The sequence below is a fragment of the Lentilactobacillus sp. SPB1-3 genome, from assembly GCF_026913205.2.
Classification (GTDB): Bacteria; Bacillota; Bacilli; order Lactobacillales; family Lactobacillaceae; genus Lentilactobacillus; species Lentilactobacillus terminaliae.
Window position 1 is genome coordinate 1,610,886 of the sequence record NZ_CP168151.1, and the last position, 57,402, is coordinate 1,668,287.

64 protein-coding genes and 5 pseudogenes (2 of these 69 running past the window's edge) are annotated in these 57,402 nt (G+C 36.3%); 33 read left to right on the forward strand and 36 right to left on the reverse strand.

What is annotated here, in order from left to right; genetic code table 11:
* Positions 1-644 carry the 3' portion of an FAD-dependent oxidoreductase gene (locus O0236_RS08600; protein ID WP_268913616.1) on the forward strand. Its footprint begins 64 nt before the window's first position, so only the last 644 of its 708 coding nucleotides appear in the window; its start codon lies beyond the left edge, outside the window; its stop codon occupies positions 642-644.
* 97 nt (positions 645-741) lie between these two features.
* Here O0236_RS08600 and O0236_RS08605 read toward each other — a convergent pair whose 3' ends face one another.
* On the reverse strand, positions 742-3,201 hold the full coding sequence (locus O0236_RS08605; RefSeq protein ID WP_268913615.1) for a phosphoketolase: 2,460 nt from the start codon (positions 3,199-3,201) through the stop codon (positions 742-744).
* Positions 3,202-3,620: 419 nt separating this feature from the next.
* Here O0236_RS08605 and O0236_RS08610 point away from each other — a divergent pair, with 419 nt between their 5' ends.
* The 8 genes and pseudogenes from O0236_RS08610 (at position 3,621) to O0236_RS08645 (ending at position 8,693) form a co-directional block, all read left to right on the forward strand.
* Positions 3,621-4,349: a GntR family transcriptional regulator gene (locus O0236_RS08610; RefSeq protein WP_268913614.1), complete on the forward strand. Its 729-nt coding sequence runs from the start codon at positions 3,621-3,623 to the stop codon at positions 4,347-4,349.
* 202 nt (positions 4,350-4,551) lie between these two features.
* Positions 4,552-5,133, forward strand: coding sequence for a TetR/AcrR family transcriptional regulator (locus O0236_RS08615; RefSeq protein WP_268913613.1), 582 nt, complete (start codon positions 4,552-4,554; stop codon positions 5,131-5,133).
* 40 nt (positions 5,134-5,173) lie between these two features.
* Positions 5,174-5,769 (forward strand): annotated as a pseudogene (locus O0236_RS08620) (NAD(P)H-binding protein).
* A 13-nt stretch (positions 5,770-5,782) separates the two neighbouring features.
* Positions 5,783-6,478, forward strand: coding sequence for an SIR2 family NAD-dependent protein deacylase (locus O0236_RS08625; protein WP_268913610.1), 696 nt, complete (start codon positions 5,783-5,785; stop codon positions 6,476-6,478).
* Between the two features lie 65 nt (positions 6,479-6,543).
* Entirely contained in the window at positions 6,544-7,185 is a 642-nt protein-coding gene (locus O0236_RS08630; protein ID WP_268913609.1) for an NAD(P)H-binding protein, read from the forward strand.
* A gap of 190 nt (positions 7,186-7,375) precedes the next feature.
* Positions 7,376-7,873 (forward strand): DUF3278 domain-containing protein, encoded by a 498-nt coding sequence (locus O0236_RS08635; RefSeq protein ID WP_268913608.1) that lies wholly within the window; start codon positions 7,376-7,378, stop codon positions 7,871-7,873.
* A 10-nt stretch (positions 7,874-7,883) separates the two neighbouring features.
* The gene (locus O0236_RS08640; protein WP_268913607.1) at positions 7,884-8,084 is read left to right on the forward strand and encodes a helix-turn-helix transcriptional regulator; all 201 of its coding nucleotides are present in this window, start codon (positions 7,884-7,886) and stop codon (positions 8,082-8,084) included.
* A 36-nt stretch (positions 8,085-8,120) separates the two neighbouring features.
* Entirely contained in the window at positions 8,121-8,693 is a 573-nt protein-coding gene (locus O0236_RS08645; protein ID WP_268913606.1) for a TMEM175 family protein, read from the forward strand.
* A gap of 47 nt (positions 8,694-8,740) precedes the next feature.
* Here the strand turns inward: O0236_RS08645 and O0236_RS08650 are convergent, their stop codons facing one another.
* Both O0236_RS08650 and O0236_RS08655 read right to left on the reverse strand, forming a co-directional pair.
* A complete protein-coding gene (locus O0236_RS08650) occupies positions 8,741-9,145 on the reverse strand; it encodes a cupin domain-containing protein (RefSeq protein WP_268913604.1) in 405 nt (134 codons plus the stop codon).
* 2 nt (positions 9,146-9,147) lie between these two features.
* A complete protein-coding gene (locus O0236_RS08655; protein WP_268913602.1) occupies positions 9,148-9,471 on the reverse strand; it encodes a carboxymuconolactone decarboxylase family protein in 324 nt (107 codons plus the stop codon).
* Positions 9,472-9,580: 109 nt separating this feature from the next.
* Here O0236_RS08655 and O0236_RS08660 point away from each other — a divergent pair, with 109 nt between their 5' ends.
* Positions 9,581-10,015, forward strand: coding sequence for a MerR family transcriptional regulator (locus O0236_RS08660; RefSeq protein WP_268913601.1), 435 nt, complete (start codon positions 9,581-9,583; stop codon positions 10,013-10,015).
* 131 nt (positions 10,016-10,146) lie between these two features.
* Here the strand turns inward: O0236_RS08660 and O0236_RS08665 are convergent, their stop codons facing one another.
* Entirely contained in the window at positions 10,147-10,452 is a 306-nt protein-coding gene (locus tag O0236_RS08665) for a hypothetical protein (protein ID WP_372791282.1), read from the reverse strand.
* Between the two features lie 63 nt (positions 10,453-10,515).
* On the opposite strand from O0236_RS08665, the pseudogene O0236_RS08670 reads away from it, so the two are divergent.
* Positions 10,516-10,917, forward strand: a pseudogene (locus O0236_RS08670) (NAD(P)H-dependent oxidoreductase); the annotation flags it as partial.
* A 67-nt stretch (positions 10,918-10,984) separates the two neighbouring features.
* Here the strand turns inward: O0236_RS08670 and O0236_RS08675 are convergent.
* Positions 10,985-11,515: a TetR/AcrR family transcriptional regulator gene (locus O0236_RS08675; RefSeq protein WP_268913600.1), complete on the reverse strand. Its 531-nt coding sequence runs from the start codon at positions 11,513-11,515 to the stop codon at positions 10,985-10,987.
* Between the two features lie 323 nt (positions 11,516-11,838).
* On the opposite strand from O0236_RS08675, the gene O0236_RS08680 reads away from it, so the two are divergent.
* The 4 genes from O0236_RS08680 (at position 11,839) to O0236_RS08695 (ending at position 15,113) form a co-directional block, all read left to right on the forward strand.
* Positions 11,839-12,261, forward strand: coding sequence for a hypothetical protein (locus tag O0236_RS08680; RefSeq protein ID WP_268913599.1), 423 nt, complete (start codon positions 11,839-11,841; stop codon positions 12,259-12,261).
* Position 12,262: 1 nt separating this feature from the next.
* A complete protein-coding gene (locus O0236_RS08685; protein ID WP_268913598.1) occupies positions 12,263-12,622 on the forward strand; it encodes an NAD(P)H-dependent oxidoreductase in 360 nt (119 codons plus the stop codon).
* A 384-nt stretch (positions 12,623-13,006) separates the two neighbouring features.
* Complete coding sequence (locus O0236_RS08690; RefSeq protein ID WP_268913597.1) at positions 13,007-13,561, forward strand: PadR family transcriptional regulator; 555 nt, start codon at positions 13,007-13,009, stop codon at positions 13,559-13,561.
* Complete coding sequence (locus tag O0236_RS08695) at positions 13,548-15,113, forward strand: MFS transporter (RefSeq protein WP_268913596.1); 1,566 nt, start codon at positions 13,548-13,550, stop codon at positions 15,111-15,113. The genes O0236_RS08690 and O0236_RS08695 overlap by 14 nt, the downstream gene beginning before the upstream one ends.
* A gap of 50 nt (positions 15,114-15,163) precedes the next feature.
* Here O0236_RS08695 and O0236_RS08700 read toward each other — a convergent pair whose 3' ends face one another.
* Complete coding sequence (locus O0236_RS08700) at positions 15,164-16,039, reverse strand: LysR family transcriptional regulator (RefSeq protein WP_268913595.1); 876 nt, start codon at positions 16,037-16,039, stop codon at positions 15,164-15,166.
* 116 nt (positions 16,040-16,155) lie between these two features.
* Between O0236_RS08700 and O0236_RS08705 the strand changes: the two genes are divergently transcribed.
* On the forward strand, positions 16,156-16,641 hold the full coding sequence (locus O0236_RS08705; RefSeq protein ID WP_329608925.1) for a GNAT family N-acetyltransferase: 486 nt from the start codon (positions 16,156-16,158) through the stop codon (positions 16,639-16,641).
* 37 nt (positions 16,642-16,678) lie between these two features.
* Here O0236_RS08705 and O0236_RS08710 read toward each other — a convergent pair whose 3' ends face one another.
* The 5 genes from O0236_RS08710 to O0236_RS08730 form a co-directional block, all read right to left on the reverse strand.
* Complete coding sequence (locus O0236_RS08710; RefSeq protein ID WP_268913593.1) at positions 16,679-17,332, reverse strand: TetR/AcrR family transcriptional regulator; 654 nt, start codon at positions 17,330-17,332, stop codon at positions 16,679-16,681.
* A 16-nt stretch (positions 17,333-17,348) separates the two neighbouring features.
* Positions 17,349-18,524 carry an ABC transporter permease gene (locus O0236_RS08715; protein ID WP_268913592.1) on the reverse strand — a complete coding sequence of 392 codons (1,176 nt, stop codon included), beginning with the start codon at positions 18,522-18,524 and terminating at the stop codon, positions 17,349-17,351.
* Entirely contained in the window at positions 18,524-19,246 is a 723-nt protein-coding gene (locus tag O0236_RS08720) for an ABC transporter ATP-binding protein (protein ID WP_268913591.1), read from the reverse strand. The genes O0236_RS08715 and O0236_RS08720 overlap by 1 nt, the downstream gene beginning before the upstream one ends.
* A 172-nt stretch (positions 19,247-19,418) precedes the next feature.
* Positions 19,419-19,736, reverse strand: a complete 318-nt coding sequence (locus tag O0236_RS08725) for an ArsR/SmtB family transcription factor (RefSeq protein ID WP_268913590.1) — start codon at positions 19,734-19,736, stop codon at positions 19,419-19,421.
* A 34-nt stretch (positions 19,737-19,770) separates the two neighbouring features.
* A complete protein-coding gene (locus tag O0236_RS08730; protein WP_268913589.1) occupies positions 19,771-20,334 on the reverse strand; it encodes a cadmium resistance transporter in 564 nt (187 codons plus the stop codon).
* A 220-nt stretch (positions 20,335-20,554) separates the two neighbouring features.
* Between O0236_RS08730 and O0236_RS08735 the strand changes: the two genes are divergently transcribed.
* Entirely contained in the window at positions 20,555-22,102 is a 1,548-nt protein-coding gene (locus tag O0236_RS08735; RefSeq protein ID WP_372791810.1) for a ClC family H(+)/Cl(-) exchange transporter, read from the forward strand.
* 65 nt (positions 22,103-22,167) lie between these two features.
* Here the strand turns inward: O0236_RS08735 and O0236_RS08740 are convergent, their stop codons facing one another.
* A complete protein-coding gene (locus tag O0236_RS08740) occupies positions 22,168-22,533 on the reverse strand; it encodes an NAD(P)-binding oxidoreductase (RefSeq protein ID WP_268913587.1) in 366 nt (121 codons plus the stop codon).
* A 98-nt stretch (positions 22,534-22,631) separates the two neighbouring features.
* Here O0236_RS08740 and O0236_RS08745 point away from each other — a divergent pair, with 98 nt between their 5' ends.
* Both O0236_RS08745 and O0236_RS08750 read left to right on the forward strand, forming a co-directional pair.
* Positions 22,632-23,093, forward strand: a complete 462-nt coding sequence (locus O0236_RS08745; RefSeq protein ID WP_268913586.1) for a MarR family winged helix-turn-helix transcriptional regulator — start codon at positions 22,632-22,634, stop codon at positions 23,091-23,093.
* Entirely contained in the window at positions 23,071-24,468 is a 1,398-nt protein-coding gene (locus O0236_RS08750; RefSeq protein WP_268913585.1) for a DHA2 family efflux MFS transporter permease subunit, read from the forward strand. Before O0236_RS08745 ends, O0236_RS08750 begins: the two co-directional genes overlap by 23 nt.
* Positions 24,469-24,540: 72 nt before the next feature.
* Here the strand turns inward: O0236_RS08750 and O0236_RS08755 are convergent, their stop codons facing one another.
* Positions 24,541-25,374: a chitosanase gene (locus tag O0236_RS08755; RefSeq protein WP_268913584.1), complete on the reverse strand. Its 834-nt coding sequence runs from the start codon at positions 25,372-25,374 to the stop codon at positions 24,541-24,543.
* 276 nt (positions 25,375-25,650) lie between these two features.
* Between O0236_RS08755 and O0236_RS08760 the strand changes: the two genes are divergently transcribed.
* On the forward strand, positions 25,651-26,190 hold the full coding sequence (locus O0236_RS08760) for a hypothetical protein (protein ID WP_268913583.1): 540 nt from the start codon (positions 25,651-25,653) through the stop codon (positions 26,188-26,190).
* 129 nt (positions 26,191-26,319) lie between these two features.
* Here the strand turns inward: O0236_RS08760 and O0236_RS08765 are convergent, their stop codons facing one another.
* Both O0236_RS08765 and O0236_RS08770 read right to left on the reverse strand, forming a co-directional pair.
* A complete protein-coding gene (locus O0236_RS08765; RefSeq protein WP_268913582.1) occupies positions 26,320-26,886 on the reverse strand; it encodes a TMEM175 family protein in 567 nt (188 codons plus the stop codon).
* 94 nt (positions 26,887-26,980) lie between these two features.
* On the reverse strand, positions 26,981-27,661 hold the full coding sequence (locus O0236_RS08770; RefSeq protein ID WP_268913581.1) for a metal-dependent hydrolase: 681 nt from the start codon (positions 27,659-27,661) through the stop codon (positions 26,981-26,983).
* A gap of 282 nt (positions 27,662-27,943) precedes the next feature.
* Between O0236_RS08770 and O0236_RS08775 the strand changes: the two genes are divergently transcribed.
* On the forward strand, positions 27,944-28,114 hold the full coding sequence (locus O0236_RS08775; RefSeq protein ID WP_268913580.1) for a hypothetical protein: 171 nt from the start codon (positions 27,944-27,946) through the stop codon (positions 28,112-28,114).
* Positions 28,115-28,423: 309 nt separating this feature from the next.
* Here the strand turns inward: O0236_RS08775 and O0236_RS08780 are convergent, their stop codons facing one another.
* From O0236_RS08780 to O0236_RS08795, 4 genes are all read right to left on the reverse strand, one after another.
* The gene (locus O0236_RS08780) at positions 28,424-28,747 is read right to left on the reverse strand and encodes a helix-turn-helix transcriptional regulator (protein ID WP_268913579.1); all 324 of its coding nucleotides are present in this window, start codon (positions 28,745-28,747) and stop codon (positions 28,424-28,426) included.
* A gap of 217 nt (positions 28,748-28,964) precedes the next feature.
* Positions 28,965-29,315, reverse strand: coding sequence for a hypothetical protein (locus O0236_RS08785; RefSeq protein ID WP_268913578.1), 351 nt, complete (start codon positions 29,313-29,315; stop codon positions 28,965-28,967).
* Between the two features lie 476 nt (positions 29,316-29,791).
* Positions 29,792-30,166, reverse strand: coding sequence for a nuclear transport factor 2 family protein (locus O0236_RS08790; protein ID WP_268913576.1), 375 nt, complete (start codon positions 30,164-30,166; stop codon positions 29,792-29,794).
* Positions 30,167-30,373: 207 nt separating this feature from the next.
* Positions 30,374-30,934: a TetR/AcrR family transcriptional regulator gene (locus tag O0236_RS08795; protein ID WP_268913575.1), complete on the reverse strand. Its 561-nt coding sequence runs from the start codon at positions 30,932-30,934 to the stop codon at positions 30,374-30,376.
* 114 nt (positions 30,935-31,048) lie between these two features.
* On the opposite strand from O0236_RS08795, the gene O0236_RS08800 reads away from it, so the two are divergent.
* Entirely contained in the window at positions 31,049-32,080 is a 1,032-nt protein-coding gene (locus O0236_RS08800; protein WP_268913574.1) for an SDR family oxidoreductase, read from the forward strand.
* A 312-nt stretch (positions 32,081-32,392) separates the two neighbouring features.
* Here the strand turns inward: O0236_RS08800 and O0236_RS08805 are convergent, their stop codons facing one another.
* Positions 32,393-33,346 carry an aldo/keto reductase gene (locus tag O0236_RS08805; RefSeq protein WP_268913573.1) on the reverse strand — a complete coding sequence of 318 codons (954 nt, stop codon included), beginning with the start codon at positions 33,344-33,346 and terminating at the stop codon, positions 32,393-32,395.
* A gap of 131 nt (positions 33,347-33,477) precedes the next feature.
* On the opposite strand from O0236_RS08805, the gene O0236_RS08810 reads away from it, so the two are divergent.
* Positions 33,478-33,849: a MerR family transcriptional regulator gene (locus O0236_RS08810; protein ID WP_268913572.1), complete on the forward strand. Its 372-nt coding sequence runs from the start codon at positions 33,478-33,480 to the stop codon at positions 33,847-33,849.
* 100 nt (positions 33,850-33,949) lie between these two features.
* On the opposite strand, the gene O0236_RS08815 is transcribed toward O0236_RS08810, so the two are convergent.
* Entirely contained in the window at positions 33,950-34,816 is an 867-nt protein-coding gene (locus O0236_RS08815; protein ID WP_268913571.1) for an SDR family NAD(P)-dependent oxidoreductase, read from the reverse strand.
* Positions 34,817-35,058: 242 nt separating this feature from the next.
* On the opposite strand from O0236_RS08815, the gene O0236_RS08820 reads away from it, so the two are divergent.
* Positions 35,059-35,640, forward strand: coding sequence for a TetR/AcrR family transcriptional regulator (locus tag O0236_RS08820; protein WP_268913570.1), 582 nt, complete (start codon positions 35,059-35,061; stop codon positions 35,638-35,640).
* Between the two features lie 129 nt (positions 35,641-35,769).
* Here O0236_RS08820 and O0236_RS08825 read toward each other — a convergent pair whose 3' ends face one another.
* Both O0236_RS08825 and O0236_RS08830 read right to left on the reverse strand, forming a co-directional pair.
* Positions 35,770-36,135: an MmcQ/YjbR family DNA-binding protein gene (locus O0236_RS08825; RefSeq protein WP_268913569.1), complete on the reverse strand. Its 366-nt coding sequence runs from the start codon at positions 36,133-36,135 to the stop codon at positions 35,770-35,772.
* A 335-nt stretch (positions 36,136-36,470) separates the two neighbouring features.
* The gene (locus tag O0236_RS08830; RefSeq protein ID WP_268913568.1) at positions 36,471-36,977 is read right to left on the reverse strand and encodes a MarR family winged helix-turn-helix transcriptional regulator; all 507 of its coding nucleotides are present in this window, start codon (positions 36,975-36,977) and stop codon (positions 36,471-36,473) included.
* A gap of 138 nt (positions 36,978-37,115) precedes the next feature.
* On the opposite strand from O0236_RS08830, the gene O0236_RS08835 reads away from it, so the two are divergent.
* Together O0236_RS08835 and O0236_RS08840 are read left to right on the forward strand one after the other, a co-directional pair.
* Positions 37,116-38,057: an ATP-binding cassette domain-containing protein gene (locus tag O0236_RS08835; protein ID WP_268913567.1), complete on the forward strand. Its 942-nt coding sequence runs from the start codon at positions 37,116-37,118 to the stop codon at positions 38,055-38,057.
* A 13-nt stretch (positions 38,058-38,070) separates the two neighbouring features.
* Entirely contained in the window at positions 38,071-38,847 is a 777-nt protein-coding gene (locus tag O0236_RS08840) for an ABC transporter permease (protein WP_268913566.1), read from the forward strand.
* A 191-nt stretch (positions 38,848-39,038) separates the two neighbouring features.
* On the opposite strand, the pseudogene gpmA (O0236_RS08845) reads toward O0236_RS08840, so the two are convergent.
* Positions 39,039-39,234 (reverse strand): annotated as a pseudogene (gpmA, locus tag O0236_RS08845) (2,3-diphosphoglycerate-dependent phosphoglycerate mutase); the annotation flags it as partial.
* A 176-nt stretch (positions 39,235-39,410) separates the two neighbouring features.
* On the opposite strand from gpmA (O0236_RS08845), the gene O0236_RS08850 reads away from it, so the two are divergent.
* Entirely contained in the window at positions 39,411-40,961 is a 1,551-nt protein-coding gene (locus tag O0236_RS08850) for an LPXTG cell wall anchor domain-containing protein (RefSeq protein ID WP_268913565.1), read from the forward strand.
* Positions 40,962-41,073: 112 nt separating this feature from the next.
* Here O0236_RS08850 and O0236_RS08855 read toward each other — a convergent pair whose 3' ends face one another.
* On the reverse strand, positions 41,074-41,649 hold the full coding sequence (locus O0236_RS08855) for a class I SAM-dependent methyltransferase (RefSeq protein WP_268913564.1): 576 nt from the start codon (positions 41,647-41,649) through the stop codon (positions 41,074-41,076).
* Between the two features lie 344 nt (positions 41,650-41,993).
* Between O0236_RS08855 and O0236_RS08860 the strand changes: the two genes are divergently transcribed.
* Positions 41,994-42,698, forward strand: coding sequence for a class A sortase (locus O0236_RS08860; RefSeq protein ID WP_268913563.1), 705 nt, complete (start codon positions 41,994-41,996; stop codon positions 42,696-42,698).
* 104 nt (positions 42,699-42,802) lie between these two features.
* Here O0236_RS08860 and gpmA (O0236_RS08865) read toward each other — a convergent pair.
* Positions 42,803-43,003 (reverse strand): annotated as a pseudogene (gpmA, locus tag O0236_RS08865) (2,3-diphosphoglycerate-dependent phosphoglycerate mutase); the annotation flags it as partial.
* Positions 43,004-43,077: 74 nt separating this feature from the next.
* Here gpmA (O0236_RS08865) and O0236_RS08870 point away from each other — a divergent pair.
* Positions 43,078-43,608: a TetR/AcrR family transcriptional regulator C-terminal domain-containing protein gene (locus tag O0236_RS08870; protein ID WP_268913562.1), complete on the forward strand. Its 531-nt coding sequence runs from the start codon at positions 43,078-43,080 to the stop codon at positions 43,606-43,608.
* A gap of 79 nt (positions 43,609-43,687) precedes the next feature.
* Complete coding sequence (locus O0236_RS08875; RefSeq protein WP_268913561.1) at positions 43,688-44,524, forward strand: alpha/beta hydrolase; 837 nt, start codon at positions 43,688-43,690, stop codon at positions 44,522-44,524.
* A gap of 353 nt (positions 44,525-44,877) precedes the next feature.
* On the opposite strand, the gene O0236_RS08880 is transcribed toward O0236_RS08875, so the two are convergent.
* The 5 genes from O0236_RS08880 to O0236_RS08900 all read right to left on the reverse strand — a co-directional run bounded on the left by O0236_RS08880 (position 44,878) and on the right by O0236_RS08900 (position 48,091).
* Positions 44,878-45,303, reverse strand: coding sequence for an N-acetyltransferase (locus O0236_RS08880; protein WP_268913560.1), 426 nt, complete (start codon positions 45,301-45,303; stop codon positions 44,878-44,880).
* A 241-nt stretch (positions 45,304-45,544) separates the two neighbouring features.
* Entirely contained in the window at positions 45,545-46,501 is a 957-nt protein-coding gene (locus O0236_RS08885) for an NADP-dependent oxidoreductase (protein ID WP_329608922.1), read from the reverse strand.
* A complete protein-coding gene (locus O0236_RS08890) occupies positions 46,498-47,082 on the reverse strand; it encodes a TetR/AcrR family transcriptional regulator (protein ID WP_268913558.1) in 585 nt (194 codons plus the stop codon). Before O0236_RS08890 ends, O0236_RS08885 begins: the two co-directional genes overlap by 4 nt.
* Positions 47,083-47,293: 211 nt before the next feature.
* Positions 47,294-47,464: a hypothetical protein gene (locus O0236_RS08895; RefSeq protein ID WP_268913557.1), complete on the reverse strand. Its 171-nt coding sequence runs from the start codon at positions 47,462-47,464 to the stop codon at positions 47,294-47,296.
* 255 nt (positions 47,465-47,719) lie between these two features.
* The gene (locus O0236_RS08900) at positions 47,720-48,091 is read right to left on the reverse strand and encodes a MerR family transcriptional regulator (protein WP_268913556.1); all 372 of its coding nucleotides are present in this window, start codon (positions 48,089-48,091) and stop codon (positions 47,720-47,722) included.
* 98 nt (positions 48,092-48,189) lie between these two features.
* Between O0236_RS08900 and O0236_RS08905 the strand changes: the two genes are divergently transcribed.
* Positions 48,190-48,945, forward strand: a complete 756-nt coding sequence (locus tag O0236_RS08905; RefSeq protein WP_268913555.1) for an SDR family oxidoreductase — start codon at positions 48,190-48,192, stop codon at positions 48,943-48,945.
* Positions 48,946-49,208: 263 nt separating this feature from the next.
* Here the strand turns inward: O0236_RS08905 and O0236_RS08910 are convergent, their stop codons facing one another.
* Entirely contained in the window at positions 49,209-49,775 is a 567-nt protein-coding gene (locus tag O0236_RS08910) for a TMEM175 family protein (RefSeq protein ID WP_268913554.1), read from the reverse strand.
* A 591-nt stretch (positions 49,776-50,366) separates the two neighbouring features.
* On the opposite strand from O0236_RS08910, the gene O0236_RS08915 reads away from it, so the two are divergent.
* Positions 50,367-51,587 carry an MFS transporter gene (locus O0236_RS08915; RefSeq protein ID WP_268913553.1) on the forward strand — a complete coding sequence of 407 codons (1,221 nt, stop codon included), beginning with the start codon at positions 50,367-50,369 and terminating at the stop codon, positions 51,585-51,587.
* A 173-nt stretch (positions 51,588-51,760) separates the two neighbouring features.
* Here O0236_RS08915 and O0236_RS08920 read toward each other — a convergent pair whose 3' ends face one another.
* The 3 genes from O0236_RS08920 to O0236_RS08930 form a co-directional block, all read right to left on the reverse strand.
* The gene (locus O0236_RS08920) at positions 51,761-52,669 is read right to left on the reverse strand and encodes a quinone oxidoreductase family protein (RefSeq protein WP_268913551.1); all 909 of its coding nucleotides are present in this window, start codon (positions 52,667-52,669) and stop codon (positions 51,761-51,763) included.
* A 371-nt stretch (positions 52,670-53,040) separates the two neighbouring features.
* The gene (locus tag O0236_RS08925; RefSeq protein WP_268913550.1) at positions 53,041-53,913 is read right to left on the reverse strand and encodes a helix-turn-helix transcriptional regulator; all 873 of its coding nucleotides are present in this window, start codon (positions 53,911-53,913) and stop codon (positions 53,041-53,043) included.
* 536 nt (positions 53,914-54,449) lie between these two features.
* On the reverse strand, positions 54,450-54,809 hold the full coding sequence (locus O0236_RS08930; protein WP_268913549.1) for a MerR family transcriptional regulator: 360 nt from the start codon (positions 54,807-54,809) through the stop codon (positions 54,450-54,452).
* A gap of 166 nt (positions 54,810-54,975) precedes the next feature.
* Here O0236_RS08930 and O0236_RS08935 point away from each other — a divergent pair.
* Positions 54,976-55,359: pseudogene (locus O0236_RS08935) on the forward strand (carboxymuconolactone decarboxylase family protein).
* Positions 55,360-55,594: 235 nt separating this feature from the next.
* On the opposite strand, the gene O0236_RS08940 reads toward O0236_RS08935, so the two are convergent.
* A protein-coding gene (locus O0236_RS08940) for a BspA family leucine-rich repeat surface protein (protein ID WP_268913548.1) crosses the window boundary here: on the reverse strand, positions 55,595-57,402 show its 3' portion. 31 nt of this gene lie beyond the right edge of the window; only the last 1,808 of its 1,839 coding nucleotides appear in the window; its start codon lies off the right edge, out of view; the stop codon is at positions 55,595-55,597.

A 57,402-nucleotide genomic window follows, 5' to 3' on the forward strand; every position in this document is an offset into this window, starting at 1 on the left:
ATCCCGCAGCCGATTATTTCACTATTAAATTAACGTTCGCCTCAGACAAGCCTTTTGATTGGCATCCAGGAACAGCCGGAATGTTTACCTTGCCTCACCAGAAGCATAGCGGCAGTGGCTTTCGTTTCTTTTCTATAGCAGCTGCGCCAAGCGAACATTCAATTATCATTGGCACTAGGACTGGTAAAGAACCTAGTGCATACAAATCAGTTTTGATTAATCTCAAACCTGGTGATCAAGTTAATCTCCGTGGACCAATCGGATCATTTGGCATCAAAGATCCACATTCTCCCGCTGTGATGATTGCCAGCGGAGTTGGAATAACTCCGTTCAGATCAATGGCCCTGTCATTGCTGGATAAGCCAACCCAAACGAGCAAACTAATTCACTCATCCCATGGCTTTCACTTGTTTGCAGATGACTTTACGAACGTCGCCACACAGAATCATAATTTTGATTATTTACCCGTAGAATCTCGTAAAGAAGCTCAAGAAAAGATCTTAAGCAGCATTCATGAATTCGGTAATGAAGCTTATTATTATCTTTCAGGATCATCTAAAATCGTTAAGGCTAACCAGCAGTTTCTCAAACAAAATGGCATTTCTGTTAATAGAATTATCACGGATATTCAAATTGGTTACTAAAATGTTTTAGAACCACAAAAAAAGAGATGAAGATTATAAAATCTTCATCTCTTTTAAATTCATTAGTCCGATTTGAAAACAATCAAATCATCATAAATTATTTTTTAAGTGCAGTCCATTTCCAATCAGTGAACTCTTCGATATCATGACCTTCGTCACGAGTGATCTTAAAGTGCTTAGCTAAGATGTCATCCATCTTCTTTTCAAAGTCATTGCCGGCAGCATTGTCAACAACACCCTTGTCCATAAGAACTTGAACAGCGTCTTTAGCTTGGTTGAAACGGTCTAACTTAGAATATACACGCATGTCGTATGCAGTGGTGATATCACCATCTTCACGGTAACCATGAACATGTAGGCCTAAGTGTTGACGTTCGTAGAACATTGATTCGATCAAGTCTTCGTAACCATGGAAACCAAATACAACTGGTGTACCTGATTGGCCAAAGAACTTGATGAATTCGTCGTCAGTCAATGCACGTTCTGAGTTAAGAGGTCCATTCTTCTTTTGAAGACGGCCTAATTCAACAACGTTCACATAACGCATTTTAACTTCTGGGAAGGCAGCGTTGATCAAGTCAACAGCAGCCAAAGTTTCGATAGTTGGTTCTACACCAGCTGATGCAAAGACGATATCAGCATCTTCACCTTCAGCAACAGTAGAAGCCCAATCGATTGTCTTCAAACCAGTAGTTGCTAATTCTTCAGCTTCATCAACTGAGAACCATTGTTGACGTGGTTGTTTAGAAGCAACAATATGGTTAACCTTTTGACGGTCGTTGAAGGCACGGTTAAATACGGCTAACAATGAGTTACCATCAGCAGGTAGGTATTGGCGAATGAAGTCAGACTTCTTTTCAGCCAAGTGAGTAAGCATACCTGGATCTTGGTGAGTGTAACCATTGTGGTCTTGTTGGAATACAGTTGAAGTTGAGATCAAGTTCAATGATGGGTAATCATTACGCCATGGTTGATCTGCAGCTTGACGGATCCACTTGAAGTGTTGAGTAGTCATTGAGTCAACTACACGTAAGAATGATTCGTATGATGCGAATACACCAGTACGACCAGTCAATGTGTAACCTTCTAACCAACCTTCAGCTTGGTGTTCTGATAATTGAGCATCCAAGATACGGCCTTCTGGAGCTTCGTATTGGTCGTATGGTTCGTTAACTTTACTCATCCATTGACGGTTAGTAATGTTAAACATGTCCCATAGACGGTTTGACATAGTTTCGTCAGGTCCGAAGATACGGAATGAGTTAGGGTTCTTCTTAGCAACGCCAGCAAAGAAAGTAGAAAGAACGTTCATATCCATGTTACGGTTACCTTCAGGTAATTCAGTACCACGGTTACTATCGTTGATGTCGTTAGCTAATGATTTCCAGTCTGGTAGGTCAAGCATTTCTGCCTTAGCGCCTTTAGCACGACCACCATTAGCAACTGGGTTAGCTGCCATACGTTTGTCACCCTTAGGTGCAAAGTCAGCAACTTCGTCCTTCAATGATCCATCAGCATTGAATAATTCGGTTGGCTTGTATGAGTTCATCCAATCTTCGAATTCTTGCAATTGGCTTAAGTCGCCTTGCTTCAAGTCAAGAGGAACTTGGTGAGCACGGAATGAGCCTTCGATTGGTTCACCCTTTTGGTTATGGCTTGGACCACCCCAACCCTTAGGTAAACGAGCGATGATTACTGGCCATGCAGCAATTTCGCCATCTTCGTACTTGCCGTTTTCACGAGCATCTTTTTGAATTTGTTTGATATCTGCAATAGCTTGGTCAAAGACTTTAGCAGCCTTTTCGTGGTAAGCCATGTAGTCATGAATGTCATCGTTTTCGATGAAACGTGGTGACCAGCCAAGTCCTTCAAAGAACTTAGTCAATTGTTCGTCACTCATTCGTGAAGTAATAGTAGGGTTAGAAATCTTGAATCCGTTAACGTCAAGAATTGGCAATACAGCACCATCATTCTTAGGGTTCAAGAACTTGATTGAGTTCCATGCAGTCATTGCAGGACCAGTTTCGTTTTCACCATCACCAACAACAGTGAATGCAATTTCATCTGGGTTGTCTAATACAGCACCAGTAGCATGTGATAGTGAGTATCCAAGTTCTCCACCTTCGTGAAGTGAACCTGGAGTTTGAGCGGTCATATGTGATCCAATTCCACCAGGGAATGAGAAACGCTTGTAAAGACGTGACATACCTTCGATATCTTGAGTAATTTCAGGATAATCTTCAGTATAAGTACCGTCCAAGTATGAGTTAGTAACCATAACTTGGCCACCATGACCAGGACCACCAATGTAGAACATGTTTAAGTTGTACTTGTTGATCAAACGGTTAGCGTGGGCATACAAGAATGTTTGTCCTGAAATTGTACCCCAGTGACCAATTGGCTTAACTTTAACATCGTCAGCTTTAATTGGTGTATTTGTAACAGAGAATAGTGGGTTGCTCTTTAAAAAGATCATACCACCTGAAAGGTAAGTGGTTGCGCGCCACCATGCGTCTACTTTTTCCAAATATGCTTTGGAATCGTAATCTACTGTCATGTATTTAACACTCCTTCAATGAATTGATAACAAATTAATTATCTCGACTGCATTCGTAAATTAGATTTGATGGTAATGGTTATATCTATTTACAAACCATATCATACCTTATTTTTTAAAAAAGTCAACATCTTTGAAATTGATACGTCCCAATTTTTTAAATGAAATAATGAAACTATTTCAAGTGGCCGACAATTCAATAAAACTAGGTAAATAAGGCCCGTTTAAAATCAAATCTACATGCACTGCACATCATATATTATTTACCAAAATAACGCATGCAATAACATTTTAAATGTGGATTCTTTTCTCGAAATTTTGGAACGTTCTAATTATAAATTGTATACGTACCAAAAAAACTGTTATAATTTACAAAAATGATTCCAGACATTGGTTAATTCACAGGAGACAGCAATAACATGGCAGATTTAATATATCGCAAAATAATTAACGATATTAAAAACCGAATATTTGATAACGAATTTCAAAATAATAAATTACCGGACGAGCGTAGTCTTAGCGAATCGTACCAAGTAAGTCGTAGTACGATCAAGCGGGCGCTAAACATTCTGGCTCAACAAGGAGTCGTGTTTAAAAAACGTGGATCCGGAACATTCGTTAATCCCCTCTATCTGAAGAACCAATCTCTATTTCAATATGAAGGAAATAATCTTGGCGTGACTGACAATATCAGTACAGCCGGACAAGAATCTACTATTAAATTACTGGATTATCAGGTAACCCCTGCCAGTGCTGAAATCCAACAAAATTTATTCTTGAATGAAAATGAGTTTGTTTATCAAATCAAACGTCTCCGATTAATCGATGGTAAACCAATCATCATTGAGACTGGTTATATCCCAATCAAATTGGCACCAGAGCTATCTCCTGATACTGTTAGAGAATCAATCTTTAATTATATTGATGATAAAGAACACAAACGAGTTAGTAAGTCTTTTATGTCTATAATGACTGAACCTTCTACTAAAGAAGATCAAGAATTACTTAACCTAAGTACTAATGAACCCGTGGGCATCATGTCAGGAACTTTCTTCTTGGATGATGGTACCCCATTTGAATTCTCGACTATGCGCGTGCACTATCAATATTTAAATTACAATACCTTTATTAACTTAAATGCAGATTAAATTAAAAATATTTTCCCTGTTAAAGTCAGCCGTCACGCGACTTTAGCAGGGATTTTTTATTTTAATAATCAAAACTAGTTGCATTAAATTTTACAGGGTATATACTATTCATCATTCTTGATTGATTGTTCAATTAAGAATGAAAATCATATCATGCAAACAGAAGAAAATATCAATTACCACGATTTGTTGAGGAATTTATATGCGATCACAAGATGATGAAAAACGAAAAAGAATTTTAGATAGTACTAGCAACATAATAATGACCCAAGGAATCGCCGCTGTGTCTTTAAGCAAGATTGCAAAGGATGCAGGAGTTGCTTCCGGAACACTTTACACTTATTTCGAAGATAAGAATGACATGCTTCGTTCATTGTATTTAAATCGCAAGCAGCGAATTGCTGAAGCAGTTACTAAATTCGATATCCACGGCGACCCTCGGCAAGAATTCAATCACTTCATGGACCTAATCTATGAATATGGGCAAGAACATTTAGATGAATTCATTCTGATTCGGGAATTTGGCCAAAGCCCTATTCTCAAAAGTTTGAATATTCCCCAGGAACAAGCTTTTGCTGGTTTCGAAGGATTAGAAGAATTTGTTCAAATAGGTATCAAAAAACAGGCCTTTTTCGACATTGATTATCAGATTATTCTCGATTACGCCTACACACCAGTGGTTGAATATTTGATTGCCCTTAACAACGGCACGTTGGACCAAAACGAAGTCTCATTCGATCAGATTAAATTGTTATCAACTAGAGCTATCTTAATGGAGAAATAAAATGAAAAAAGTAATCTTAATCGGTGCTAATGGCGCCACAATGAAAGTTCTTGAAGATCAATTAAAGGATAATTCTGATGTGCATTTAACACTATTTTTAAGAAATGCTAGTCGGATAAATACTGACAACTTTACCGTTCCTGTTTCAGTTTTCGAAGGCGATGCTACCAATCAAAATGATTTAAACAAAGCCATTGCTGGCCAAGACATAGTGGCCGTTGGACTAAGTGGTGTCTTATCCCCATTCGTTGAACCAATTAAACAAGCAATGAACATGAATAACGTTCACAGATTAATTTTCATCTTAGGATTAGAATTTACGACGAAGTTCCTGGAAAATTTGGTGAATGGAATGCAGCTATGGATGGCATGCCCGACTTCAAACATGCAGCCCAACTAATTGAAAATTCTGGTTTGAATTACACTATTTTAAGAGCGTCATGGATGTCTGATCGTCCCGATATCAATTACGAAACAACTGTCAAAGGTGAACCATTCCGTGGCACAGTAATCACTCGTGCCAGTATTGCAGATTACATTATTAAATTAATCAATGATCCTAACTTAGCAAATCAGGGATCGATTGGTTTATCGGAACCTGGAACAGACGGAGACTCACCTTTCCCATTCATTTAAGAAGGCATTTACAATGAAAAACATCAACCCACAAATTGAACAACTTAACCAACTGATTGATTCACATCACCATATTGTTGCACTGACAGGTGCCGGTATTTCAACATCTGCTGGCATCAACGATTTAATGCACATGCCAATGGGTTCAGGATCATTACTATCCTCGGAAAGTAGCCTTGAAGCAGACCCAGTTAGTTTTTATAAAGAGCTTCACAAAACATTTTTGGATCAGATTTTCCAAAATGGTCCCACGATAGCCCATAAAGCATTAGCCAATCTTGAAAAGTCCGGTCATCTAGACGCAGTGGTGACTACAAATGTTGATTACTTACACGAAATTGCCGGTAACACTAAGGTCGCAGACATTTGGTACAGTTTTAACCACAACTACTGCCTCAAATGTGGTCACGAATTTTCAATCGATATTCTCAACCAATCTGGGGTTCCTTACTGCCCTATCTGTGGTGGATTAATCTCACCAGGACCCACTCATCATCACATCGGTACTTCTAGAACTGATATTGAGAATGCCGTTACCTGGATGAATGAAGCCGATATGGTCATCGTTATCGGTTCAAACGGCTACTATGATCGAGTAAAAGAAAATGTGCCGCTAGTCCAAATTAATCCCCTAAAAACAGAGTTTGATCAAGAAGCAACACTCAACATTCGAGAAAATGCAGATGACGTGTTGAGTGGATTCGTTTAGCAAAATGAACTACATTTAGTTAGATCTATCAATATAGAAATGAATATGCAAAAGGAAATTATATTATGACAACAGTTTTAGTTCTCGGCGCCACTTCACCTACTGCACAAGCTTTTGTTAGATTAATGCAAACAGATTACCCCGACGTAAACCTCAAACTATTCGTGAGAAATCCAAATCGTTTACCTCAGGATTTAAGGGAAAACTACACCGTAATAGTCGGCGACGGTGACAACTATGATGCCTACGTAACTGCTCTTGACAGTGTAGATTATATCTATAATTCAATTGGTGGATTGGGAACCGGTGCCTACACCAAAATACTGATCAAAGCTATTCGTGACACCAACACCCCAATTAAAAAAGTCGTGGATATTTCAGCCGGTGGTATTTATGGTGAATATATGTCAGGTACCGCACCTTACTTGTCAGCGGTTCGAGTAATTCATCCTAAATACACCAAAGATCAATTGAGTAAATTAGACTGGTACAATGAATCTGGATTGAATTTCACTATCTTTAGACCCGGTTTAATTCAGAATGGTCCTGAAACCCAAATTATTACCCATACGCCAGATTATCGAAAAATTGACAAAAACGAATTCGATATTAATCGAACAACATTTGCAAGAGCGGCTGCTAATGCAATGTTTAACGGTGATTACAATAATCAAAGTGTTTCGGTTTCAAATGGAGCTCCACTATAAGAATTTTTGATGATATAGATATCTTTTTTGAAAAACTAACTAGTATTAAAAAGGTAATTCATGATAATAAATATCATGGATTACCTTTTTGAGTTAACCTCTATTTAAATTTTCCTCTTGATTTATTACCTGATATAATGCAACATATATATTGCAATGACATATATATGTTGCGAAAGGGAGATTTGAAATGAACGCTATAAATAAATGGTTCTGGGGATTGGAAGCAAATTTGGATGAAGTACAAAAGCAAGAACTTGCCGCAATGAATAATAAATTGTTTGCATTAGCCATAACTCTGAATATCCTAATTATGACTATTTCATTAATTTGGGACATTTATCAAAGACAATTGAGTATGCATACTATATTAATAGCTATTATGCTGCTTATTATCTCTGGATATGCAATGTTTTTAAGTCGCACCACAATCGGTCGATATGTTATAACCAAGGAAATTACTTCTGAGAAAAAATATCGCTCGATAATAAAACATCTTCGAATACGAACTATTTTACAAACAATCTATTATTTTGTTGTTTATACCTTACTATCCGTCTTTGGTAGTTCCTACATTTTGAATGAAAAACCAACTACTTGGGATTTTGGTATTGCACTAATCACTTCCATTTTTGTGGGACTTTTTATGTACATCTGGAATAAATCAAAAATTAAGCGAAATTTTTAGGATAAACATAATGGATAACAGAATTCGTGAATATCGTAAGCAACTAGGAATGTCACAAAACGAGCTTGCCGACAAGGTTGGACTTGCCAGACAAACAATTGGCTTACTTGAAAATAAAAGTTATAACCCATCACTAAAAGTATGCCTACGTCTTGCAAACGCATTAGACACTACGCTAGATAGTCTATTTAATCCGGAATTTTTCTCATAATTTTTAGTTACAACAAATTTAATCAGGAGTAATAACATGCGAAAAGAACGATTTGAAGCGTTTACCGATGCAGTATTAGCAATTATTTTAACTATCTTAGTTCTGGATATTAAACTTCCAAGCAATTCAGCCTCATTAAGCTCTTTAACGGAAGTGGCTCCAAAGTTTATTGCTTACGTAGTCACCTTTATTTTCATCGCTACCATTTGGGTTAATCATCATTTCTTATTTTCTCAAGTTTCTACAATCAACAACAAAATCTTGTGGGTCAATATTTTGGCTCTTTTCTGGACGTCACTACTACCTGCTACTACCGCCTGGCTCGGTGATCACATAATGTCATCCACGCCAGCTGTGTTATATAGTCTGAACGTCCTTTTATTCAACATCACAATGCTGATTTTACGAAGTCTGGTAGTAAACGAGAATCAAATAACAAATCACATTGGCTTAAACGTTAATGAATTAATTTCATTAGGCATTAACACCATGACTCTAATTGTGGCATTTTGGTATCCACCGTTTTCATTTATTGGTCTGTCTATTGATCTCATCATTTGGATTAGCCTGCAATTTATTCACGATACTTCACGCAAAAATAATCGTTAAAAAAAGACGCCCTAACCTCATCAACTGAGATTAAGACGTCTTTTTATCTATAAACTATCGTAATAATCATCTTCTACTGGTTCCAACCACTCTGGCGTTCCCGCTGTAATCGCGATGTGCTCGAACCATGAATCCTTTTTCGCTCCATGCCAATGTTTGATACCATCTTTGGTAACAATAGTGTCACCCTTCTTTAGGGACTGGGCTGGTTTACCTTCCTCTTGATACCATCCTTCGCCACCGGTAACCAACAACATTTGGTAACCATCATGATGAATGTGCCAATTGTTTCTTGCTCCTGGTTCAAATGTCACCACACCAACGCCAAACTGACCATCAGGTGAATCAGGCAATGCTGATAAATAAGTTTGACCAACAAAATACTGACTGTATGGATTAGGAATTCCTGCTTTAAAAATACTGCCATCTTTTAGTTCACTGTACTTAGCCATGATTAATCCTCCTTATAAACATCCTGAGCAACTGAAAATGCTGACCATGCTTTTGGCCAACCAACATAAAATGCCAGTTGAGTGATTGCCTCAACAACTTCATTTTTACTTAAACCATTTTCTTTGGCCTTATTCATGTGATACTTTAATTGTTCAAAAGCTCCTGTTGAAATCAAAGCTGTGATGGTGACCAGACTCCGATCTCTAGCTGAAAATTCTTTTTCTCGTGACCAAACTTGGCCAAATAAAACATCATCATTTAATTTGGCGAATTGTGATGCAAAATCACCTAAAGCATCTCGACCGGCGGTTTGTTTTTCTGTCATATCTACTCCTCCTAAAACCCACTTCTTGTTTACGTCCCAAATAATACATGTTAAAGTCGACTTTAAGTCAAGTTGAAACCATAAAGTGATAAAAAGGAAGTCTCAATCAATGACTCATAAGGAACAAAATACACTAACCATAAAAGAATTTTCCAACATATTTAATTTGAATGAATCAACAATTAGATATTACGAGAGTCAGTCACTATTGATATCTAAGCGCGATAAAAATAATCGTCGATACTTTGATGAAACTGATGTTTCTTGGTTGAAATTCTTGTTGCATCTAAAAGGCACAGGCATGTCGCTAAATGATATGAAAAAATACGTGATTTGGCGTGCTCAAGGTGATGATACGATGGCAGAGCGCGTTGAATTACTAGAAAAGACCAGAGATGAATTCTTAAAAGATTTTGCTCAAGTTCAGCACCACTTACAAGTTTTAAACGACAAAATCGATTGGTATAACGATAAGCTGAACGGTGAGATTAATGATGAAGAGCAGTTCATCGAATATCTGTCGAAGATTGGCCATGAAGATTAAATTTTATGATGAATGAAGAAAGACCCTTAACTGTTAGACAAATGCCTAATAACTATGGGTCTCTTTTAATCCAAAATCTTTAATATTGCTTGTTGAAAACTGTCTTCCGCTGGTAACTGAGGGTTATCAAATCAACCGGTACCCTCACTCATAATTTCGCCGATAATTTGTGCTCGAATGGTTTGACTCACCACAATCAATTGATCCGAATCATCGATGAACGTCCTTAGTAGGCTGAACCAAATTTGATTCAGCCCATCGATTTCGGCTCTGATTTCCTCACTTTTACGCTCACTTGTTGGTATTGAAATCACAAAATAAAACAGCAAAAAATTATTTAATGCTAACTGTCGCGAAGTTCGTGATAAGTATAAAACAGCCTCTTTACATGTCTTCCCCACTAGCAATGGTGTCAAAGTCGCTCGCATTTTTCTCAAACAATCCAAAAAAATTGCGCTGGCTAATTCGGTCGTGGTGAATCTGTTGATCCACTAGTAAAAAAGTATCAAACTATGATCAAGAATAGCAATGAACTGATCTTTATTTTTCCGATTTGGTGGTACAACGTCCCAGCCATCGTCAAAGGGTTCCTGGACAAGGTAATGCTCAAAGGATTTGCCTACGATGAGGATGAACAAGCTAACACATTTGGCAAATTAAGTTATATTAAAAGAGCGACTGTAATCACTACCTCAACCGTGACTAAAGACTATTTGATCAATGAATCTGGTGACCCAATTCAAGGCATGCTGATTCATCGAGTATTTGATGACCTTAATTTTGACGCTAATACTAAATGGATCCATTTCGGCCAAGTCAACACGACAACCGATGAAAACCGTGAGCTATTCTTGAAGCAATTACCTGATATTTATAATGGCAATGATTCTAAAGAATCATAGACTAAATCAAGCATAGACTAAACAAAAAGATTTCTATCCCACTAATACCGGGTAGAAATCTTTTTTATTATGAACGATAAATTTGATCTTGATTAAGCATGTCCAGAATCTCTTTAATTACCTGATCAGATGACGGTTTTAAACCATGGCTCAACCAATCGATTATCACTTGTACTATCCCACCAATAATAAAATACTGCTGAACATGCGTGAACTGATTAAATTCTGGGAAACTGGCTACCAAAGCCGCTAGGTATTGGCGAAATGATTGTTCAAGCATTGGTAACAAATCGTTTTTTATCATGACCTGTAATGTTTCTTCTCCATCTTGCCAATAAGCAAAGCTAGTTTTTAGAATTGCTTCTAACGTCATCGCACTCTGCGATTGCTGCAGCTCGTTTAGATATTGCTTAAATAACTGATTTGATTGGTATTGAATCACATCTTCCTTACTATCAAAATTTCGATAGAAAGTTAACCGCGCCACGCCCGCCTTTTTGGTAATCTCAGTGACAGTGATTTTGTCTAATGGCTTGTCTCTTAGCAAGATCAATAATGCTTGGGCGATCCATTCCTTGCTTGAACTTTCAGTATCCATTTTCCCACTTCCCCTCATGTAACACTTTTGGTTGGTTTGTATCTACTCCTACTCAATTATCCATGTGATAATCAACATAGAATTTAAAAACTAATGGAGCAATCATTCTATGACTTTATTATTAACTTTAATTAGTGGTATCGCCTGGACCGTTGTCTATATTGGTTTAATTTACAACGGTTTTAAATATAAAACTTACGGTATTCCACTATTCGCCCTTGCCTTAAACATCGCTTGGGGAAGGAATTTATACCGCCAATGATATTTTCGTTCATCCCGCCCTAAACAGTGTTCAAACTTACGTCAACCTAATCTGGTTTGCCTTGGACATAGTTATTGTAATTACCTACTTTGAATATGGTCGCCAATTTTTCCCAGAAAAAGCTAAACGATACTTCATTTCATTTAGTATTTTGACATTCTTGAGTTGTCTAGCAATCCAATTGGCGTTCTACTTCTCATTTGCCCCAATCGCAGCTGCCAAATATAGTGCGTACTTACAAAATGCCGCCATGTCAATTCTCTTTGTTAACATGTTATTCATGCGTCCCAACACTCGTGGTCAATCAATCACTGTGGCTGTCGCCAAATGGTTGGGCACATTACCGCCAACATTATTGATGGGAGTTGTTCAATCAACAAATTATTACATCATCATTTGTGATGTTATCTGTTCCATCTTTGATTTAATCTACATTTACTTTATCGCACAATTCAAACGTGAATCGAATAGGACTGGTACCTAATATGAAAAATATCTGTATTATTTTTGATCATCCATACACCGCTACTGCGTATGACAACGAACCACACCATCGAAGTTTCTCAGCAGCCTTGTTACAAAAAATCAAAGACGGTGTTGCCGACAACGACAATGTCAGTCTAGATGTTATTGACCTACACGCTGACAACTTTGATCCCGTTATGCATGAGGCAGATTTGAGTACTTGGCGCAGACGACAGCCAATCAATGAACAAGTCGCTAATTATCAAGAACGTCTACTAGCCGCCGATGAAATCTTCTTTGTTTTTCCAATCTGGTGGGAATCAATGCCAGCAATGACCAAAGGATTCATCGACAAGGTTATTGCCCCGGGAATGATCTAACAACAATCCAAAGGCAAGAAAAGATTCATCAATCAATTCACTAATCTAAAAAAGGTTTCCTTAGTGACTACCATGTCCACACCCAATATGATTTACCGTTGGTTGTTTGGCAACCCCGTTACAAAAATTTTATTCCGCGGAACTTTTCTCAAAATGGGTTTCAGTAAATTCAAATGGTACAATTTCAGTTCTGTTGATAAAAAATCATTAACTAAGCGCCAAGAAATCCTCAATGAATTTGAAAATAAAATGCGTAATCTTTAATCAACTTCCGCCTGACAATTTGGTCAGGCCTTTTTTATGCTGTTTTTTTTGTTGACGTGTATATCAGTCTGATATAATATGTATCAGGTTGATATATAGAAAAGGTGGTATCAAAAATGCATGTATGAATTATTTATTCTAAGTGAACTAATCGAAAAACCACTGAATGGTTATAATCTCAAGAGAATTCTTCAAAACATCTTGGGTGATGAGCGCAATGTTAGTTTTGGAATGATATATCCGCAGTTAGACCGGCTTGAAAAGAATGGCTATATCACGACTAGCTTGGATCAAACAGATTCGAAGAAAACTAGCAAAATTAATAAGATCACTGCTGCTGGAAAGCAACATTTTCAAGAATTGATGGTCACACCTGTCACTCCCAATCAAAACGCTCAATTAACTTACGAGATCAAAATTGGTAGTTTTCATATGGTATCAATTCAGACGCAAATAACCATCATGCAAAGTTATATTGAATATTTATCTCAGAAGATTGCCACAAATCATGCTAGCAAGAAAGTCATCAAAGATGATAAACCTGGGATGTCTCATCTGGATAAAGAGGATACGCTTGAAACCCTTGAGCTTCGATTAACTCAAAATCAAGCTGCCCTCAACTGGGCCAAAAATAAATTAAATAAAATCGAGGAATCTTATAATGGAACAATCTGAAAAAACATCTGCCAAAAGTTGGTGGGTCCTAGTCGCCGTTTGTTTAGGCGTCTTCATGTCATTACTTGATGTCACTGTAGTTAACGTGGCATTACCATCAATTCAAAAGAATTTTAATACTAGTTTTTCAAACTTACAGTGGATCATCAATGCTTACACATTGGTTTACGCAGTTATGCTATTATTGGTCTCAAAGTTAGGCGATTTGTTCGGCCGTAAGTTAATGTTTAACATCACGCTAACCATTTTCACCTTAGGGTCATTAGCATGTAGTATGGCCACCAGCAATCTGATGTTAGTAATCTTCCGTGGTGTTCAAGCCCTTGGTGGTGCAGGTTTAATGAGCCTATCCATGAGTATTGTTGCCGCAACCTTTTCTGGTAAAGCTCGTGGCTTAGCATTGGGTGTTTGGGGAAGTGTCGCTGATTTATCTACTGCCCTTGGACCACTGGTTGGTGGTATCTTAGTGCAAGCATTCAACTGGCGAGCTATCTTCTTAGTTAACGTGCCAGTCGGTGTCCTTGCTCTCATCATGTCAATTGCCTTCATTCGTGAAAGCGAAAAAATTCATAATGAATCAATCGATTTCTTAGGAATGTTAATTTCAACTGTCATGGTCTTCTTATTGATCTTAGGTTTGATCCAAAAGGAAAACCATTATGATTATTCTTGGACTAACTGGCATGTATCTTCACTGATTATTGGAGGAATCGTTCTCATAATTGTCTTCATCGTGCTAGAAAGTAAACTTAAAAACCCAATGATTGATTTGAGTATCTTTAAGAACCGTGGTTTTGTAGGTTCTTGTATTGCAGCCTTTGCCTTAGGTGGCGGACTCTACGCTTTCTTCACTTATCTAACTATTCTTTTACAAAATTACATGGGTTACTCAGCTTTGCAAACTGGAATTAGACAATTGCTGATCAGTGGCTTCTCACTTGTTTTAGTACCAGTTGCAGGAATGTTAAGTGACCGCATCAAACCGAAATACATGATCAGTGGTAGTTTAATTGTTGCTGGTTGCGGAATGTTAATTGCTCACACAACTTTAGGCTTTAGTGCCACTTGGACCGTCCTTATCCCTGCATTTATTTTATTCGGTATTTCTAACGCGTTAGTCAACCCTTCTATTTCTAACGCCGCCGTTAGCTCGGTGCTACCTCAACAAATAGGTATGTCATCCGGCGTTGTGAATGTCTTCCGTCAGTTCGGAACAAGTTTTGGTGTTGTAATCTTAGGTCTGACATTAACTGATGCTTATCACAGCCATATCACCAGTGGTTTAAATAAAATCACGCAATTACCCGCTCATGCAAAGGATGGCTTAACTAAAGGATTATTTGCTGCTGGTCCTTTCTCAGGCAAGGCAGTTCTTAACAGCCCTCGTGCTCAAGAGTTACACCAATTACCATTCTTCGATAAAATCTCAGATGTTGTCACTCACGCTTACTATTATGGAATGCACAACGTCTTACTAACTTGCGCCACGTTATTCATCGCGGCTGGAGTTATTTGTTTCTTCTTGTTTGAATCAAAGAAACGTGTTGATTAATTTAAAGTAAAAAAGACCATAATCCCAAATAATTGAGGTTATGGTCTTTTTTAATCTTTTTTATTTAATACGTTATCCGTCGCATCTACAAATTGTTTAATTATTGGCGAATTATTCGAATCAGACCGTGTTAATAAATGCATATGGATATGATTGGTAACATCGTTCTCAATAGTCTTAACAGTACCCTTTTTAATTGCATCTTTGGCAACAAACTCTGGAACATAACTGAATCCAACACCACACGAAACCATTTTAACTATCGTATCCAAACTGGCCAATTCCTGTGTTGTAAACTTATGTTGGTGTTGCAGCCACGTCGCAGTTTCAAATTGGTTACGATAACTACATTGAGCTTCATTGGTTAAGAATACCACATCTGGATCAGACAGTATTTCTTCTTGCGATTTATATTTACCATCAGTGATTAAAGACATTGCCTGTTTACCAATGTCATGATCCACCAAAACATTATTCACTTTCATGGGCCAAAGCATAAATGCTACATCGACTTCTCCCCTTAATAGACGTTCTTCATTATAAAGGCAGGTCGCATTGACAACCTCAACTCTGACATTTGGAACAACTTCACGAAATTGTCGAATGATATCTGGTAAATAGACACAACTAATTGATTCTGGAGCAGCAATTTTTATTACACTCGGAATGGCACTCTTATCATTTAATTCATTAATTTGAGAATAATTATCTAACAGTCTTTCCGCTATTGGGACCAACCGCTTGCCCATGTCAGTTAATTTAAACTGATGCCGGGTGTAAGTATATAATTTACCACCCAATTCAGTTTCCAAAGACTTCATCTGCATTGATACAGTTGATTGAGTGTATCCCAGTATTGAAGCGGACTGAGAAAAATTACCCGTGTTAACTAAACTAATAAAAGTCATTAATTGCCGAATTTCCATTTTAGGCTCCTTTTAGGTATCAAAAAAATTGATAGTTATCATGATATCTATCAATTTTACTTTCACTCAATTGCTTTGTAAAGTTAACCTATAACCATCAAGGAGGAACCAACATGATAAAAATTAAGCCATACACGTATAGTCCATCGCATTTAGCAGAAATTATTGATTTAATCAACTATTGCCAAAATATTGAAGCCCATCTCAATATCAAAATGAGTGAGCAACCAGATTTATTTGAGATTGAAAACTACTACCAACACAATCATGGTAATTTTTGGACTGCCTTAGATGGCGATCAAGTAATAGGAACAATTGCATTATTACCCATATCTTCAGCCACCGCTGTTTTAAAAAAATTCTTTACATACCCTAAATATCGTGGTCAACCACATCATCTAGGTCAGCAATTATTCAATCAATTAGAGCAGCATGCTATTGAAAATAAATTTAAAGAAATCATTTTAGACACTCCAGAAAACGAACACCGTTCACACACTTTTTATGAACATCATGGTTTTATCCAAATTAAACCAGAGCAAATGACTGTGTCCTATCCATTTCCCGATCGCAATTCCCGCATTTATCTGAAACAATTATAATCAATTTTTTTCTGATGAACTTTTATCTCACAAATGATCAATCGTGATTCCGCAATCCATTCATCAAAAACTTGGTCGCTTCCAAACTCTTTTGCTCAACATCAAAAGGTATATCAACATTGCTAATGATTCTCGGGATCATATAACTAAGCACAATACTAGCCGTATACTGCATGACTTGATCGATAGAAATGTCGCCAATTTGACCTTTTTCTTTAAATCGATTAATCACTTGGCCAATTCTTCCAGCAATTAATTCATCCCACTTAACGGCGATCAATTTAAAAATTTCTGGATTGCGAATAATCTCTTGAATGAAAACTTTTAGTTGTTTATTACTATCCAGGGCGAACTGCATTCGGTCTTTAACAATATAGTGTAAAAAAGATTCGAAGTCAGAATACTCATTAGTCGCAACTTCAGATTCAAATTCATTCATCGCTCTGGGAATCACATTCTCAATGAATGGTCGCAATAACGCCTCTAATATCCCCTGCTTAGTTTTAAACTTCTTAAATACCGTTCCTTCAGATACTCCGGCCAATTCAGCAATCTGGCTACTAGTAGTACTTTCAAATCCCTGCTGGGCAAATAAAGTTAAACTCGCTTTTAAAACTTCCTGTTGCTTAACCGATAATTCTGATTCGGAGATCGATGAATCAAACAGGGTTTCAACGTTATTAATTTTCATTTGTTCACTTCCTAGACTAAACTTTACGATATCTCTTCAAGCCAACGATATTTAGAACTGTTAATACAATCAAAAACAAGAACAATATGCCTAAATCAACTCCTAAACTAGTAAGTGGAACGCCACGCATAATCACTGCCGTGGTTGCGTCTCCTGAGTACTTCAAAGGAATAATATATGAGACTGCTTTAATCCATGAAGCCATTGAATCCAATGGAATCAAACCTGAGAAGAAGATTTGTGGTACCACGACGAGTGGAATGAACTGCATCATTTGGAATTCTGAATTGGCAAACGTTGATAACAAGATACCAAACGATAGTGCTACTAGTGCTAATAGCAAATTGATCAGCACTACCGAAATCACACTACCAACCACTTCAATTCCCAGCAACCAAATGGTGATGACCACGATCACAATCGTTTGTAAAACAGCTAGAATTCCGTAACTCAACATGTAACCAAAGACGATTGATGAACGTTTAACGGGTGTGGCCAATAATCGATCCAAAGTTCCAGTAGTTCTCTCTTTTAATAACGCCATTCCTGAAATCAAGAAGACAAAGAAGAAAACAAAAAATCCCATCAAAATTGGTAACATCTTAGCAAAGTAACCAGTGTTTTTATCACCATATACGTAGGTATTGGTGATTTTTGGCTGTGCAGCCATCTTTTTGTTTGGCATAGCAGTTTGATTAGGCATTGTTTTCCCAGTAGGCCGGCCTTGTTGCTGACTTTGAATGATCTTTAATTGGGTCGCTAATTTAACAGTTTCTTTAGTACTTAATTTCAGAGCACCCTTAAGCTGATTAATACTAGTTTTGGTCAGTGCGTTGCTAAAGGCCATCTTAACCGCTGTCGTTTTTGATGCATCTGTATTGGCGTAAGTTAAATGATAATTATTGCCATTTCTTTTAACAACAGCGTCTATTTTAGCATCTTTGAGAGCTTTATTCGCATCAGTTTTAGTTGCGTATTCCTTTACAGAAACATGTTTGATTTGATCAATTTCTTTATTCACTGTTTTTGTAACACCAACGGTACCAATATTGACGTTGGTAGTTGAATTAGTATTAAAAATCACGCTCATTAACAACATCACTAGAATTGGCGCCAGAAACATCAACGCCAGGGTTCTTTTATCACGGAAAAGTTCTTTTAAAACCCGGTTCATAATCGAAATTGTTCGCATTATTCTGCCCCCTCAGCCTTTAAAAAGACATCTTCAATCGTACCAACATGGTACTGTTCTTTCAGAACACTAGGCTTATCAAATGCCATTACTTTACCATCCAATAGTAGTGCCACACGGTCAACCAATTCTGCTTCATCCATCACATGAGTAGTAATTAAAATACTTCGGCCAGCATCACGAACTCTGGCTAGTTCCGCCCAGATTTGTCGTCTTAAGGCAGGATCAATTCCCACAGTTGGTTCATCTAAAATCAATAGATCAGGTTCGCCCAATAAGGCGATTGCCAATGACAATCTGCGCATCATCCCACCAGAATATCCGGCAACTCTTCTGTCTAAAGCATCAGTTAAATCGACCACTTTAGACGCATGAAGGATTTCATCTTGCAACTTTTGCTTATCGATACCCTTCATCTGACCATAGAATTTCAAGTTTTCTCTCCCAGATAAACTGGTATACAGAGCATCGGTTTGGGCCATATAACCTATCTTGCTTAACAGCTGACGATCAGGCAATTGAGTATTAAATACTTTAGCAGAACCGCCATTGGCAACTTCCATGCCCAAAGTAACTTTAATTACAGTTGATTTACCGGCACCCGAAGGGCCAATAAGTCCAACGATTTCACCAGCATTAACTGTTAAATTGACATCTTTTAAAACTGTTTGTGAGCCGAACTGTTTGGCAATATGCTGTAAGTCAATAATTGCTGTGTTCATTGTCATCTCTCCTTGGATTCATCTTTATCACTAAGTGAGTGACCGCTCACTTATTAAATTCAGTATATCTAATTAATTTTAATTGTCAATCAATAACAAAAAAGCCGTAAGATCAGCACGCTGATTTTACGACTTTGGTTATCTAAGTATTATTATTTCGAATTTGTTTGGGTTACTTATCGTACATCTTGGTTGGATGTGGTTCACCCTTAATTTCATGCTTCACGTGGTTTAACATATCGTCAACCATTTCAATAATATGAGGATCATCCAGTCGGTACAAAATTCGGGTACCTACTCTTTTTTTAGTAACTAATTGATACCGATACAGAACTCCCAGATGTTTGGAAACCACTGATTGGGCTAATTGTGTCGCAGAAATAATCGATGTGACATCAACATAATCATTTTGTTCCCGCAAAAAATAAAGAATCGAAATGCGAATACCATTCCCCAATACTTTATAGATTTTAGCAGCCTCTGTTATCAAATCCTCTTTACTGGTTGCGATAATTATCCCACCTTTAAAGCCAGGCCATAATATGACTAATTAAACCACTATCCCAAAAGACATACAGTCCGACACCAATATACACGATTTTTGTTAAAATCTCACCGTACTTTTCCATCGTGTTATACACGACTTTAATGTTACCGATAAGGTTGATCAACACTACTACTATACCAGATAAGACCACTAAGAACAGTAGAACAAGTGCAAAATCTTCAAAACTCAAACCAGTCAATATTGGTAAGAAAATTGATAAGTTACAACCCGAACAAACAGCTAAGTATGTAATGAAGGTTGCCAATACTGGTGAACGACCCTTGTCATCTGCCAAATCATCGTCGTCATCTTTAAATGCCATATAAATCGGTAGGATTCCCAAGACACCTAATAACCATTCCGGTAAGAATAAGGCTAATAATTTGCCCGCAAAGAAACTAAGCGACACTAAAACAATAATTCCTAAAACGTAGCCAAGCACAACTTTCTTAACATCATACTTCTTCAATAGAATTAACAAAATGAAGAAGAAATCCAGATTGACTCCTAAAAACGTAATTAAAATTAACCACCAGTTCATTCAATCATCCTCTCTATATATTCCATCTATGGAATATATAGAGCATAGTCCTTTAACATCAAATATGCAAACATTGCTTATATAATATAAGCTTCACTGTTAAATAATCATATGCTGTTCGATATCAATGCCCACAATTCCAAGTCTTTCTGCCACCCCACTGAATTTCTGCTAAGATAGAGTTTGTGTGAATTCTGAATAATTAAAATAATGTGGAGGGATACAATTGAAGCAACCACGTTTACGCTTCGCTATCAAGGGCCTGCTTGTCGGATTAACGGTTGGGATTGTCGTCAGCAGTTTCCGCTGGTTGATCGAACATGGCCTCGCAATCTTTACTACAATCTATCAACATTTCAGTTGGCCCATCGCAATTGGAGTTTTGTTAATAAATTTAGTCATTGGCGTCATCATATCCCAATTGCTCAAGCAAGAACCTAATATCTCTGGATCAGGAATCCCCCAGGTTGAAGGACAACTGCAAGGAGAATTCGAGTTGACTTGGTGGTCGATTCTTTGGCGCAAATTTGTCGGTGGAGTTCTGGCACTATCACCTGGTCTTTTTCTAGGTCGGGAAGGCCCTTCTATTCAACTTGGTGCCGCAGTTGGTCAGGGAATCTCTGAGTGGCAACATGATGACCGCAGTGAACGCCGCATAATGATTGCCGCTGGTGCCGCTGCTGGATTATCAGCCGCGTTCAATGCACCAATTGCCGGTAGTTTGTTTGTCGTAGAAGAAATTTACCATAACTTTTCGCCATTGGTTTGGTTGTCATGTCTATCAAGTGCAATTGGTGCTAACTTCATATCACTTTATGTCTTTGGTGAATTACCGGTTTTGCACCTCATTTATCCTAAGCCACTGCCCATCAATCTGTACTGGCATTTATTGATACTCGGAATTATTTTAGGACTACTAGGTAAGTTTTATCAGTGGATTCTTTTACAGCTACCAGAATGGTATGCTCATACAAAAATCCCTCGCAACTACCAAGGATTGATTCCTTTAGTCCTCGTAATTCCCGTCGGTTTTTGGGTGCCCCAACTAATCGGTGGTGGTAACCAACTAATTATTAACTTTGGTCACCAGGTACCATCGTTTACCATATTATTAGGAATTTTTGCCATTCGGTTTATTTTTTCAATGGTCTCTTACGGTTCCGGATTACCCGGCGGTATTTTCCTGCCGATTCTATCATTAGGTGCCATCATTGGCGCAGCTTATGCGCAATTAATGGTTGGCATGCATGTTTTACCCACATCCTACATAATCAACTTCATAATTTTCGCGATGGCTGGTTACTTCTCTGCTATTGGTAAAGCACCCTTTACCGCTATTTTATTGGTCACGGAAATGGTCGGTAACTTAAAACTGTTGATGCCACTAGCAGTGGTGTCCTTAATTGCTTACCTAGTGTTAGACAGCCTAAATGGTGCCCCCATCTATGAAGCTTTACTTGCTAAGTTAGTGAAACATCCTTCTCCCGCACCATCCCAACAGATGGAACGTATCGAAGTACCCATCTTTGCCGGCAGTGCCCTAGAAGATCATCAAGTCCGGGACATTACTTGGCCCAAGTCTTCATTACTAATTGGAATAATTCGTGGTGAAAAAGAAGTTATTCCACATGGCGACAGTGTTTTACAAGCTGGGCAGACATTAGTGATTCTCACCAGCGCAACTGATCGCCAACGAGTCCGTGCTCAAATTCGTCAGTTAGCCACAACTAGTGGCGTCACATTTGGGCAAGCCGAGAAACCTGAGTAATAATTTCAAACTAAAAAGGACCACCAGAGTGAATAACTTTGGTGGTCCTTTTCTTCATATCAAAGTTAATTTGCGTTTAGTTCATCGAATGATTCATCGATACTGGTTGTTCCGCCGTAAAGATTGAATCCCTGATTGAATGCTCGAGTGTCATGAAGGCACTTGACAACAACTGCAGCAACATCAGCTCTAAACACCACATCATTGTGGCCATTACCGTCAATACTAATTGTATTAGTCTCATCACCATCGGATAAAATAGCTGGGCGAATTACCGTGTATTTCAAACCACTCTTCTTAAGTATCTCTTCAGCATAGTACTTAGTCACATAATAGCTAGGAGTATCGTACACATCCCATGTTGACCGTGACTCAGCTCCAGTTGCTGACTCCATGACATACCGGTCGATATTTTGCTGACTTAGCAGCATCCATTATCTTACAAATAAATTTGACTTTAGTTACTCCACGATTTACACTAATCAACGTCGCAAAAATGTGCAAGCGCACATAAAAAGGAGTTGATTTTATGGTATCTAATCAAAATAACGACAGAGTTCAAGGCATTAGTATCGTCAATCGAATCATTCAAAATGATCTGAAAAGAAATGTAAAGCAATATGGGCTGAACGAAAATAATTATTTTTTCATATTTTTCATTAACGATCACCCCGGTGCTTCTCAAGACGAGCTGACACGGACTATGTTTTTAGATCATAGTACTATCACACGAGCTGTGGCCAAGTTAATTAAATTAGGCTACCTAGAACGTCGCTTTGATGAGCACGACAAGCGAATCAGTAGACTGTACCTTACTGCCGAAGGTGAAGCTCTTCGTAAGCCACTCTATGAATTAACGCAGCATGCCGAGGACGTAGCATTCAATAATTTATCGGATGATGAGCGCGAAACTGTGCAAACTCTGCTATTAAAATCAGCTCTGTCACATGAAAAGGAGAAAGCAAAAAATGCAATCACAAAATACAGATAAAATGGCATCTCGAGACATATTGTCAATTGCCGCTGCTGCTATTATGGCGTTTATTGGAGTGCTTATTGAAACTTCTATGAACGTCACCTTCCCCACTTTAACCAAGCAACTGGGAGTTAATTTAAGTACTATCCAGTGGTTAACTACTGGTTACCTATTAATGGTTTCCTTAGTTATCGTTTGTTCATCATATATTAAGAACCGATTTAAAGAACGTAACATATTTATTGCCGGAACATTATTTGCAATTGTTGGTGACCTCTTTTGTGCCCTTGCTGGTAATTTCCCCATCCTCTTATTAGGACGACTAATCCAAGCTGTCGGAACAGGAATCGTGTTACCACTTCTATTCAACATCATCTTGGAACGTGCTCCCATTGCTAAACGTGGTGTTTATATGGGTCTAGGAGGTTTAACAGTTTCTTTAGCTCCTGCTTTGGGACCAACCTTTGGTGGCATCGTAGTTTACTTCTTAAGTTGGCGTGATATTTTCTGGATTGTATTACCATTAATGGTAATTGGTTTAATCATGGGATCGGCCATTGAACAAATTACTCCATTGAAGAAGGAACAGTTCGATTGGCTAAGACTACTATTACTAACCATCATCTTTGTTAGTTTGACTCTAGGATTCAATACTATTAGTGAATTTGGGTGGATCAATGGTCAATTTGCCATTGCTTTAGTAATTATGATCATCGCCTTAGCGGCGTTTATTGCTGTTTCACGACGCAGCAATCGGGTTCTTGTAAATATTGACATTTTCAAAAATCCAGTCTTCAACTTAGCACTGATTGCATATGTGTTTATTCAGTTCACTAATATTGGGATCAACTTCGTGCTACCTAACTACAGTCAAATCGCTGATAACTCGACTTCTCTAATTGCCGGACTTATCATGTTGCCCGGTAGTTTGATTGCTGGATTACTCAACCCAGTTTGGGGCCAAATGTATGATTCACTTGGAGCGAAGCGACCAATCACAATTGGTAACTCACTATTCTTCTTAGCAATCGTCTTGTTTGCCGTATTTAGTTTCCATATTTCGACCATCATGATCTTGATTTACTACGTCATTTTTGCGATTGGTATGACAATGTCATTCAACAATACGATGACCTATGCCTTAACGATTGTGGGCCCAGAATACGAAACTGACGCCAACGCTATCTTTAATACTTTGCAACAATTCGCTGGTTCAATTGGAACCGCAATTGCGTCAAGTTTCTTAGCATCAGGCAGTGGTACTAGCGCCGCTATGATTATGAAGTCTGGTACGCAACATGCCTTTATGTTTGTCGGTGTACTGATCTTGATCAACTTTGTGTTGTATCACTTTGTCTTTAAAATGGGTGCCAAACAGTTAAAACTCTAATCTAATTATTAATAAGAAAATCCCTCAACTTTATAAGTTGAGGGATTTTCTAGTAAACTGCTATTGATCAAATTAATTCAATTTCTTTACTTGTTGACCATCCAAATAATACTTCTGATTGTACATTGTCCAACTTAATGGTAACTGCAAGTCAAATTTACCTTCATTGATGAATTTTCGTTGGACATTCAATCTGGATAGGTCCTTATGAGCAGCCTCTGACAGCATGATTTTAGTTCTGACTTTCAAGAAATGCTTGAGATACTTAGCCTCATTACCGCCCTGTGCAGGTGTTTTGCACTTCTTCAAAGTATCAGCGAGAATTCCCTGAAAACTGCTGTGATCACTATCTTTACCTGGCCCATGGACAACTAACGCATCATAGTAGATATACTGTCCTAATGGACTCAAGCCATCCTTTTTAGCATACTTGATGGCTGGATTCATGTACTGTTTATCCAAAATATCATTTTGTGCCTTGATCATTGCCGAATCCTTGCTGGCTTTTCGCCAAGCTGTGACGTATTTATTTCCTAATCCTTTATGTGAAGAGGTTCCATTAACTGCCTTCAAGGCTGGCAAAAATGGTTTCAAAATATTATGTTGAGGTTTTAATTGCACATACTTTTTAACCACTTCATACATATCACCGGTTCCTGAGGTGAAACCAATAATTCCCCCGGTATAGCCTCTGCCATCGCCAATATCTTCAATGTAGCGATATTCTTTATTGTAATTAAGAGTCGAATTCTCGGCACTCGAAACCAAAGCAAAAGTAGTTTTTCGCAAATTTCCTGTTTGAATCGTTTGCGGTTGGGTCTTTGAATCTTTCTTCAAGCTTTGTTTAGCAGCACAACCCGTTAATACCAATAAAACACAAGCGAAGGCTAACAATATTTTCTTCATTAACGTCTCTTCCTTAGATTAATTATTGAATACTACAAATTATATTCTACCTTTCGTTGTTTAAGCATTTGCATAGAAATGCTTAAGTTTGTCTATTGAAAGGAAATAACATTTAATGTGGAAAAATTTTCTTGCTTTCAACATTTCGTGATCCTGTAATAAAAATCGCGTTTTTAATACTTGAGTAATGCCAATCTGATCATTTAATGTTAGTTATTATTTATCCTCGGGATACAACAAGTATTAAGTCGTCAATAATATTTGGAGGATCCACAATTGAATTTAAATAATCTCAGTTTGGCCAACTTGTTTCTGGCAGCTGTCATAATTATTAGAGTTATCATGCTTCAGTTACAACCCAAAATCATCAAGTTCAGCTCAACTTTTTATCTGTTGATGATTATCTTTGGAGTGTATGAAGGGATTAAGATAAAAGACTTTCATCTAACCACAGGATTCATCTGGTTCGTTATCTTAGCTTTAATCAGTACCGTATTATTCGCTTACTTCAGAGTCATTTCCTATCACCTATGGGTTGATGATTACCAGCTCGTGATGCGTCAAGGAACTTGGATTACTTTAGTTCTTTGGATTATTGGTATTGGACCACACATGCTGATCGATAATCTGTGGGCACAAAGTAACGTGGTTATTCTAGTTCACTTAGGTTTAACTTTGATGATTCAGCGTGGCATTGTTTGGCGTCTCGCTACTCGTCAATTTCTTGCTGAAATCCAGACCACAACTGCTTACAACGATAAATATCGCCATGAACGGCGCGAGGATCACGAGCACCGCCATAATCGCAACAGATAGTTCATCTGTAAAACAAAAAAGCATCCTAAATCTCAATTATTATTCAAGAGATTTAGGATGCTTTTTTTAGTGGCTTTATTTTCTATCTATTCCTCAATGTAAATACCTGTCATAGAGGACTTTCTGTTTCTAATTTTTATGGTCTCGTCTCCGTTCAACAATTGCCGACCCAATAACAATTCCACCAGCCATGACTGGTATCAAAATAATTCCTAGAATTGGAATAAATAAAAAGAGAACTGCTTCTAAGACGTACGAAATATATAACAACGGGAACGCATATCGATTAGGCATGATCAAATCCGGATTCAGTTTTTCAATGTTTCGGCCCAACAACTGAAATGATACCGCCCACAAGAAAGTAACTGCGACATAGAAAATTCCTGGTGTTGCAGATTGTGGATAAGCTGACAACCATGAGGCTGAAAATGGAATAAAAGATTGTAATAATAGCCATAATGAATTCAGCCAATAAGTCGTCCGGTTAATTGTCTTGGCATTAGTGAAAATAATATGATGATTGTACCAAACCACCATAATTAAAATAAACGTTGCAATATAAATTACTAAGCTTCGCCATTCAGCAAGCAACGCATTTATTGAAGGACCATCTGGACGTGGCAACTCCAAAACTAATAACGTTACCACAATCGCAATAATGGCATCAGTAAACGCCACCAGTCGTTCTTTGTTCATCAATAACATCCCACCACCAAATAATTTTAATCAACCAACAACACACAAAAACATCTGACACATATAAGAGTCAGGTGTTCTATGTTTATTAATATTATACCGTGACGGTATCCCCAGCTTTAGCAATCTCAACGACACCATCAGGCAATAGACCCGCGAATTTTTCTGGATCTTGTTTGATTGTTGGGAAAGTATTGTAGTGAACTGGCAAGACGTGTTTAGCATTTAGACGCTTTGCAGCACTAGCAGCCTCTTCTGGACCCATGGTAAAGTTACCTCCGATTGGTAAGACTGCTAATTCAACGTCGAATCCCTTACCAAACAGAGACATGTCGCCAAAGTTTGAAGTATCGCCAGCAAAGTAAACTGACTTACCATCAATGGTTAACATGAAGCCACAAGCTTCTCCCATGTAGACAGGCAGCCCATCAATTACCAAGCTAGAACTGTGTTGAGCATGCATCACTTTGATTTCGCCAAATGGAAATTCCCACTTACCACCGAGATTCATAGGATGACCTTTAACAGCGCCCTGACTTTCAGCGTAGTGCACTAATTCCGGCATACCGATAATTGGTGCTTGATTCCGACGACTAACGTCAATCATGTCACCACTGTGATCATGGTGCCCATGAGTTACCAAAATGTAGTCACATTTCACATCCAATGTTAAGTCGGTCTGTGGATTTCCAGTGATCCAAGGATCAACCAACAAGACAGTCCCATCGTCTAAACGTGCTTCCACACAGGCGTGGCCATGATAAATAATTTTCATTATTATTTCCTCCACTTCATTATTGAAATGATTAGGCTTCACAAAATCGCCGCGATCTACCACATTGTTTGAACCAATGTACAGGTAAGGGGTTTCTAAAGCCTACTTTTACTGTGAGTCTACCACAACCAATCTGAAAGGTGGTTGATTTATGCTTGTGGTTACCACTGTTAAACAATCTAGAGAGACTTTTATCTTATCTTACAAAGTAGGATGTATAATGTTGTTGATAAATCGATAACAAAGATTGCTTTTCACTAAAACTGTTAGGAGGAATCCAACATGAATAAACCTGCCTTTCATCGAGAACAACTTGGTTTTGTTTCATTGTTTCTGGCCTTTATTGTAGTAGCAGCTAATAGTAGTGATCGACCACTTTTTAAAATAATTGCTTTGGTTCTGGTAATTTTAGTTATTGTTTTAGGAATCAAAATCCTTAGAGATAGAACATAGTTTCTATCTCTCTTTACCATTACAAGGAATAAACAAAAATACTATCGTTGCACCAAACGCTAGACAAAAGTCCAACAAAACTCTACCAGTGGTCATACCAATCGCCGTACCAATATCTACATTCATATAAGTAATCAAGAAACTTTGGTTAAAAAAGTTAAGCACTATATTAGTTAGTATAAATATAGTCACTGTGCTTAGAAGCTTAATTAACTGAGTTTTTTTATTGAATTTTTGCCAATTATCGTAAAGAGCCAAGATTATGAATTCATTTATGGTTAATAAAAGAGATATCATCACCGAACGAAATCACTTGATATAAAACATGTGTAGATAATCGCAAAACAGAAGAATTATATTTAAAACATATAAAACCTTTTGGAGGCGTTTATTTTTTACCAACTGTTTATCTTGATCGGCATAGTAAGACAATACTTGATCATCTCTTATAAGATTTTCAAACGATACGTCGAAGAAATCACTGATATTGATGATTATATTCACATCTGGATAGCTTCTTCCAGTCTCCCATCCAGAAACTGTTTTTCTAGAAACATGTAAATAATCTGCTAATTCTTCTTGAGTTATACCTTTTTGATTTCTGCATTTTTTTAACTTATCAGAAAAGTTCATTGCGCCCTCCATGACTGTGTCCATTAAACTTAAGAAAGATCTGTTAATACTATTATTAACAATACGTTATTAACATTGAACTTTCAATCATGCTTGAAGCGGCTTATTTACAAATATAATAAAGTTACTGTGACCACAATAACTAATTTGATGAACTATGCATTAATCTGTTCAAACATTGAAGACTTTAGTATATCTTTCTTTGAATAATATTCGTCTACTTCACCTTTCTATTTTTTCTTTGATGTGTCATATATGATACGACTATCATAAATAATAACGTAAAAAGTTTATCATAATAATTATTCAGAAATTTTCCTTCAAAGAATATATTTGTGATCTCAACAATGGAGTAAACAATCAAAGGATAGATTAAATATTTGTTTACCGGTTGTTTATTAAAAGTCACTAGTAATGCGATTCCAAAGAGTGTAGCTATTGCATATAGTAATAGAGCTAAACCGTGATTAAATGGTGCAAAGAATATCGCAACAATGACAACAACATAAGCAGGTACAAGCATCCATATAATTTTTTTCAATTCTGGTTCTCTAGTTTCTTTTGGCATGTTACTTACTCCTTGCTAACGAAATTTCTTTGTAACAGAAAAATATTAGGGCAGATATCCCAATCATTAACTTAACTTTTTGAATAACCATTGAAGATAGATCTGAGAAACTATTCGAATATGTAAAGATTAAATTCAGGCATGCAACTTGAAAGATTACTAATAATACTAATTTTGATGCTTTTCTGTTAATCGTAACCAACACTTCCTTAATGATCGAATATATCAATCTGTAATCACTTAATATCTGCATTAAATGTTAATTTATTAGTCCATAACTAACAAGCTGTGTATGTAAGACATCGTTTATTTACGTGATGCTGACGCATCAAGACACAAACGTCACCAAAGTTTGCGTTTAGGTTTTCGATGAAACCCCATGAAACAACAAACCACCTGATTCAAATTAATGAGATCAGGTGGTTTGTTTTTCGTACATATTTCATATCGCTTATATTCATGATTCTTTACTTAGATCAAGATATGATTCTTTTCGTAAATAACCATTTGCCATTGATTCGCTTCAAAGTATGACTAATTTGTGCCACTGATAAGTTCTTAAGTGAATCAGAATCAACAATTAGTAGAATCGAGCTTGCTGTAGCTGTGGTATCAGTCCAGTCATTAACGATAACTGATGTAGTTAAATGTAGTGTATGGCCCTCATTTTTCCAGACATTCTGAACCATGCTTTTTAGTTCTTCTTGTCCTGTGGCACTACCTTGGGTACCCTCAATTTTGCCATCATCTGAAAATAACGCAATATAACTGTCTGCATCCTTTTGGCTTGCTAACTGATCAGCCTGTGTAATCATTTGCATTATTGTTAGTAGATTTTCACTATTCCCCATGATTATCCCCCTCCTAAAACATGCTCGTGCTGGTATGCTTAATATCTTTGTTACTGTTATCAACACCAAAATCATTGCACAGAGATACTTAACTTTCAACCGGATACACTTAAAGTATTCTTCAGAATAAATCTTCAAAAAAAGCAAAATCCCTAACCTCAATTTATCGAGATCAGTAATTTTTTAATAAACATTTGTTACCCACAGTTAATTTTCCAGTAGAGAATTAAACGTCGTACTTTGAAGTTTACCTAATAAGTCATGAATGTCATCCAATGAATCTTGCTTATCGTTCATTACCCAATCACGCCAAATATTGTAAACTCCAGCACTCATAAACCCAATCCAATATTTGCGATTTACTTGAGGTATTTTATCAATACCTTCTAAGCTCTGATAAAAACGTTGCATATTATTAAAGAATATTTGCCGAATAATATATTCAAAATGTCGATCAATTGATAGCTTCATCGTGGAATCAAATTCAGTAAAGAAGTTACTAATCGCAAACATCTTTTGGTTTACCGGCGTTTGAAGAATGACATCATCGAATAACCGATTAATCTTGGGTTCAAAATAATCCCTTAACACGTCACCAACAGTTTCAAAATTTCGATAAAATGCCATCCGGCTGACGCCTGCACGCTCAACTAATTTTGAAATCTTGATATCTTCTAAATTAGTATTCTGTAATAACTCTAACAGTGCAGTTGCCAGAAAAAATCTGGAATCATTTTTAATAGATTGTGAGTATTTAGTAGCTGCCATTACACTTTCCCTCTTTCGTCACAGATGCCTTACTTAGGCTTGTTTTCTTACATTAAAAATTGTACGATGCTCTTGCATTAGTTACAAGTGTAACATACAAGGAGAAAGTATAATATGTCAAAACATTTAGTAGTAGTTACCGGAGCAACAGGGTTCATCGCAAGTCACACAATTGCCCAACTTCTAAAGCAGGATTATCAAGTTCGTGCCACTGTTAGATCATTAAGCAAAGCAGATCTTGTCAAATCGATGTTGTCGCAAGCCGGCGTTGAAGATTTTGATCAACTATCATTCGTAGAAGCTGATTTAACCAATAATAAGAATTGGGACAAAGTTATGGAAAACGCAGATTATGTTATGAGCGTGGCTTCATCAACTCCAACCAATGAGTTCACTGATGCCGATGCAATGACAACTACAGCCATTAATGGCAATATTCGAGTATTAACTCACGCTCGTGATGCAGGTGTGAAACGAGTTGTCATAACATCAGCTTACGGAGCCATCGGAATGGGTCATACAAATCGCACCACACCATTCACCGAAAAAGATTGGACTAATTTAGACAATTCAAATCTCGATCCTTATCAACGTTCTAAAACATTAGCTGAAAAAGCATCATGGAATTTTATCGAAGCCGAAGGTAATGGATTAGAGATGGCTGCTATTAATCCTGTAGGAGTAATGGGTCCTGTTCTGTCCAGTGATTTTTCACATTCTAATCAACAAATCGTCCAGCTATTAAGTGGTCAGGTTCCAGCAGTTCCAAACATCAATTCTGGTTACATTGATGTCCGAGATGTTGCAAGTCTTCATATTCTAGCCATGACTAGTCCAAAAGCAAACGGTGGAAGGTTCTTAGCAACAACTGGCGAAACGCTTTCCATGTTGGATGTTGCTAACATTCTCCGTGACGCATTCCCAAATTTTGAGGACAAGTTACCAACAACAGTTATTCCAGATGATGTTTTAAAAGAACAAGCAAAGGAAAATCCAATGCTTAAAATGATGGCTACTCTCGTCGGTAATTTTGCTGATACTAGTAATGAGAAAGCCAAGACATTATTAGGATGGAATCCTAGGTCAGCTAAAGAAGCCATCATTGCCACAGCTCAATCTATGATTGATTTAGGTATTGTAAAATAATAATTAAGTTATTTAATAAAATTAGCCAAGATAAAATCCCTGAACTCAATTGATAGAGATCAGGGATTTTATCAGGGATTTTATCTTGGCATTATCGTTATAGAAAACTTCACTTACAAATATGGTGAATTAAATACTCCATATTTTAAGGTAACTAAATTTCCTTGGGAAACTAACGTTACAATTTTCTCGTTTCGTCACAAATGCTATTGATCTAATTGCTTATCAACGGTTGTAATTGTAGGATAAATTTACTGCATCCAAACAAATTCCATCGATCATCTGCACGAAACCGCAATCTAGCTTCGATTTTTATGGCAAATCATTGCCAGCTGCAAAGTATACGTCATACAATTCTTGATTAGTAAGTTCGACGTCGGCCCCTGCGGCACTATCAACAATATGTGATGGTGTCATAGTTCCTAAGATGACTTGCATATTTGCAGGGTGACGGAGAATCCAAGCTGTCGCAATTGCATTTGCAGAAACACTATATTTATCTGCAAGTTTGCTTAGTATTTTATTCAATTCAGGAAATTTATCATTATTAATAAATGTACCATCGAAGAACCCATATTGAAATGGTGACCATGTTTGAATGGTCATGTTGTGTAGACGACTATAATTTAAAATTCCGCCATCGTGATCCACACTTCGATCATCTGTCATATTCACATGAATGCCTGAATCGATCATGCCGGTATGCATAATGCTGAATTGAAGTTGGTTAATCATCAATTTTTGATCAATCGCTGATTGTAGTAATTCAACTTGTTGAGGATCAAAATTCGATACTCCAAAGTGTCGAACCTTACCAGTCATTTGCAATTCGTCGAAAGCTTCAGCAACTTCTGCAGGATCCATTAATGCATCTGGGCGATGAAGCAAAAAGCTGTCCAGATAGTCAATGTTCATTCGTTTTAAAATACCATCAACTGAATCAATAATGCGTTTTTTTGAAAAATCATAACGTTGACCGAAAACAAAGCTACCACTGCTCTTTTCAGGATCAACTACAATTCCGCCCTTAGATTGAATGAAAAAATCATCCCTACTCAAACTAGAATTCTTCAACGCATCAGCAAACACCTCTTCGGATTTGCCTTGACCGTAAATATCCGCTGAATCAATAAAATTAATTCCACTATCATGAGCTGATTCAATCGCTCTAACCGCATCATTTGAACTAAGTGCTTCCATTCGCATAATTCCTAATGCAACTGCGGATGTCTGCCAATACGTGTTTCCCATCTTAATTTGTTTCATCATTTTTCCTCCCAAATATAATTAAGCTAATAATAAACAATGCACATTTAAGAGCATCGCTTAACAACAATTACACTATAAAACTTAAACCATGGTCTAAGACAAGGACTTTTTTAAAGGAGATTTTTATTATGGGACTTTCTATTTCTGACGCTGTTAAAAGAACGGGAATTCCAGCAACCACTATCAGGTATTATGATAAAAAAGGGATCTTACCTGCAGTTAATTATGACCCTAATGGTCACCGACATTTTTCGGAAACAGATATTCAAACTTTAGATTTAATCACCTGCCTTAAGGACACTGGGATGGCATTGTCTAAAATCCGTAAATTTATTCAACTAACTCAAAAAGGAGATAGGACTTTAGATGAGCGAATTGAACTTTTACAGTGCCAAAGGAACAACGTTAAGTTTCGAATTGAGCGTGACCAAAAAAACTTGAATAAGGTTGATGATAAAATCACAGAATATATGCGTTCAAAAGTAAACATTTTAAAATAAGAACAAAAAGATCCCTGAATTCAATTAAATGAATGCAGAGATCTTTTTTAGGAATCAGTTAATTTAAATTTATGAGTTCATGATTTCAGATACACAAATTCTATCCTTGATAATCATCAGCATCTGTTGAGTAAGCAATATCTTTTTGTGCTTCAAGAGCAGTTAAGCGGTTAGATAATGAGTCATGAATTTTCTTGTAAGCATCGCTACCCAAAGCCATTCGTAACGCACCTTTCCCCTCATCAACACGCCTAATGATTTGGTCCGCCATCTTCCGTGGATCTCCGGCAATCATTTTGATATAGGCATTAACATCTATACCAGGAACATCACCTTTCATTTGGTGAGTAATCTGATCAACTACCATGCCATTATACGCCGGCAAATCTGCACCAAATACGCCATTTCCTCCAACGAAATTTGTCCGAATGCCACCAGGTTCAACAATCGTCGTCTGCACATTGAATGGCTCTACTTCACTGGCTAATGCCTCAAAAGCCGCTTCAACTGCCCATTTAGAAGAACTATACATTCCCATTGCTTGAGTCGAATATTCACCCGCCATGCTTGAAATCTGCACGATATGCCCATGCCCTTGTTCACGGAAATGAGGCATAAAGGCTCTAACAGTACTTAAGGAACCAAACAAATTGACCTCAAAGACGTCTTCTACTTGCTTGGCGCTGATTCCTTCAACCGCGCCGTACAATCCATATGCAGCATTATTTAGCAAAACATCGATTGTTCCAAGTTCAGTAAAGGCTTTGTCCACAACTTTGTGAATATCTTGATCACTTTTAAGATCCATTGTTGTTTCCCAGAGTTGATTACCATACTGTGATTTCAAATCAGCTAAAGCTCCCTCGCGATGCGTAGTTGCGGCAACTCTATCCCCTCGTTTAAGTAATTTTTTAATGACTGAAGTCGCTAAACCACCCGTTGCTCCTGTTACAAACCATGTCTTCATCTTACATTCCTCCATTTTTTTGATTGAATCTTCGTGATTATTAAAATTAATAAATTTCAAATAACAATCTTAACCGATAGAACTATCGTTAAACATAAAACGAGTATAGCGATAGAGCTATCGTTTGTCAATCGAATAATTTGAATTAATTTACTCTGATGGATTGATAAGAATGATAGACTGTCAAATTTCAATTTTAATAAACGATAGAATTATCGCCAGAATACTGGTATTATGTGGTTATGAAACCTAAAAATGAAGCTGTTCGCCAACAGATTATTGATGCTGCTACGGAACTTATTATCGAATACGGAATTGCTGGAACCTCAACGGTTAAAGTAGCAAAACGCATCAATGGCGCTCAATCGAATATTTACTCATATTTCAAAAGCAAGTCAGAATTAATTTCTGGAGTTTTCTTACATCATCAAAAAATGATGATAAATGCGATGAAACCGGCTTTTGATGAGTCCAAATCTCCCAAAAAACTAGTCGCAGACATCGTATCTGAATTATTATCATTCGCTGATGAGGACCCTACCTCAATTCAAATTATTGCTGCGTTCCGAGCTCAGCCTAATCTCCGTCAGCAACTACCAACGATTGATGACAGTCAATTGTTAACAAAAATGTTTGAATTAATCACAAATTATCAACGTGATAGAGTTATAAATTCTGCCCCTGCAGAGTTTATCGCTGAAGCCATTTTTTCTATAGTGGTTAATTACAGCAATGCTAAATTAGCAGATGAAAATTACGCTCCATTGCTTAGCAAAGACACGGTAATCAAAATGGTTAGCGATTTCACTTTTATCGACAATTAATTCAGTAAATTCCAAAATTATTCTTTGTGCAACGGCTATTGAAAACCAAAATATCCCTAGTCTCAATTAAATGAGACTAGGGATTTTATAATAGAAATAATGATGATTCTGTTAATTAGTGTGAATATGTTACTTGGATGTTAATACATAGCTATCCTTTACTAACTTTTCCAATTCCGACAACGGCACAGTGCCATCTAACAGGATTGAGATCCAGTTACTTTTGTTCATGTGATACGCCGGGAAAAATCCCTGATTATTGATAAGAATAGAAATCAACTCTGGATCGGCCTTAACGTCAATCACCGATACTTTTGCATCTGGTCGGTCTGTTAATCCTAAATCACTATGACTCACTGGCATAATCAATCCAAACCACTTGCCATCAGGCCCGTGACGTAAAACCTGGTAATTTGGAAACTTAGAAAACGGTTTGTCTAAACTAACGCTTTCCAAACCCAATGCATACTCAATTAATTTCTGAATTGTATTCAATATTATTTACCTCTTCTTTATAGGTGTTAATAGTACCTTTCACATCAATTCCACTTTAAAAGTTTGTATAGTCATTACTAATTAATGTGCACAAAATTACGATATATCTAGAAACCGGACTATGACAATTATAATGTGGCAACTTGGTAAATAGTTATTTGAAGTTGAGGAGATTTAATATGAAAATTGTATTGCTCGCTGGTTACGCACTAAAAAACGACTTATATTTGTCCAACATATGCAAAAATCCCTGACCTCAATTACTAGAGATCAAGGATTTTATTTAGCACGTTAACTTTACCAAATTGTCATGGCTTACAGTTTCGAAAAAAAACTTACGATTTAAATTTCTTCAAGTAACGACCAGCAAGTAGCTTATGAAATTTAACCCCCAAAGTAGGATTTGCATCATCGATATCAGCATACATAGCCGTTGTAATTTTATTAAGCAATGGCACCAATTGATCAAGCTCTTCATCGGAAAGTGTATTCACAAAATTAGGCACTTCCTGATTCGCAGATTCAATTTCTTTTCGACCGGCATCAGTTAGATTCACTAAAGTAATACGACGATCTTTGTCTGACTTAGTCAACGTAACCAATTCTCGTTTGGCCAACTTAGAAACAAATTCACTGATGGCTTGTCGTGACATCCCTGAACGAGTTACCAGTTCACGTTGTGATAAATGATCTTCATCTGACAAAGCCAGTAGAATCTTTCCTTGCCCTTCAATAATCAATTTAGGACGAGCTTGCTTTACGATATCATCATAAATTTTACTAAGTTGCTCATACTCTGCCAATTTTCCTGCAACTTGTTCTGCCTTAGCATTATTCACCATGGTTAAATTCCTTTCATTACTTTTATTAATTATACACCATTCAAAAAAGTTTTGTCAGGTGCCTTGACATAATTTTAAGCCGGTCGTATTATGATTTTAGTCAAGGGCGCCTGACAATTAATTTTGGGAGGAATTTTCATGAATAATGATAATGTAATTGAAGTTAACAAGATTTCTAAAAGCTTCGATAACAAAGAAGTTGTCAAAAACATCTCTTTCGATGTTCGCCGAGGAGAAATATTTAGTTTGCTGGGACCTAACGGGGCAGGGAAAACCACTCTATTAAAAATGATGACCACCCTACTAAAACCTGATCAGGGCACAATTTCACTAAATGGATTTGACACCATCGAGCAAGGTCAAAGGGTTCGCCAAGAATTTAGTGTAACCGGACAATCAACAACGATTGATGAAGATCTCAGTGCTCGGGAAAACCTGTTAATCTTTGCAAAATTAAATGGGCTATCTAGTAAGGATGCTAAGACCCGAGCAGATGAACTATTATCAGATTTTGATTTGATTAATTCTGCCGAGCAAGCACTATCAACATTCTCAGGTGGAATGCGCCGACGGTTAGACCTAGCAGTGAGTTTAATTGGCAAACCACATATTTTATTTTTGGACGAACCAACAACCGGGCTTGATCCCAGGACTAGACTTCAAATGTGGCAAGCAATCCAAAAGTTAGTCGAACAAGGATCAACAATATTTCTAACGACTCAATATTTGGAAGAGGCCGATAGGCTAGCTGACCGGATCGCGTTAATTGACCATGGAAAAATGATTACAATTGGCACACCAGATGAATTAAAACAACAAGTTGGTGGAATGCAACTACGAATTGAACTATCTGACCAAAAAGATGCTAAGTCAGCCAAAGTAATCATTCAAAAAGTTTTGAATCAACCAGTTAGTGTATCTGACAAATCTTTAGTGGGCTCAATCGGAGACCCAGGAATCAAATCAGTCACTACGATTCTCGATGAGCTTCAAAATGCTGAAATATCCATTAATAACTTAAATATTGAATCACCATCATTAGACGACGTGTTCTTCAAGATGACGGTTGGCAAGAACTAAAGGAGGATCAATTATGCAATCGACAACGAACAAAAGTCACGTCATTATTAACACTCTCACATTAACCCATCGTAACTTATTAAAAACTCTCCATAACCCAGACAATATCAGTGATGTTATTATTCAGCCTATCATTTTCACTCTATTATTCGGATATCTATTTGGTGGTGTCGTGGCCGGGAGCGTCAAAGCATACTTACCAATGCTGGTATCTGGAATTCTTGTTCAAAGTATTCTAAATGCTGCATCAGGATCAGGTCAACAACTCCGTGAAGATATTAATAGTGGAATTTTTGATAGATTCAAGTCATTACCAATTTCACCCATCGCTCCATTAGCAGGACAATTAGTTGGGGACATTTTTAGGCTATTAATTTCCGGCGTTGTAGCCATCCTAACCACAATGCTAATGGGCTGGCGACCAGAGGTAAGTTTTCCAATGCTTTTAACTGCCCTATTATTGGCCGTGTTTATCGGCTGGGCCACTTCTTGGATATTCGCTTTAATTGGTTTGGTAGCAAAAAATGCAGAGCTCATTGGTAGTCTATCAATGATAATCATCTTAATTCTAACATTCTTATCAAACGCATTTATTCCAATTAAAACCTTACCCACCTTTTTACAATCGCTCGTAAAATTAAACCCAGTAACTATTACGATCAGTGCCATCAGAACCATTTTGAGCACTGGTAGTTGGGGAAGCAATGCCACAATGGTCCTTATCAGCGGGGTAGTCATCATTTTAATTTTTATGCCCCTAAGCATTAAAATATATGAACATCGCAACTAACAAATCTAATCATTGTAGTAATAATTTTGCTATCAATTACACACACCCTCAAGTTCGACTATAATTATCTCAAAGTCCGATTAGTGACCACTAGTGAACGATTAATCATCACAAATACAAATAGACGCAAAAAATCCCTGACCTCAATTACTTGAGATCAGGAACTTTTTTATCAGTTATATCAATTAAGATTAACCTAATTTGTTTTTGCTTTGTACTTCAAGCTTGTCGTTGAAGTCGTAGACAACTGGTTGACTAGTGGCCATATCAAGGTTGATGATATCTTCATTTGAGATACCTCCAATGTGCTTGCTCAATGCACGTAGTGAGTTACCGTGGGCAGCTGATAACATTCTTACCATCAAGTAATTTAGGTGCAATTTCGTCTTACTTCTCTATTCAACAAAAAATCGCAACCATGTTCATTCTAATCAATTTTACTTTTATGTAGATTCAATGGTTAACGGTGTCACTCCTTCAATTGTAATAAGGTAATAAACATGCTATTCTAATTGTGTAAAACTTAATTTGACAACGTCTTTATTTCCTGAAGGAGAAGCAATATGAAAAAAAACGGATGCAATTATCGTGGTTTACTCGCATCGACTGTGTTTCTGTCAGCAGGAGTTTTACTGACAACAATCGCTCCAGTGAATGCTAAAGCGGATAACAATGCAAATTCCGTTACATCTGCACTAGTTAGTAACAAAGATTCTAATACGTCTGCAACTAATAATCAGGTATCTATTCCAGATACAAATTCTGATGGTAACAGCGCTAAAGTCGGCTCATCAACAACTTACACTGATAACAATAGTACAGACAATGATAGTGTTAACGAACAACCTGATGCTCTCAATAGCAATGAAGGCAGTAATAACACTGCTACGAAAACCCAAAACGATGATCAGACTGATGGTCAAGCATTGAACGTCACAAATTCTAATGAATCCACAAATGTGTATACATCACCCGACGCATCGATTCATAATTCAGATATTGCATACGACAGACAATCTAATCCAGAATCTTCTGAAAGTAACTTAAGTATCAAAAACGATTCAGTTGATGTTGCAGCTAATAATGGTAATGATGAGAAGATTAATGCTAATCAACCTCAATCAAATGAAACAAGCCAGAATAATACTCAAGTTCAATCAAAATCAACCAATGTAAATGATTCAGGCAACAAAGTCGCCACATTAGCCTACAGTTCACCTGTAACAGATAATAGTAAATATGAATTCAAGGCATCTTCTGTAGCCACAGTCACACAAGGAACCCAATGGGCCTGGCTCCCAGTGCCAATACTTATTCCCGGAAGAATCGTTGACGGAGCAATTAATACAATTACCAGCATTCCCGGGTTAAGTGGATTAAGTGTCCCACTTAATGCAATTCGAACTGTTTTAACACCATCTTGGGCCATAGCGTTAAACTCTGCAAGTGGAGCATTTAGTGATTTCTTGACGAATAGTTTAACCAGTTTATTTCCTAATAATGATTCAATTCAGACAATTCTGGGAGAACTTGAAAATCCTTTGATCCAAGATTCATTACCAATTCAAATATTCTTACCGATTCCGATCCCATCAGTGACTCCACCGACTACTCCCGAGACCCCGGTGACTCCACCCACTACTCCTGAGACTCCGGTGACTCCACCCACTACTCCTGAGACTCCGGTGACTCCACCGACTACTCCCGAGACCCCGGTGACTCCACCCACTACTCCTGAGACTCCGGTGACTCCACCCACTACTCCTAAGACTCCAGTGACTCCACCCACTACTCCCGAGACCCCGGTGACTCCACCAACCACTCCTGAGACTCCGGTGACTCCACCAACTACTCCTAAGACTCCAGTAATTCCTACGATAAACAAATCGGTTACTACTTTAACTAAGATTAGTAAAAAAGTAACTACGGTTAACGTTACTAAGCAAGGCAATACCGATAAGCAAAATGTTAACAACAAGATTGTTTACGCTAACTCCACCAAGTTGCCACAAACTGGTGAATCTAGTAAAAATTCTGCTACACTTGTTGCACTGGGTGTTGGAATGTTGGTTGCTGCACTTGGCTTAGCATATAAGACATTAAAAAGAAATTAACTATAAAGAATAAGTCTAACCATTTATCAGCCAGTATGTTCAAATAACCCCCTACCTCAGTTTAATAAACTAAGTTAGGGGGTTATTTGTATCACGATCATTATCGTCAATCTTATTTCACGCCAATTAATATTCTTGTGCTAAGAGCTCCATACATACCTTCAATTCCGCCATGTTGAACACTAATCTTTTTTATACCAATCTGCTGCAATCTACTTCTATACTCACCAATATGTTCTATATCCAATATTATTATTTTTCCACCTGGCTTGAGCACTCTATAAGCCTCATCAATTGAATGCTCTCGACTGGATTTCGGCTTCACGTTGTGAATTGACATGCTAGCCACAACATAATCAAAACGATTATCTTCAAATTTCAAGCTCGTCATATCACCGGTCACTAGTTCAGTAACTGAACTAACTCCCAAGTGATCAATATTTCGCTGAGTTTCTGATTCAGCATTTCCTAATTGGTCTCCTTGGTTCCAAATATCTAATCCAATAGCCTTCCCAGAAGCGTGCAAACGCTTTGCAATTTCAATTAAAAATGCCCCATGACCCGTGCCCAAATCCAGCACCTGTTCGTCACCATTGAAATGTAATCTACCAACTACCCGTTCAATTATTTTGTACTTACCAAAAAGTGAAGTATATAAGTACAGCAACCCAAATAATAAAAATACCACTGGTACGATACACCTCGTCCAGCTCCCAGAAATAATTCCCATAATCAGCCCAATTGTACCAATCGACAAAAATATTATCGGCACTAACGGAGCGTCAATTCCCTTTTCATAAAAAATCCCTCCTACTTACTTATAAGCATTATAGCAAAAAAGAGAATTGGATTTTAAAAATGTTAGTTGTAATTTTGTCGTTATAGTTTTAATCTGTTAACTATTATATTTGAGAATAATAATTATGAAATCGAATATAATATACCTGTGCACTAAAGGTCAAAATATTAAAATTGAGCATGTTATTAAAATTATTTAAAATAACCTCACTATCACAAAAAAGGATGTACATCATGTTAAACACCACAAATTCTAAGTGGAAAACGATATTTAAAGGAACTGTAATTATCTTACTTATTCTGGTTTCCTTAGGATTAATTTTCAATGAGCAAATTGAAGATCAGCTAGTAAGCACCTATAGACCAATCATTACCGCTAAAACAATTCAACAAAACAAACGTAAACATGCGAACTATGATTTTGATAACGTCAAGGCTCTGGACCTTCAATCCGTTGCAAAATCACGATTAAACGCAGAAAGAATCCCAGTTATTGGATCAATTCTAGTTCCTAAGGTAAAGGTTCACTTACCAATTGCCAAAGGAACCTCTAACACCACATTAGCTTTAACCGCTGGAACTCTGCGAGCTGATCAGAAGATGGGAAAGGGTAATTATCCGTTAGCTGGACATAACATGATGAAAAAAGATGTATTATTTTCCCCGCTGTATTTCAAATCTAAAGTTGGTGATAAAGTTTATCTCACTGATATGAAGCAAATCTATACGTACAAAATTACTATCAGAAAATTTATTAAAGCAACTGATACCAGTGTGATTAAACAAACCCAAAAGCCAATGATTACCTTGATAACATGTGATTCAACCGGAAACAATAGACTGATGTTACGCGGAATTCTTATCGGTCACGAATCTTTTAACCAAGCTAATAATAAACTTCAGAAACAATTTTCGAATAAATTTAATTCTCAGCTTTAATAATGTCATACCCACAGTTCCATTAGAAATCGCCACATAAACAAAAAATCCCTGACCTCAATTACTTGAGACCAGGGATTTTATATCAGTTATATCAATTAAGATCAACCTAATTTGTTTTTGCTTTGTACTTCAAGCTTGTCGTTGAAGTCGTAGACAACTGGTTGACCAGTGACCATTTCAAGGTTGATGATATCTTCATCAGAGATACCTTCAATGTGCTTGATCAATGCACATAATGAGTTATTGTGGACAGCAATGATAACATTCTTGCCGTCAAGTAATTTAGGTGCAATTTCGTCTTCCTATCAAAATGAATAGATCTTGGACTGTGCTATAGTTATTAAATAACAAATAATCTATCAGGTGGTTAACTTCGATGAACACTCGAAATAATATTATTGAAACCTTCAAACATCTATCTGAAGAAGTTGGCTTCGAACAAGTTAGAATCAGTAAAATATGCGCCTTACTACATATTGAAAGGAAGCTATTTTACTACTACTTTAGCGATAAATATGAATTATTAACAACCATTTACTTAAACGATATTAATCGAGATTTTAACTTAGCAGTAACTGATAAAACAAACTGGCAATCAAATGCCTTAAAGCTATTAAGCTCATATCGTAAATCAGAGAAATTTTATCATGCAACAGTCTTGGCAGATAATGGTACCTGGAAAAGAGTATTTGGTGAACATATGGAGAAATTATTCACCAAATTATTTATTGAATTATCTGCAGAGATGACTGACAAAATCGAATTTTATGCGCAATTCTTTGCTAATGGTTGGGATGGACTAGTATTCCAATGGATTAAGAATTACTTCTCTCCCCTTGAAACTGAACTTGTTGATAATTTCAACGGTCTAATCAATTTCACGCAAAAGTATATTGATAATTGGTAAGCTTACCCATTTTAAACATTTTGGGTAATGCTTTACCTTAAGCCATTCGCTATACTTGCACCCAAGGAGGATGTTTATTATGAAAAGAAAATATATGACAACATCAGATCAAACGATTACCTACTATGACGAAGGCCAAGGCGAACCAATTTTTATGTTACATGGTTTTCCAGATTCAGCTGATGTTTGGCGCAAGCTCATTCCAATGTTCGTTAATCAAGGATATCGGGTTATTGCACCTGATATGCGCGGATTTGGCCAATCATCTATTCCAGAGAATGTCGGAGATTTTTCCATTCAATTCATCATGGCAGATATTCTTAAACTAAAAAAATTCCTTAACATTGATCAACCTGCTAAATTAATTGCTCATGATTGGGGCGCTAATATTGGTTGGATGCTAGCAAGCTTTTATCAGTCGGAGTTTGAATCATATATTGCAATCAGTGTCGGCCATCCTTATTCATACGCCAAAGATGGAGGCTTTGAACAACAGAAAAAGGGTTGGTACACCATGGCGTTCTTATTTGAAGGATTAGCCGAAGAATTGTTTTCTCAAAACAATTGGGCAGGCCTGCGGACATTTACCCAAAATCATCCTGAATTAGACAGCCATTGGATACCAGACTTATCACGCGAGGGCCGATTCACTGCTGCCCTGAACTTATACCGAGCAAATTTAGAGCCTCATAATAATTCGCAAACACCAGATATTCCACAATCCCAAATTCCTATATTAGGAATCTATGGGACGAACGACCTCTACTTAAGTGAAGCGCAAATGAAAAACTCAAGTAAATATCTAGATGGTGAATTCGACTACGTTACTGTTAAAGGTGGTCATTGGTTACCGATAGACGAACCAGAATTTATATTTGATCAAGCTACAAAATTCTACAACCATCAAACTAAGTAAATTGATTTTTCTAGTTGTTCACTACCATAACTTTGTTCAAACTGGGAATTTAAACTTTTATTGACCAATATTTTAACAGACTAAATATTCCTAACTTGAATTCCTTGAGGTTAGGAATTTTTCTGTATCAATTTATTAACTCAAGAACATCTTAGTGCCATAAGTGACACAACTTCAGTTCAAACATAATTCACTTTCAATCTTCCAATTTGTTACCACTAGTGACCGATTAATCACCACAAATCTTCAAATGAACGCAAAAATCCCTGATCTCAGTTACTCGAGATCAGGGATTATCTATTGCGAGGAGATGAATCAATTATTTGTGCAGATTCTCATGATTTTATACTTTTTTATAACTGACTCCATTCCATGAAATATTCACTTTCACCAGTCTCTTCGTCTATCTCTCTTTTTGAAATATTAAAGTCCTCTCTTAAATAAAACTGTACTGCACGGGTATTCTTCTTATAGACCTCTAAAGTTAACTTATCCCGCTTTTCCTTTGTATAATTAAGCAGTCTTGTACCTATCCCTTTGAATTGGTTATCTTTAGAAATAAAAATTCCTGCAATATAATCATCCATCAAGCCTATAAATCCCTGAATTTGACCATCAGATTCATAAACATAGATTGTTGCGTGAGGCATCATCTCTTTAACTGATTCAAAGTTGTTTTCCCAATAGCTGCTTTCGATAAAATCATGCGCTTGTTTATTTGTTTCCAGCCACAGGTGCATGATGTCATCAATATCATCTAACGCGAAATCTCTAATCATATTTTTTCTCCTTAGTTTCTAATTCGCTCACGGATACTTTTTAACCAACATTGTATTAATTGAATTGTCTCTGCTAATGTAAGCTAACAAAAGTTCCTGACCTTAATCAATTAAGGACAGGCGCTTTTACTTTTAGTTGTTTAACTCGCTAAATTTTTTCTATTGAATACTGCCCGCAAACTAACATTAGCCGATACTCAAAAATGAATAACTACCTTGCCACTAATACGACCAGTATCAACTACTCTAATGCCGATTGTATTTGATCAAGACTAAATTCATGGGAATCAATCTGGGGAATAATGTTATTTTTCTCAACTATCTCAGTGATTTTTTCCAACTGTTGGCCATTAGAACGAACAAAAATGAATCGATATTCAACTTGATGTTTGCGAGCAATTTTATCCAATTTCCGACCAACTACCCCAAATAAAATTGTCTTCCATGCCGCTAAGTTATTAGAAACTGCAAACTGTCGATTAGGACCAGCAATCAAGCTTAAAATTCGCCCACCGGGTTTCATGATAGACATTTCTCGATCTAATTCACTACCCCCTCGAGTATCAATCACGTAATCAATATCCTTAAGCAAGTCCCAGTAATCATCTTTACGATAGTCAATGTACTGATCAGCTCCTAATTTTAAAATATGATCTTTCATTCTAGCATTACCAGATACAATTACTTGAAGGCCCATCGATTTGGCAACTGGCACTGCTAACTGTCCGAAACTTCCTGAACCTCCTGGAATAAACAAGGTTTTGTGAGGCTTAACTTGTAACTCTTCAACTAGGCCTTGATAAGCCGTTAATCCAGTTAACGGCACCGCTACAGCTTGCTTAAGCGTCAGATTATTAGGAATATTACTGATTTCACTGGCCCTAACTGCAACGTATTCTGCAAATCCACCAATTTTATCTAAAGGTAATCTTGCATAAACTTTGTCGCCAATCTTAAAATTATTAACCTCATTGCCAATCTCAGTAATCACTCCTGATACTTCATTGCCTAATGTTAGTGGCATGCTATAATTCTGCATCAATCTTACACTGCCATGAACATTCATTATATCTAATGGATTAACAGCCGCATAACTTACTTTGATTAATACCTCATTGCTGATCGGTTCTGGTTTATCAATATTATTGATTTGAACATTAATAGTCTTGGAATATTTTTTTATTTGAGCTGCTTTCATAATTCATTATCCTTCCATGGTAATGCTTTTATTGTGTGATCGACGATTGAATCAAGTTGTTCAACTTGCGGATTAACCTTGGCCAATACCCTTATACCGATTAATGAATTCTGCAATGTCTTTGCCACATCAACTAAATTTGTATTTGGTAGCAAGTCATCCGAAAATCGTTCAAGAAGTGCCAATAATGCGTCGTTTTCTAACCGAAAATAAAATTTTATTTTCTGATATGCTTCCGGATCAACAATCGATAATTCAGTCGCAGAATTTACTAACAAACATCCAACTGGTTTCTTTGAACTATGATGAATGTACGTGTCAAAAATCAACTTGATGTTTGAACCAAGATTCGATGATTCATCAAGTTTATTGGCAATTTCCTGAGATGTCTGTTCATAGTACATATTAAGTGATAGCAAAAATAATTTATGTTTATCACCAAAAGTATCGTACATACTGCGGCGACTTATGCCCATCGTATCAACTAAATTTTGAATTGAAGTTTTTTCATAGCCCTGTTGCCAAAATAATAATTCAGCTTTTTCTAAAACTTCTTCAGGATTAAATTCTTTAATTCGCATAATTTTCTCCTTATTAGAACGTTCATTCTATTATAAAGTAAGCTTTTGAAATTTACAATGATTCCCACCCATAATTATGGTGTATATTATCAATATTTCCGTGACTTTTAAATATCATTATAAAAAAATTCCTGACCTCATATACTTGAGATCAGGAATTTTCTATCAGTTGAACAAATCATAATTATCTAAAATGGCATATTCCATTGATTTATTTTTCAAAAAGATGAATTTCATCAGCATTAAAATAAATCTGTTGATTTGCGCCAACACTGACTAAGTATCGTTCACGCTTCTTATCGTATGAAACAACAATACCTGTTACACCTAACCATGTTTTTTGTGGTAATTGAACAACAGCCCCAACTTTAAAAATTTGCATCTTAGCTCCCCCCCCTTATTTTTCAAAGTTAGTATAATTAATCAGTAATCTTGTGTCAATTGTGATAATCAGTACGATGTTAGAATCATTTTAAATAATTCAATAATACTGACAATAGTGCCGTAAGTGCCACAACTTCAGCCCAAAAATAATTCATATTCCAGAGTCCAATTAGTGACCGATTAGACTACCTAAATATTAATTACTCTTTAGTTTTAAGACATAATTCCAATATTTTTTTCAAATTTAGATTAACTATTTACTCAATTGTTCTTCTTTGTTCTTTTGAATTCGGTCAATTTTACGCCTTAAAAACTCTTTTTGCTGATCAATTTCAGCAATCTTTTGGTCTAACTTAGTATTTAAACGATCTAAGAAGGATAGACCCGCATCATAATTAGGATTATCCTTTGCTAATTCTTCGTCAAACCATTTAGCCTCTTTTACAGTCGCTCCTAGTCTGCGCATATGAATAATTCGGTTCAAGATTTCAACATCATTCTCTGAATAATGTCGAATACCGTTCTGATCTCGAGAGATTGACGGAACTAATCCCTCGCTTTCGTAGTATCGGAGCGTGTTTTTAGAGACATTGAATTTTTCGGCAACTTCAGCAATCGTATACATAAAAAACCTCCATAATCTGCTTGCGTTAGTGTAACACGAACGTGCTATACTTTCCATCACTTGGTAAGATAAACAAGCGATGAAAGGAAGATCTTATTATGACAACTAAAACAATTACTCTAGTAACTGGTGCTAACCGTGGTATGGGACTTGAAATCGTTAAAGAACTCGGAGCCGCTGGTCAAACCGTTATTATGGGCGCTCGAGATTTAATCAAAGGTCAAGCTGCAGCCAAAGATTTAATAACTGCCGGTTACGATGTTGAACCCGTTCAACTTGATATTACTGACAGCGAATCAATTAGCAATGCGGTTAAATTCATTAATGACGAGTATGGGCGTTTAGACATTCTGATCAATAACGCTGGAGCTTCATTTGATAACTTCGAAGCTCCTTCAACAATTGACATGGATAAAATTCGCAAAGAATTCGAACTAAATGTCTTTGGCACTATTGATAACACACAACAATTCATTCCACTTTTAAAGAACAGTAAACAAGCTAAAATCATCAACATTTCAAGTATGATGGGCTCATTAACGAACGCTTTAGATCCTAAATCTTCAGTCTATAATTTTTCATCTATGGGATATCAAGCTACTAAGTCCGCTGTTAATATGTTCACTATCCAATTAGCTAAGGAATTCAAAAATAATAATGTGCCAATCACAGTCAATGCAATCGATCCCGGATTAGTTGCAACTGAATTTGGTGGCACTAGTGCTGAATCTTCAGCTGACATGGGTGCACACACAGTTGAAATTGGTGTGGCTCGCACTATTGAGCTAGCAACTTCTCCAGACAACAATATTACAGCCACATTTAGTAACCTTGACGGCGAAGTAAAGTGGTAGTTTACTCTATATAATTCAAAAAATGCTCATATCTTAATCAGATGTGAGCATTTTTTTACCGTTATCATATTTTCATCTATATAGAGAATAGTGCCATAAGTTGCACAACATCAGTTCAACCCGAATTTTCCAGAGTTCAATTAATGATCATTTAAACAGATAATAAATCACCTGATCACATTTACCTAAAATTAGGTGATTTATTAAAATATTCAAGCCATAAGCTTAATCGTCCTTTAGAAAATAATGAATAATTTAAAATTTTAGTTGTGACGAGCATGTCTTTTTTCCACAAAATCAGATACAACAACAATTCCACCGGCCATAATTGGAGTTACGGCAACTGCCAAAATTGGGATAAATATAAATAAGATTGCTTCTAATAAATATGATAAATACAGAAGTGGAAAAGCATATCGATTAGGCATTACAAGGTCTGGATTGAGTTTTTCTAAATTGCGATCCAATAATTGAAATGATACTGCCCATAAAAAAGTAACAACTACATAGAAAAATCCAGGCACTGACGAAGTTGGGTATTCCGACAACCATGAAGCAGAAAACGGAATGAAAGATTGTAATAAAAGCCATATTGAATTCAACCAATAAGTTGTTCGATTAATTTTTTTCGCATTAGTAAAAATAATATGATGATTATACCAGACAACCATGATCAAAAAGAAAGTTGCAATATAAATAATGAAGTTACGCCAATCTGCAATAATTGCGTGTAATGTCGGCCCATCCGGTCGTGGTAAATCCAATACTAATAGTGTCACAACAATAGCAATAATTGCATCAGTAAAAGCGACAAGCCGTTCTTTATTCATTAATGAAATATCCCCCAAAATTTATAAATTTTAACTCAATAATCATTACATATGGATAAAAAAATTTCATCCATCCTGTAAATGCTAATCTACAAACAGATGCAAAAATCCCCGAACTCAATTTCTCGAGATCAGGGATTTTATATTGCTGATATCATATAGATTAAACTAAATTTTGCTTACTTTGTAATCCATTATTTATAAATCATAACCAATTTATTATTTGCAGAAAGAATTCCGGATTAGTCACTCACCTGTTGTGAATAGCATTCATAGCTTGTTCCGTATCGTAATTTATTCATTGAAAAATTGATCATGAGTAAGAAAATAATTTTTATAGTTAACTAAAACTGGCTTCATTTTAAAGGTCATTTTTTTATTGCCTGAATTACTCAAATATGATGCGGTCTTAATTCATAACTGTTTATGCAAGGCCTTCATTACATATAAATGTGAAAACGATTATACTTTTTATAATAAATAGTGATATGATGAATAATCAAAAGCCATATATAGACTTATATTTTTAACTGGTGAAATTCATTCAATCACTAGCACGACAGTACATAAAAGTTAAAAAAGGAAAATTCGATGAGTACAATATCAAAAGCTAAACTAAGATACTACCTGTACATTGCCGCCACTCAATCCAGATTTTCAAGGATCATTAATGTTATTGCTATTGTCCAATACTTAAATTATAGTCTCGTTCAATTCTCGATTTTACAATCTGTTTTTTTATTCTCGCAGTTTCTTTCTGAAATTCCTAGCGGACTATTGGGAGACCTGATTAAAAAGAAAACATCCATTACAATTGGACTCACGATATTAATCATTTCGCCGCTTTTGATGATTTCCGTGATTAATACAAAATCTTATTGGGGTTTCATCATTCTTCTTGTAGCATTCATCCTTGAAGGAATTGGTAATGCTCTATTAAGTGGCTCAGATGATGCTCTGTTCTTCGAAATTTTAAGAGACAGCGGTACGACAAGTGAAGAATACACAAAGATTCGTGGACGAGTTCAGTTAATCGGTGCCATCACAACTAGCATAGCAACCGTTGTTGGTGGAATGTCATATCAACTAAATAAAGGGATGCCCTATATACTGCAGTCATTAACTCTAATAATTGCATTGATCATTATAACTTCCATTTCAGAACAGAAAAGCATCACTAGAATTGACAAAAACATGCAAGGCAACAGCATTAGCAGTGTTTTAACTGTTTTCAAAAAAATGACTACTGTGCCTATCGTTGTTTTTACATTTATTCTATCCGCATTTGTGGTCGCGACTATCAATGCAGTTTTCTCAATTTTACCTACATACGTTGCAGAATTAGGGTATGCACCGTCCTCTAACAGTTTTATTTTTATGCTATTTAGTCTATTTGGCGGATTAATTGCCACACAGTCATATAGATTATTGGCAAAAAGTAACTTAAAATTTCTTTGTTTTACTCTCATAACCACCATTGCAGTCGGTGGAATATTGCAACTACAAGATAATAAATTAATATTTCTCATAGGAATTGGATTACTATACATTGTGGAAGACATCCTCGATCCAATAGTGATGAAAATATTAAATACCTGGGTGAAGGATAATTCCAGAGCAACATTTATTTCCGGACTTTCATTCTTAACAACTATGATTACAATGATTCTCAATCCAATCGTTGGATTATTTGTTCAAAATTTCGGTATGGTAATTGGATTAGTAATCACTTCGATCTTTCTGATATCTATTATTGGAATATCGTATGCTTTCATTATTACTTTGGATAATAAGGAAAGTAAATTAAAATAATTTGATGATATATTTATTGAAGCTTTAACTAATCATATATCTGTAAATAGACGCAAAAAATCCCTAAACTCGTGAGGTTTACTCAAGATTAGGGATTTTCAATCGGTTAAAACAATTAACCAGGTAAATCAAATTCATTCAATTATTTTTACAATTTTGAAAAGAAATATCCATTAATCGTTTATCTTTAAAATAATTCTCCCTCGGGATGCTGTCTCGTCTTCATAATGTTGAGCTAGCTTTACATCATTCATTTCAAATACCTTATTTATATGTGCTTTGAGGGTTCCAGTTGATAGCATTTCTATAATCTTTTTATATTGTTTAGGGCTAATCGGTCGGTTGTTAAATACATTATGGATATCCAAACGAAGTTGATGATATGTGGGTAAAGCGGAGGTAAACAAAGTTCCACCATCGAATAATTTGTTTTCGGATTGATTAAGTAGCGACTCATTGCCAGCCGTGTCGAGAACAAATTTTATAGACTTATTATCTACATCCTTAATGTTGGTAACGATTTTCGCATCAGGAAAAATCATTTGAGTATAATTCCGGCTTCGTTCTGAAGAAAGAATGATAACATTTGCCTCAAGAGCTATTAACATCTGATACAAATAACTTCCAATACCACCCGATGCTCCAATTAGTAATACAGCATCGTTTTTTTGTACTCCCACGCTTTTAATCATCATCATTGCTGTATCAACCCCACCAAAAATTGTTGCACCAGTTTCTAACGATACATTATCTGGCAGAGAAAAAATGTACGGTGGAATAGACGCATTAACAACTTCTGCATACGTTCCATTTGGCGCAGCACCTACAACCCGTGTTCCCCTGGATGGCCCAATAAGATTTTGATCATGAATAATTCCAGCAAAACCATATCCCAGAATTCTGGGCAAAGGATCATTATTCAATTGAGTTAAAAGTCCTGCTTCATTTTTGATATCCCATGGTAAAACTGGAACGTATTTTACATCCACGAGTCTGCCAATAATATTGCCCTTGGGTTCTGGTAGATTAACGATTTGAATTGAATCGATACCATTGAAGTCTTTTTGAATTATTGCTCGCATAAATTCATCCTCCACTTTCTTAGTCATTGTAAGCTTACGGCGTACAAATATATTTATAAAATCAGAATACTAATTTTATAAATTCAATTTAAAGATCGATACTGTGAGTATGGAGGTGATAATGATGCCAATAATCATCTTATTAATAGTCATACTTGGAATTGCAAAAGTATTCAGTCTGAGCTACATTTTAACGCTTACCTGGACTGGCGGGATTCTTGTCTTGCTAATAATCATAAAGTTGATTCTTGTTCTGTTACTACGTAAACGAATTATTAACAGGTATTAATTTATAAAGGGTTATTTAATATTCAAACTAAAAGAACCGTGTGAATATCAACTGTTTTAAAGTAAATATTCACACGATTCTTTTAGGTTATAGATCGATTAACATTTTGATTGAAGACTTTCGAAATCACTTGATAATTATTATCAGCCTCTTTAGCATGAACCTCATCATTTATTGCGGCATATTCATGACCTAACATGAAGAAAAAATCTGACAACATAAGATTAGAATCGTTTTCTGTTGCCCACTTCACACCATTTCGTAAGACATTAATTGATTCATTAAGCCTCTTTTGATGCAATAATGCCATCCCATACTGATAAAATACAATATTTAGATTTTTATCTGGCTGTATGATCTTATTCGTCAAAACAGCATCTATAACCGTTTCAAAATTTCCTAGAAGTTTAGTTCTATTTGATTCAATCTCAATAAAATTGATAACTGATAAAATTAATGCTTCTATACCAGTCAAACTTTCATTTCGCTTTGAATAGGTGAAGTTTAAGGCCATGTTTAGGTATCTCAAAGCTGATACTGCATCTTTGGTAAGTTGATAAGTTCCACATCCGTAATAGTAGTAAAAAATTTGTAAATCTTCGTTTTGAGATAAATTAGCAATAACATCAGAAGAATCCATATAATCAATTAATTCTGCGTACTGATGATTATTGCACATCTGTTCCACATTTCGACTAAATTCTTTATCCTCAGAAATTTCGTAATACGTGCTCAATAACGACCTATCAACTGAAATTCCCAGTCTTTGACAAATTTCAGATAATAAAATGGCATTAGGAACATAATTTCCTTTTTCAATATTACTAATCATCGACTGAGAACAAATTCCAGAAGCTAGCTGCTTTTGCGTTAGATTAAGCTTTTTCCGTTCTGACGCAATATTTTGCCCTAATGATTGTGACATGACTTCAAATTTACTTAAACCAGCCTCCATTATGTTCACTCCTATCAGACAAGAAATACCTAAGTTGAGTTGTGGTGATTGTATCATGTTAATGTAAAAAGGATACACAAGTTATACTCTAAAGAAGCTGACATGAAATGCAATACATATAAAATTCTTTATTAATTGGTAATTCAGAGCAAATTATTAATAATTGCTTAACAACAGACTTTGGAGCACTATAAATAAAAAATGAATTTTATAAAGATTTTAATTGCCAATAAAGCCTTGAATTGTTCCGATAATAAAAGGAATTAACACAGCGATTGATGTCAATATAATACTTACTTTTTGAGTTATATTAAGAGTTTTGAAGTCTTTTCTAAAACTCAAAATAAGAAATATTACGCTAAATGTCGATAAAAAACTAAAAACAACGTATATCATAAAAATCCTCCTCCTTTTTTGAGTATTATTATAATAATATCAATTTTTTAGTTGGTATAATACACATTTATCAGAGCATATCACCTATTTTAAGTGTAAGCTTTCATGGCTAGAATTGAGCGAAGATAACTATATAATGTTTATTTATCATTCAATCCTAGATATGTTTTTATTTTTTGTTCCAAAAACTCAATATGGTCTTCAACTTGTTTTTGATTCTCATGCAGAGCATCCAACTGATCAAACAGCAGCACTAATCGCTCAGGAATTGTGGAATCACCTTCATAACGTAACTTGGCATATTCCTGCATTTTTTTAATGCTCATACCCGTTTTCTTCAAACGAATAACAAATTCTATCCAAGCTATATCTTTGTCTGTATAATATCTTTGATTATTCTCACTTCTATTTGAAAAAACAATTCCCTGCTTTTCATAAAACCTCAGAGTATCGATTGTAAGCCCAGAAATTTTTGAAAATTCTCCGATAGAGTACTGCATAATTAATACCTCCGTTATATTATTCTGAAGACTACGCTTACCACATCAGACTGTCAATAATTCAAAGTAAACCAATTACTTAATTTTATTGACATGGACCGCACTCCAGCATTTACTATGATATCAATCGCAGACATCATGTGAATAATTTAGGAGGAAAAATATTATGACAAATAATGTTAGGTTTGATAACGGATTAAAAAATTTGGATAAAGTTGATAGTCAGGCTGGTAAAAATGTGATTGATTCGCTTGGAGGATTATCTGAAGATATAGGTAAGTATATTATTTAATTTGCATTCGGCGACATCTATGATCGTGCCATTTTAGATTTTAAACAACGAGAAATGATTACTATAACTAGTCTCCTGACACAAGGTGATACAGCACCTCAGCTACGAATTCATATTAACGGCTCATTGAACGTTGGATTAAGTCGAGAACAAATCATCGAAACTTTCATTCAAGCAATCCCATATGTTGGATTTCCTAAGGTATTGAATGCTGTTACTATTGCAAAAGAAGTATTCAAATCTCGTGACGATAAATAAATAAACTAAAGTTAAATTTCATCATTTAGCAATAATGACAATAGCATTGTAAGTGACCCAATCTCAGCTCAATCAGAATTTACCTGCGACTAATTAGTGACCACTAGTGGCCGCTTAATCATTAAAAATATTCTAATAGCTACGAAAAATCCCTAAACGCAATTTCTCGAGATCAGGGATTTTATATTGCTTATATCATATAGATCAACCTACACTGTGCTTACTTTGTACTCCATTATTTATAAATCGTAACCATTTTTTTATTCGCAGTAATGTAGGTGCCATTACTTAACTTATATCGCGTGGTTAGATTATGCTTTTGTTGACCGACCACTTTAACTTTAGAATTGTATTTATAGTGCTTAATCTTCTTCGTTAAGTTAACATTTTTGTAGGCATTGATTCCCCACTGGTTAATCACCTTAAAGGATCTAACCCGTTTGGTTGAGTAATATGCTGGAACAACGTTCTTAGTTGCCTTGATATAGCCCACTTTACCATTAGTTTGCTTATTCGAGTTAACAAACTTAGCATTAGAATCGCGAACTTGATACAAAATTCCATTCTTAGAGTCAACAATCTTGCTAACGACAAACATTGGTCGTTGTTGACGTGTCCCCATCTTATATTTGATGCTACCGTCTTTACTCAAATCAGTGGTCTTGTATAAGTAACCACCGTTGTTCATAATCACCGCCATCTTCTTTTGGATGTGATTATAAACTCGAGTGATAGGAATATTGTAAACATAGCCATTACTTGTTGGGGTGATTTCCCTAGTTAAACCACCTAACACTTCATAACCAGACACTGATACAGTATGGTAAGTAATTGGATGATTTAATTGACCGTTCACATAGTCTACCTTAACCGTATTCCCATTATCATCTATATAATTAATAGTAACTTTAGCTGTATCATCAACTGGTAAAGTTGGCAGCGTTGGATTTGATGGTGTAATTGGTTGACTCGGAATAACCGGATTAATTGGAGTTGAAGTAGCTTTTTTAGTTACTTTAATAATTAGAGGATCATTATTTGCGATTAACTGATAATCAACCTTATCAGGCTGTTTGTCTGCTAGTTGGTATCCATCAGGTACTTTGACTGAATAAGTATTTTTATCTCCGATGTTACCAGAAATTGTATCGTTGGCGACGACTTTGTTGGTATCATCAACATACTTGACCGGTTTAGTCACTGGAACTTTCGAAAAATGATTCCAAACGAAGGTTCCTGGGCCAGTTACCTTATCGGAGGTAACAATATCGCCTAATGGAGCATGTTCCGTACCATCACCAATTTCCCTCCAATTATTACCAATTACCTTGTACGTTTGATTGTTATCAGAAAAAAGAGTGTCACTAACAGGCACTGGCAAAGAATTTGGAAAAACTGAAGGTATTAATGCTGTTTTGGAGCCTAATTTTAACTTCCAAAGCCTAATATCTTGTAAAAACATTACTCCTGTATTAGGCGATTTCGAATTGTCAAATGAAGATAAATCTAATTTAGTTAATTCAAAATCACCATAGAACATTCCGCTCATATCAGTAACATTAGATGTAATGAAATGGGATAGATCTAAGGTAACTATAGACTTATTGTATTCAAACATTCCACTCATATTAGTAACTTTAATAGTATCAAAATTAGATAATTCCAAATTCAATAGTTTCCAATCATTCGAAAACATTTCATGCATATTCGAAACGTTAGATGTATTAAGATGTTGCATTCCATCAATTGTAACCAAATTTGATAATCCAGAGAATAGCTTAGTACTATCTTTTGGTGCAATTACACCCTTATCGATTTTAATTTTTTTAATTTTCTCAGCAACATCATCGTTGCTCCACGGAGCCTTATCATACATGTCTAATTGGCCCGCCCCTAGCGTCAATGTACCATCACTACTTAATTCCCATTTTGAACTCCCAAACATATCTAAGTCTTCATTCTCATTAGCATGGGCAACAATTGCAGGCTGCTCAGCCGTTGTCATCATAATTGATGTAGCCATTCCCAGGGTTAATAATGCCC

Coding starts and splice junctions, on each gene's coding strand:
- O0236_RS08830 (WP_268913568.1), bottom strand. CDS start 36,977: ATGGTGAATAATGCTAAGGCAGAACAAGTTGCAGGAAAATTGGCAGAG.
- O0236_RS08815 (WP_268913571.1), bottom strand. CDS start 34,816: ATGAAGACATGGTTTGTAACAGGAGCAACGGGTGGTTTAGCGACTTCA.
- O0236_RS08835 (WP_268913567.1), top strand. CDS start 37,116: ATGAATAATGATAATGTAATTGAAGTTAACAAGATTTCTAAAAGCTTC.
- O0236_RS08645 (WP_268913606.1), top strand. CDS start 8,121: ATGCGAAAAGAACGATTTGAAGCGTTTACCGATGCAGTATTAGCAATT.
- O0236_RS08685 (WP_268913598.1), top strand. CDS start 12,263: ATGAAAAATATCTGTATTATTTTTGATCATCCATACACCGCTACTGCG.
- O0236_RS08780 (WP_268913579.1), bottom strand. CDS start 28,747: ATGAACTTTTCTGATAAGTTAAAAAAATGCAGAAATCAAAAAGGTATA.
- O0236_RS08640 (WP_268913607.1), top strand. CDS start 7,884: ATGGATAACAGAATTCGTGAATATCGTAAGCAACTAGGAATGTCACAA.
- O0236_RS08925 (WP_268913550.1), bottom strand. CDS start 53,913: ATGGAGGCTGGTTTAAGTAAATTTGAAGTCATGTCACAATCATTAGGG.
- O0236_RS08720 (WP_268913591.1), bottom strand. CDS start 19,246: ATGAACACAGCAATTATTGACTTACAGCATATTGCCAAACAGTTCGGC.
- O0236_RS08695 (WP_268913596.1), top strand. CDS start 13,548: ATGGAACAATCTGAAAAAACATCTGCCAAAAGTTGGTGGGTCCTAGTC.
- O0236_RS08800 (WP_268913574.1), top strand. CDS start 31,049: ATGTCAAAACATTTAGTAGTAGTTACCGGAGCAACAGGGTTCATCGCA.
- O0236_RS08775 (WP_268913580.1), top strand. CDS start 27,944: ATGAATAAACCTGCCTTTCATCGAGAACAACTTGGTTTTGTTTCATTG.
- O0236_RS08655 (WP_268913602.1), bottom strand. CDS start 9,471: ATGACAGAAAAACAAACCGCCGGTCGAGATGCTTTAGGTGATTTTGCA.
- O0236_RS08660 (WP_268913601.1), top strand. CDS start 9,581: ATGACTCATAAGGAACAAAATACACTAACCATAAAAGAATTTTCCAAC.
- O0236_RS08810 (WP_268913572.1), top strand. CDS start 33,478: ATGGGACTTTCTATTTCTGACGCTGTTAAAAGAACGGGAATTCCAGCA.
- O0236_RS08650 (WP_268913604.1), bottom strand. CDS start 9,145: ATGGCTAAGTACAGTGAACTAAAAGATGGCAGTATTTTTAAAGCAGGA.
- O0236_RS08730 (WP_268913589.1), bottom strand. CDS start 20,334: ATGAACTGGTGGTTAATTTTAATTACGTTTTTAGGAGTCAATCTGGAT.
- O0236_RS08700 (WP_268913595.1), bottom strand. CDS start 16,039: ATGGAAATTCGGCAATTAATGACTTTTATTAGTTTAGTTAACACGGGT.
- O0236_RS08605 (WP_268913615.1), bottom strand. CDS start 3,201: ATGACAGTAGATTACGATTCCAAAGCATATTTGGAAAAAGTAGACGCA.
- O0236_RS08860 (WP_268913563.1), top strand. CDS start 41,994: ATGTTAAACACCACAAATTCTAAGTGGAAAACGATATTTAAAGGAACT.
- O0236_RS08740 (WP_268913587.1), bottom strand. CDS start 22,533: ATGCTGCTAAGTCAGCAAAATATCGACCGGTATGTCATGGAGTCAGCA.
- O0236_RS08905 (WP_268913555.1), top strand. CDS start 48,190: ATGACAACTAAAACAATTACTCTAGTAACTGGTGCTAACCGTGGTATG.
- O0236_RS08795 (WP_268913575.1), bottom strand. CDS start 30,934: ATGGCAGCTACTAAATACTCACAATCTATTAAAAATGATTCCAGATTT.
- O0236_RS08675 (WP_268913600.1), bottom strand. CDS start 11,515: ATGGATACTGAAAGTTCAAGCAAGGAATGGATCGCCCAAGCATTATTG.
- O0236_RS08890 (WP_268913558.1), bottom strand. CDS start 47,082: ATGCGAATTAAAGAATTTAATCCTGAAGAAGTTTTAGAAAAAGCTGAA.
- O0236_RS08630 (WP_268913609.1), top strand. CDS start 6,544: ATGACAACAGTTTTAGTTCTCGGCGCCACTTCACCTACTGCACAAGCT.
- O0236_RS08710 (WP_268913593.1), bottom strand. CDS start 17,332: ATGAAAATTAATAACGTTGAAACCCTGTTTGATTCATCGATCTCCGAA.
- O0236_RS08930 (WP_268913549.1), bottom strand. CDS start 54,809: ATGCAGTACTCTATCGGAGAATTTTCAAAAATTTCTGGGCTTACAATC.
- O0236_RS08850 (WP_268913565.1), top strand. CDS start 39,411: ATGAAAAAAAACGGATGCAATTATCGTGGTTTACTCGCATCGACTGTG.
- O0236_RS08715 (WP_268913592.1), bottom strand. CDS start 18,524: ATGCGAACAATTTCGATTATGAACCGGGTTTTAAAAGAACTTTTCCGT.
- O0236_RS08910 (WP_268913554.1), bottom strand. CDS start 49,775: ATGAATAAAGAACGGCTTGTCGCTTTTACTGATGCAATTATTGCTATT.
- O0236_RS08625 (WP_268913610.1), top strand. CDS start 5,783: ATGAAAAACATCAACCCACAAATTGAACAACTTAACCAACTGATTGAT.
- O0236_RS08895 (WP_268913557.1), bottom strand. CDS start 47,464: ATGCAAATTTTTAAAGTTGGGGCTGTTGTTCAATTACCACAAAAAACA.
- O0236_RS08840 (WP_268913566.1), top strand. CDS start 38,071: ATGCAATCGACAACGAACAAAAGTCACGTCATTATTAACACTCTCACA.
- O0236_RS08745 (WP_268913586.1), top strand. CDS start 22,632: ATGGTATCTAATCAAAATAACGACAGAGTTCAAGGCATTAGTATCGTC.
- O0236_RS08915 (WP_268913553.1), top strand. CDS start 50,367: ATGAGTACAATATCAAAAGCTAAACTAAGATACTACCTGTACATTGCC.
- O0236_RS08635 (WP_268913608.1), top strand. CDS start 7,376: ATGAACGCTATAAATAAATGGTTCTGGGGATTGGAAGCAAATTTGGAT.
- O0236_RS08900 (WP_268913556.1), bottom strand. CDS start 48,091: ATGTATACGATTGCTGAAGTTGCCGAAAAATTCAATGTCTCTAAAAAC.
- O0236_RS08610 (WP_268913614.1), top strand. CDS start 3,621: ATGGCAGATTTAATATATCGCAAAATAATTAACGATATTAAAAACCGA.
- O0236_RS08765 (WP_268913582.1), bottom strand. CDS start 26,886: ATGAACAAAGAACGACTGGTGGCGTTTACTGATGCCATTATTGCGATT.
- O0236_RS08805 (WP_268913573.1), bottom strand. CDS start 33,346: ATGAAACAAATTAAGATGGGAAACACGTATTGGCAGACATCCGCAGTT.
- O0236_RS08880 (WP_268913560.1), bottom strand. CDS start 45,303: ATGATTAGAGATTTCGCGTTAGATGATATTGATGACATCATGCACCTG.
- O0236_RS08820 (WP_268913570.1), top strand. CDS start 35,059: ATGAAACCTAAAAATGAAGCTGTTCGCCAACAGATTATTGATGCTGCT.
- O0236_RS08785 (WP_268913578.1), bottom strand. CDS start 29,315: ATGCCAAAAGAAACTAGAGAACCAGAATTGAAAAAAATTATATGGATG.
- O0236_RS08870 (WP_268913562.1), top strand. CDS start 43,078: ATGAACACTCGAAATAATATTATTGAAACCTTCAAACATCTATCTGAA.
- O0236_RS08875 (WP_268913561.1), top strand. CDS start 43,688: ATGAAAAGAAAATATATGACAACATCAGATCAAACGATTACCTACTAT.
- O0236_RS08615 (WP_268913613.1), top strand. CDS start 4,552: ATGCGATCACAAGATGATGAAAAACGAAAAAGAATTTTAGATAGTACT.
- O0236_RS08920 (WP_268913551.1), bottom strand. CDS start 52,669: ATGCGAGCAATAATTCAAAAAGACTTCAATGGTATCGATTCAATTCAA.
- O0236_RS08770 (WP_268913581.1), bottom strand. CDS start 27,661: ATGAAAATTATTTATCATGGCCACGCCTGTGTGGAAGCACGTTTAGAC.
- O0236_RS08750 (WP_268913585.1), top strand. CDS start 23,071: ATGCAATCACAAAATACAGATAAAATGGCATCTCGAGACATATTGTCA.
- O0236_RS08790 (WP_268913576.1), bottom strand. CDS start 30,166: ATGGGGAATAGTGAAAATCTACTAACAATAATGCAAATGATTACACAG.
- O0236_RS08755 (WP_268913584.1), bottom strand. CDS start 25,374: ATGAAGAAAATATTGTTAGCCTTCGCTTGTGTTTTATTGGTATTAACG.
- O0236_RS08690 (WP_268913597.1), top strand. CDS start 13,007: ATGTATGAATTATTTATTCTAAGTGAACTAATCGAAAAACCACTGAAT.
- O0236_RS08885 (WP_329608922.1), bottom strand. CDS start 46,501: ATGAAAGCAGCTCAAATAAAAAAATATTCCAAGACTATTAATGTTCAA.